The following is a 57,671-nucleotide window of genomic DNA, read 5'->3' as shown; positions in this document are numbered from 1 at the left end:
GCTTTGCCTATGTTAGCCTTCTGTTTCCAGCCGTCATTTTTGCCAATAACTAAAGCAGATTGAGGGTGTGTTAGTCAAAATTAACACACCATTAATTTTATTTTTAAGTCAGAACTGTCCCAATTATGGGATAGATGTTTTAATTTCTTGCATAATCATCAACCTAAAAAGATTTAATCGTGTTCAAAGATTCGGTAACGTGAGCTTTAAAATCTAACATAGAATCGAAAATATGTCTGACGATTCCCTCTTGATCAATGATATAGGTAACTCGTCCGGGGAGGACGAATAAGGTAGAGGGAACACCGAATAATTTCCGCACTCGGTTATCGCTATCACTTAAAAGGGTGAAGGGAAGATTATATTTTTGGGCAAATTGTTGATGAGATTGGGGACTATCGGCACTAATACCAATAACTTCCGCACCCGCATCGGTAAACACTTCGTAACTATCGCGGAAAGCGCAGGATTCTGCGGTACAACCCGGAGTGTCATCTTTGGGATAGAAATAAATTACCAGGGATTTTTTACCGATTAAATCGCTGACATTAACCGTTGCCCCTGTTTGGGAAGGGAGAGAAAAATTGGGAACTCGATCGCCTACTTTTATAGCTGCCATAAGATTAATTAATGAATGGATAATCGTGGATAGGGTGATGCTTTATATTCTAACCTTTTTTGGTCTTTTGTTTAGCCCGTTTAGCAGCAGCTTTGGCCGCTTTTTCTGCTTCAATGCGTTTTTGTTCGGCTTTTTGTTTTTCTTCGTCTAGTTTTTCTAGATAATAGTGATAATCTCCTGCGTAGGCAATTAATTCGCCCTCCCGAATCTCGACAATTTTGTTAGCTACTTGGGAGATAAAATAACGATCATGGGAAACAATTAAAACCGTGCCTTCATAAACTTTTAAAGCCGATTCTAACATTTCCTTGGCGGGAATATCGAGGTGATTAGTGGGTTCATCGAGAATTAATAAGTTAGCGGGAGCAAGTAACATTTTGGCTAAAGCAAGACGCGCTTTTTCGCCACCACTCAAAGATTCTACTTTTTTTAATACCGTTTCCCCACTGAATAAAAATCGCCCTAAAAGACTGCGAACTTCCACATCTTTCCAATCGGGAACTTCATCATGAATAGTATTTAAAACAGTTTTAGTTAGGTCTAAAGCTTCCGCTTGGTTCTGCTCAAAATAACTAGGAATAACGTTATGTTTACCGATTTCGATCGAGCCTTCTGTGGGGGGTTCTAACCCAACAATTAAACGTAAAAGCGTGGATTTTCCTGCACCATTTGGGCCTAAAAAAGCCACTCGATCGCCCCTTTCTATTTCCAGATTTGCTCCCAAAAAGAGAATTTTATCATCGTAAATGTGAACAAGATTTTTAATAGTTACCACTTCCCGACCACTACGCACTGCTGGAGGAAACTGGAATTTTAAGGTACGCACATCGGCAATTGGGGCTTCAATTTTTTCTACCTTTTCTAATTGTTTTTCCCGGCTTTTTGCTTGGGTACTGCGGGTGGCACTTGCCCGGAACCGATCCACGAAAGCTTGCTGTTTTTCTAGTTCTTTTTGCTGACGTTCGTAGGCACTTAACTGAGCAGATTGTTGTTCGTATTTTTGCTGTAGGTAGGCAGAATAATTACCTAAATAAGTGGTAGAAACTCCCCTTTCAGTTTCGACAATTTTGGTACAGAGACGATCGAGAAATTCCCGGTCGTGGGAAACTATGACCATGGGAGTGGTTAAATCCTTGAGGAATTTTTCTAACCATTCAATGGTTTCTAAGTCTAAATGGTTAGTCGGTTCATCGAGGAGTAAAATATCGGGAGTTTGCAGGAGAATTTTACCTAAACTCATCCGCATTTGCCAACCCCCACTAAAGGAACTGACTAAGCGATCGCCGTCATCAATAGTAAAGCCCATTTCTGGTAAAATTTTCTCGATGCGCGCTTCTAATCCGTAACCATCTAACGCTTCAAATTGTCTTTGTAGGCGATCCAATTGATGAATTAAGCGATCTAATTCTTCGGGATCAGCTTTTTCCATGCGCTGGGGAATTTCTATTAGTTGATGGTGGACTTGATTCGCTTCTTGAAACACCGTCCAAAATTCCTCCCGTACCGTCCGACGGGGATCCACTTCAAATTCTTGGGTAAGATAGCCGATATGGAGACTGGTAGGACGGATGATCTCTCCGGCGGTGGGTTCCACTTCCCCCATAATAATTTTCAGCTGGGTGGATTTTCCGGCCCCATTGACTCCCACCAACCCGATGCGATCGCCAGTTTTTACTTCCCAAGTGACATCTTTTAACACTTCTCCCGTCGGGTAAATCTTACTAATTCTCTCTAGTCGTAGCATCGCTGATTTTTCTCCAGTCCTAGGCAGTTGAGGCAGTCCGCCTCTATTGTAACATTTAGTTAAGCTTTATCTGGTCTTTGTCAAGTTTTCTCGATTGAGCCACCCGACCGTATTTTTTATTTGAAAGAGATAATAATGTTTAATCCCTACCCCATAAAAAAAGAAACGGCTAGTTTAATCACCAGAGATGGAATTAGTTTAGTTGCCGATATTTATCGTCCCGATAGTAGGGAATCTTTGCCCATTTTACTAATGCGACAACCCTACGGAAAAGCGATCGCTTCTACGGTGGTTTATGCCCATCCTAGCTGGTATGCACGTCAGGGTTATATTGTGGTAATTCAGGATGTCCGGGGACGGGGAAACTCGACGGGAAATTTTAATTTATTTGCCCATGAAATTAGGGACGGATTAGAAACCATTGAATGGGTTTTAACTATTCCTAATAATACGGGTGTGGTGGGAATGTATGGTTTTTCCTATCAGGGAATGACTCAATTATACGCCGCTACTAATGGTCATGCTGCTTTAAAAACTATTTGCCCAGCAATGATCGCTCACGATTTATATCGAGATTGGGGCTATGAAAACGAAGCATTTAATTTACAATATAATCTCGCTTGGGCAATACAATTAGCGGCGGAAACAGCTAGATTAAAAGGGGACGAAACTGCCTATCAAAAACTCTGGGTAGCTTCCCGAAATTTACCCCTTTTTGATCCTATTGCTGCCTCTCCCCAAATTCTGCAAGATTTAGCCGCCGATTCTTTTTATCACGAGTGGATTACTCGTTATCTTCCCGATGAATATTGGCAAAAATTATCCCCGCAAAACCTTTTAAAAAATATCGATTTACCGATGTTACATATCGGGGGTTGGTTCGATCCTCATCTCCGGGGAACTTTGGGTTTATACCAAGAAATGCAAGCGCGTTCTATCTATCCCCAACAGCTAATTATTGGTGCTTGGACTCATCTACCCTGGGGGAGAAAAGTAGGAGAGATAGATTATGGTCAACAGGCAATTAGTCCCGTGGATAAAATGCAGCTGCAATGGTTTGATTATTTCTTAAAAGGTCAGGAAGTGGAGTTATTTGAAAATCCTCCTATGTATCTATTTCAAATGGGGTCTAATCAATGGCGATATCTGGAAAAGTTTCCCAGAGAAAATCAGCAAATTTATTATCTTGCTAGTCAAGGTTTAGCCAATCTGCGCGAGGATGAGGGGAAATTAAGCGCGATTTTGTTAGAACCTGCGATCGAGGATACCATCGTTCACGATCCTTGGCGACCGGTCCCATCTTTAGGAGGTCATAGCGCCCTACCGGGGGGAATATTCGACCGCACTATGCTAGACTGTCGCAGTGATGTGATTACCTACACTTCTCCCCCCCTAGAGAAAGATTTAACGATTTTGGGTAGTCCCCGTCTGGATTGTTATTGTCAAGCAGATGCGGTTAGTTTCGATATCTGCGCGGTGGTTTCTCAAGTTACCCCCGATGGTCGGGTTTTTAATATCACTCAGGGTTATAAACGGGTAAATAATCCCGAATCGCCCCTAAATATTGCCCTACAGGCCACTTTTATCACTATTCCTCAAGGTCATAGCTTGCGTTTAAGTCTGAGTGCCTCTTGCTTTCCTGCACATCCCGTCAATGCGGGGACCGGCAGCTATCCCCACGCAAGTCGAGCGATCAATTTTTCTGTTATCACAATTAAGGTTTTTTGTCAAGGAAATTTTCCCGCAAAATTGCTATTACCTTTAGTCGGGGAAAGCTAAACCGCTGCGGGGATCACGAATGTATAAACCTAACACCAGGGAGGAGATAACCGTATCCCAGACGGGGGTGAATTTGTCCTGGCGTTGCCGATTGATTTTAAGCACGAATTGTCTTCTTTTGCAATTTTTAAAACCTAGTAATAGGCTAACTTTTAGTATTCATATCTTGATTAAACAACGCCGTTTCTTTGATATTGTCTTAATAGTTCTAGCAAAAGAGTTTATTATGGCGACAATATTATAGTCATTTCAATTAAGATTGAGAATATCATTAGTCGCTTTCGTACTTGGCGAAGCTATAGTTCAAGACTTCTAGGGTCGATCTTGAAAAGAGGTTGGGAAAACTTTCTGAGAATTTTTTGGGGTTTCTCGATAGAGAATAAAATCTTCTGAACCTTGATAACTAATAACTTTAGCGGGGATACCCACCGCCACCGCCTGATCGGGTAAATCTTTTGTAACTACTGCATTAGCACCGATGGCTACATTATCACCAATAATAATCGATCCAAAAATTTTCGCACCAGGGGCAATATATACACGATCCCCAATTTTAGGCACTCCCGCTTTTTCTCCCCGGCCAGCCACACCAATAGTCACTTCTTGGCTTAAATTACAGTATTCGCCAATTTGAACATCGCAGTGAACAATAATGCCGTGAGCGTGGGGTATAAACAAACCCTGACCAATTTCAGCCCGGTTAGGTAATTCTATGCCAGTAATCATTTCAAGGATTAAACGCCAAATGAGGCAAATAGCTTTTAGGAGACTCCGGAGAATAGGAAAATGGAAATGAAAATGAATCCAACGACTGACACGATATTGCAAGGTCGCCCAAAAACCTCTTTTGGTTAAAACCACTTCTAGCCAAGACAAATTGTCGGTAACAACATAGCGATCAAGATCTGCTTGAATCGCTGCTAAAATCAGTTGAAAAGACTGCAATTTTTTCATAATTTTAGATAAAAATCCACTAAAGTTTTTTCTCTATTAGTAAACGGTATTGATCCAGGATTTTTTCTAAAGAAAACTCCTCGGCTCTATTTTTTAGCCAACTCGGATCGACGTTATTTTTCAAGGTATTAAGAATTGCCGCTGCCATAGCTGCTGAATCAGCGATCGCCACTAGGGAACCGTATTTTCCTTTATCTAAAATTTCCTCTGGTCCGCTAGGGCAATCCGTCGATACCACTGCAATGCCAGCAGCCATTGCCTCTACCAAAACATTACCAAAACCCTCCCAAGCGGAGGATAATACTAAAACCTGTGCCTTTTTCATATAAGCAAAAGGATTTTCGACAAATCCCTCTAATTGTACGTCTGTATCTAAATTTAGTTCTTTAATCAACGATATAAGTTCGCTGCGGGTCTCTCCTTCTCCTAGTATTAATAATCTAGCGGGTTGCACTCGTCGAACTAAAGCAAAAGCCCGAATTAGGGTAGGAAAATCTTTTTGATGATTGAGTCTTCCCACTCCTAAAATTACTGGCGGCTGACCAAGTAAAAACCAAGGATGTTCTAGGTTTTCTTGCAGTTTGACGATTAATTCTGGGGTAACAATCGGATTATAAATTACTCGGATTTGTCGTGGTTGGATGCCAAATTTAACTAAATCTTGAGCCACTCCTTGGGAAACACAAACCACTCGGTAAGCAAAGGGATAAATCCATCGCAAAAAATAGGGAACTATTTTGCGCTTCCACTGTTGAGCATGGCGTATTTCTTGAGATAAGTTATTATGTACTGTCACAAAGACAGATATTTTTTTCCTTGCTAGGATTTTAGCCATAAGAGCAACAATATTGGTATCTTCTAGGGCTGATATCATGGCTTGTGGACGTTGATTTTGTAGATATTTGACTAGGGAGGGGATACTCCTAAACAGACTTTTGGCTTTTAAATCTATAGTATTCACCCCGGGGTCAATCTGTCCTAAGTATAAACCTTCTTTTCGAGCTAAAACTAGATCAACAAATTCTCCCTGTTGGGCAAAACCATTAGCCAAGTTAAGTATAACTCGTTCGGCCCCACCGCCATCTAAATCACTGAGAAAAAACGCTATTTTGTTCATAGTTTAATTGAGCATTATGCTGAGGTAAAAAAGGAGATAGAGCTAGGGACATATACAACAACCAAAAAATGGAGTTATGTTCGAGTAAAGTGGACTCAGTTTGATTATATAGTATCAGAAATGATAAGTACATCAACGGCCATAAACCCTCGTGATGGGATTGATAAATAGCAGAGATAATTGTGCGTCTTATAACTAATAAAAAACTCATAATAAATAGGATAGTTCCCACTAATCCGAAAGCAATAGCTAGTTCGAGGAAGCCATTATGAGAGTGGGGAGGTATATAGGTAGTACCGTAGGCTTTCTGTACATAGGAAGAAGGTCCTTTTAATCCATACCAAAACCCTACATATCCATAACCTAGCCAAGGTCTTTCTTGGATTTTATCAAGAACAGCAGACCAAATAATAGTTCTTCCTGATAGGGTTAAATCTCGACCAGAAGCAGTAATAATATCTTCTAAATTCATCCCGATCCAAAGAAATAAAGAACCTGCCAGTAAAAGCCCAGTTAACCAGAGGGGAATTCTGATATAATCTTGCCAAGAAATAGTTTGGTAAATTTGCATTAGTATGAATAGGATTATACCGATAAAAAGAGCGCTTTTAGAAGTGCTAAGTCCAATCATTCCAAAAGAGAGACAGCAAAAGGCTAAAAATAGATAGCCTTCTCTCCGATTAACTGGTGTGACCAGTAGGTTAACTAGACAAATTAAGGTCATTAAACGAGCAAAGAGATTTTTATGGAGAAAAGGACCCCTCCATGAGCCAGCATGGACTCCCGATTCTAAAGCACTAGAGGGGAAGGCAAGGCTGAAGAAAAAACTAATAATAGCAGTGATGCCTAAAGCATAAGCTGTTAGTCTTAGTTGTTCTTTAATTGCGTAGCGCGAGGCAAAATATAAGGCAAATAGACAAGTTTCTAAAAAAGCGAAGGAACGTCTTTGGGTAATCTCAGGAAAATTCGACCAGTTAGCGGAAATTAGTACCAGAATAATTAGTAACCAAAGAAAGGGATTACGGCCAAAAAATCCGATGGTATGTTGCCAACGGAGAGCCATTAGCACCAAAACCACAAAAGCGATTCCATGCTGCATTAAAGAGAGAAGTGGATCTAAGGGAGTATAGTCAGGAGAACTGACGGCTAATTCCCCCTCGGAATGGACAAATAAGCTTTCAAAAGAAAATAGTCGTGTGTAAAAAATTAGACTAAAAATAGTTATAAACTTTTCCAGTAGTGGGGGGATTCTGATCATGGTTGAAAAAGAGGATTAATCTTTGATTTCAAACAATAATAAATTCTTCTGATCTGGACTTCTATTTTTTCTCCTATGGTAAGAGAACAGAAATACTTGTGAATGAGAAGTTTTAGGTGCGGGTCGCCATTATCTTCTCGATTATAGAAGCTATAGCCGAGAGTAAAAATATTGTTAGTAAATTTCGACATTTGCGGAAAATTACTTTTAAGCCAAAAGGCAGTTAAGATATTAATTTTACCCCGTAAAGATTTTTGGTTTTTTCGTAAAGTATAAGCGTTGTTAGCATGGATTCTTTGTTGGGCAAGTTTTTCTAGGAGAATATAGCCCGGAGTTAGGGCAAAAGCGGCGTATTTTAAGTAATCATCGCTAGTAATTCTAATTTCTTCGGGCATGGGTAATAACTGCTCTAAAAAAGAGCGGCGAAAACAGATGCCAGAGGTGGCTGTACCCTCAAAGGGCATTTTTCCTCGCAGTTTTCCCTGGGACAAGCAATTTCTTAAATCATAAACTCCTGAATTGACTGATTTTGGGGTAGCATGGTCTGGGGCAGCAGTTTTATCTGTAAACATCTGCAAGGAGTGAAAACACCAACCAATATCGGGATAGTCCTGAAAAATCTCTACGACCTTTTCAACTTTATTAAGACTAAATAAATCGTCTGCATCCAAAAAACAGATAATTTCTCCGCTACTAGCAGCAAAACCCTGATTAAAAGCGGAAGCTTGACCACCATTAACTTTGAATATGGGGATAATTTGCTGACCGTATTCTTCTATCACCTGACGAGAACGATCCTGGGAACCGTCATCTACCACAATTATCTCCAGATGGGGATAGGTTTGTTCTAGGGAACTAGAAATCGCTGCCGGTAAAAAACCAGCATAGTTATAGTTATTGATTAAAATGCTGACTAGGGGCGACTGATTGGGGTTAATCATGGGCTGTTCAGGAAAAATCAGGAAGAATGTTGAAAACTATGCCAATAACTGCGAATTTGTTGGCGTGTTATCGGCAGTAGGATCACAAAAATTAGACCGAAACCCGTCCACATACCCAATTGTTGAACAAATAAGGGAAGAGAACAGGCCGCCCACCAGAGGAGGGCTAAACGATAATCGGGGCTGCCAATGATTTTAGTAATAAAAAGGTGAATCAGACCATAAGCGGGAAGGGCGATAACTTCTGCCCATCCATAGCCAACAATACCTAATTTTGGCAACAGTAACCAAGCTCCTCCTGCAAAAAGGGCGACGTGGAGAAGGTGAAATAAAGCCACATAGGTATTTTTTCTGAGAACGTAGAGTGTGGAAGAATGGAGATTAAAGAGGGAATTAGTCAAATAAGCCCAGGCAATAAAGGGATATACCTGTAGGGCGACGCGCCAGCGTTCCCCAAAAGCCAAACCGATAATCAAAGGTAAAGTCCATGCGACTACATCCAAAATCGGGCCGAGAGCGAGGACTTGTAGGCTCATACCCTCGGTAATTGCCCAGCGTAGCTTGGGCGGGTTATCTTGAATTTTGGCTAAGGCGGCCATGGAAATACGCCAAGTTGCGTGTTTAACAAAACTGAGAACTTCAACTAAACGAATGGCTAAGGCAACAAAACCGACGGCTTCTGCTCCGCCAAAACGTCCCACCAGCAGGGGATTAACTAGGTCTCGCAAAAAGAAAATCCACTGGGCTGCGGACAAAGTTATGCCGTAGCCTAACATATCTTTGACTAAAGCGAGATTCCAGAATAATCGAGGACGATAACCGGAACACCAGAAAAACAGCACCACTGACTGGAGAGTTTGCGCCCACCAAGCCGCTACTAATGCCCATGCTCCCGCTCCCTGGAAGGCGAAATAAACGCTTACTAAAACGTAGAGGCATTGATTGAGCAATTCAATCATGGCAACTTTTTTATAGTTTAATTCTCTTTCTAATTTAGCTAAGGGAATTTGAAAACAGAGGACAAAAGGTAAACTAAAAAATAGGGATATGGCAAGGGCTGAAAAATTGCCTATCTTAATCCATTGTGCCAGCAAAGGAATGGTAATAATTCCTAGTATTAAACCAAGAATACCTAGTAGAAGCATGAGGGTAAATCCCTGATGATAATTATGCGGTTCTTCTTCTGGATTAATCTCTCGAATTAGATAAAAATTAATTCCTAGCTGAAAAATCCGTTGCAGATAGGAAAAAACTCCAAATGCCGATACAAATAATCCATAATTTTCTGGACCGATTAGACGGGTAACTAAGAAGACACTGATAATACTTAAGACCATACCTAGACCTTGCCGTCCTGCTAGATAAGCTCCCCCACGCATCACTTTTGCTCTTAAGCTCATAATAGTTTTTTCCTAAGCGGGTTTTTGGGATAGATGGTTTTATAAAAGTGTGGGAATGCGTTGCAAGAACAGGAGCAAGAAATCGATATTGAGGGCTTGTAGGGCCTCCAAAAATTTTCCCTCTTTCAGGGGTTCAACAACTTTATAATAATTTTTAAACCTCTGAAGATGACGCAAATTCTTAACTAAAGCTCTGGTTAATTCTCGACTATTTTTTACTTCTATTTTTTCTAAAAACTTTTGGTTAGCTCGACAGTAAGATTCTAGTCTTAGGGAGGTTTTTTGCTGAGTCAGGGAGCCTGGTCTAGTTCTTTGATAATAGTAGGGATAGGGATAAAAAATAAACTTAGCCTCCTTTAACAAACAGTCTAAATAAAACCAATAATCTTGTCCTTGTCTGAGAGTGGGATCGTATTCAAGATTATGCGCTAGTAAGAATTGACGATTGATAATTGGTTTAGTCATCGTGACAAAGAGGCTTTTACTTTCAAACTTTTGTTTTGTAATAAAAGAAATTGGCTCTAATACCAGGGGGTGAGCAAGGGTTTGCCCACTCATTTTAATTACTGTTGTCCAGGGCGACGGTGCTTGATCATAAATGAGATACACATCATCGCTAACTAGATCTGCCTGAGTTTTTTGGGCAACTTCCAAGAGAGTTTCCAGGCGGTTTGGTTCATACCAATCATCGGAATCTAAGAGAGCTAACCAGCTACCTTTTGCCAATTTAATTGCCTTGTTTCTGGTAGATGCTACTCCAAGATTTTCTGAATTATGGATAATTATAATACGGGGATCATTAAAACTTTGGGCAATGGCAAGAGTGTTATCGGTGGAACAATCATCAATAACAATGATTTCTATATTGGTTAAGGTTTGCTCTTGGGCAGATTGAATAGCTTTGGCAATATAGGATTCAGTGTTATAGGCAGGGATGATAATAGATACTAGGGGATATGCGTTCATTTTTTAGGGTAAATTCAGAGATTTTAATATAACTAAAATACTTTTTATGTATATAGTATTTAATCAAGATAGTCAAGAGTTAAAGTAGCTTTTGGCATAGCGAAAATAAGGTTCTGATTCCCGATTAATTCTCACTCCATTAACGACTAAACCAAGCAGGTTATACTGATATTTCTTCAGTATTTCTTGCACTTGTATGGCTGTGGTGGTCTCTAGTTTTTCTGGGTTGACTACGAAAATAATCCCGTCTGTTTTGGGGCTAATTTGGAGAGTAATATCATTCAAAAGCAACGGCGGCGCATCGATAATAATAAAGTCATAAGTTTCGAGGCTTTCGTACAATAAACTCTCCATTTTATCACTATTAAATAGAGCTAATGGGTTAATAACTTGATGACCTGCTAAGATAAGATCGAGATTTTTACTAATATTCTTGATTGCTAAAGATAATTGAGTTTTTCTTGCCAAAATATCACTTAAGCCTTGATCATTGTCTAAAGACCAAATTCTCTGTTGTTGAGGATTAGGGAGATCAGCATCAATTATTAAAACCTGACTACCAAGTTCAGCTTTAGCCAGAGCTAAATTAGCAGCTACTTCTGATTTTCCTTCTCCAAAAATGCTACTGGTAACAATAACAGTTATCGGATTTTTGTCGGGATTAGCAATAGTGATTTGGGACAAAACGCGGCGATAGGCTTGACTAAATAGGGAATTGGGCTGTTCTTGAAGAATGATATTAGTCATTTTTTTATTTGGTCGAGGCAAAGAACCTAAAAAGGTATAGGGAAAAATTTTCTTGATCTCTTTAATACTTTTAAGTGAAGGAGAAACCAATTCTAACAGAAAAGTCGTTAATAAATAAGTTATACCCCCTACAACTATACCGATAGTCTCTAACTGTTTTTGCGATGATTTCGGATATTTAGAAAGCACAGCATCACTGACAATTTGAGCATTGCCTACCTGCTGTTTTTCGGTAATTTCTAGCTCCTGGAGATTTTTTCTGAGTGCTTGGTAGGAAGTTTGAGCAATTTCCACTTGACGCTCTAAAACTTTTTGGCTTTGCTCTAGTTGTGGAATTTGTTTAGCCCGTTGAGCATAGGCAGCTTTTGTTTCTTGTAGAGAAGTTAATTGCTTGATTAGACCTTTATTTTCCGCTTCATTACTGACTAGATATTCTGTCAAACTGTCCTGTAAGTCCTTGCTTTGAGACACGCGAGAATTACTTCCGGGTTGTGTCATCGCTTCTTGGACTGCCCGATTCAATAAATTCTTTAAAACCGCTTGTTTGTCTCTTAATGTTATCACCACTGGGTTAGCTTCTGTATAACGGGTGCGTTCCACGGCCAATTCTCTTTCCACCTCTTGCAGTTTCAGGCGAGCATTCTGTACAGCAATGGAATTATTAACCTTACTTTGAGCGATCGCTTTTTGGGGATTTGTGCCGATATTTTGGCGTAGTTCTTGACTTTTTGCTGCCACTTTAGCCTTTTCTCCTTGCAGTTGACTAATTTGTTGATCTAATTGCCCAATTTGCTGTACAAGTAGGCTTGCCTCTCCTCGCAAATCAACGATCTGATTCTTGGTTTTAAAGCTTTGTAAATTACTTTCTGCTTCTCTTAAAGCTTTTTCAGCTTTCGGTAATTGTTGACTAACAAATTGTTTAGCCGCCTCGACCTCTGCCCGATTCAAGGTGATATTATTTTTTAAATAGTTCTTCATCACCTCATTAACTACTTTTGCGGACTGATCTCCACTGGGACTTCTATAACTAACCATCAAAATATCGGTACCCGGTATGTTAGTAACTTTTAAATTCTTTAAAAAGTCTTCATATATCAGCAATTCTCCTTTTTTGTCCTTAAGATTTAAGTTTTTAATCACTTCAGTAACTATGGGAGCCGATTGCAAAATTTCTGCTTCTGTATCTAGAGGTGTATCTTGAACTTTTAACGAATCGAGTTTGCCAATTTTCTCACCCGCTTCCGTGACCAAGGCAGAGGTAACATTTTCTCGTTTAAACTTGAGTTTACCAGAAGCTTCGTATTGTTTTTCGGACGAAAAAGCTAAGTATAGCAAGGCCATTAATGGCAACATTGCCACAGCCGTGGCGGGGAGCCAATGACGCTTAACAATTGACCAGTATTTGAGGAAATCAATTTCCTCAGTTAGGTGTCGGTTTTCCATAAATTTAGGTACTAAAAACTTGGTTCTACAGCCAAAGATTTGGCTGCTCTAAGGGCTAATTGGTATAGGTTGGCAAGAGACCTATTGTAGTTATTGATATCCAAAGGAGTAACGAACTCTCGGGCATTTTTCCCTAATTTTAGGCGTAGTGATTCATTATTGACCAATAATTCCAACTGATCTGCCAATCCTTGCCTATCGCCAGGATTAACCAATAAACCTGTCTGTTGGTGAATTACAACTTCGCCACTGCCGCCCACGGGTGTAGTAATTACCGCTAGTCCCCAACTCATGGCTTCTAAAAGGGCCATGGGTAGCCCCTCATTGTAGGAAGGTAACAGAAAAATATCTGCTTGGGCAAGGAGCTGCTCGCGTTCTTGGGGGTTAATCCAACCAGGGAAACTAATATATGGTTCTATGCCTAAATCTTGGGCGAGAGCTTGAGCTTGGTCAACTTCACCGCTACCCGCTAAAATTAAATGGATTTTGCCTAGGGATTCTTGGCTTAGTCTGGCGAGAGCGTGCAGGAGGTCGTATACTCCCTTGCGTTGAATTATTCTACCTAAAAAAACTAAATTTAATTGCTGTCTGTTTTGACGTTCGGGAATTTGGGCGGGCAGCTGTACGGGATTATTTAGGAGCAAAACCTGAGAACTTTTTAGGCCACAATGATAAATATAATAATTCTGCCAGCTTTGGGATAGGGCAATCAGATAGGTGCATTGTTGTAGCAGCCAATCCAAGCTTTTTTTCAGAGGTGCAGCTAAGTTATCGTGGAATTCATGAAATTCACAACCGTGGGCATGGATAATAATCGGTTTACGAAAAATCAGGGCAAAGACCATCATAATACTGACTCTTAAAGCACTGCCCCTTTCCGAGAGGTGAAGATGCACTACGTCAACTTTTCCCTGCAATAACAGGCGCAAAAAAGACAGAAATGCTTGGTTAAAGGTGGCAATTAAATGCAACAAATTGCCGATTTTTGCCTTGCCCGAATAAGCTTTCCAAGTGGACAAATATTGAATTTTAATATTGGGTATAGGTGTATTTAAAATCAAAGAAGCCACTGACCCCATGCCGCCCTGTTCGTGGGGATCAGGTCCGAGCATGATCACTCTTAATCGATTAGCCATAGTTGATTCCTAAAAATAGTTGACTTTTGGAAAGAATAAATTATAAGTTGTCTGAAGACAAGTGAGTGTTAAATCACTGGAAAATATAAATCTACTGAAACAGACTTACCTCGATCTAACCGTGATTTTAATCACAATTGCGTCAATTAATAGACAGTTAATAGACAGTTTTCCCTCTTATATAGTGCCAGGTCTTAAAGTGAAGACATTCCTAAAGGACAGGACTGAAGAAAGGAAAAGTGGAGATAGCGGCTAAGGTTTTTCCACAGGTAGCTGATTTCTACAAACAATCCCTCGGAAATTTTTCGGAGTTTTCTAGAGAGAGATACTTTCCGCCAAGTAGAAGCTAGACGAGGCTCGTAACTATCCTGGCTCTCTTGAGTTTGGTGGGTAAAATGTATTCTAAGATACAGTCCTGCTGGCGAGCGAGTGGAAGGAACCACAGAGACACAGAGGACACAAAGATTGATCGCTTCTATAGTAAGTTAAACTGATCACACAATAAGAGGAATAAGAGAGCCCTATCCTGAAAGCGTTGACTTAAAGAATCACAGATATCGTGATAATAATCCGTGGGAGCTTTCCCTAAACTGGTCAGTTTAGGCTCACTGACAAAGTAAGCTAATTCCTGCTTCGATTGGGCAATACAAATTCCTTTCAGCCGGAGAGCTGCCGCTAATTCTAGTTGATGATTGTCAACGTGTTCACCGAAAATATGGGAACGGGGAACTAAAATAAAGGGAACCTTCAAGGTCGCCAATAAATCAATCGTTCCTTCTCCACAATGGGCAATAATTAAACGGGCTTTTTGGGCTAAGTCTTGAAACTCTGTTGGCTGCAAAATCGGGTATGCTTCCACATTTTTCGGTAAATGGGTACAAGAACCGTATTGGACAATCACTTTTTCTTCTGGAGAAATTATACTTAGTTTGATTAAACTATCTATCCATTCCATCAGACGATTAAAAGGATACTGCTCTGTACCGACAGTGACTAGAATCATAGTATTTTCCTCGACAATTGCCATAAATATCGGTTAATTTACCATTTCGGTCTTAGCATAACGTTGTTTTAGCTGTTCCCACTGCACATAGATAACATCTAAAAACGGTTGGGCTAATCGTGCCGATAAACTGAGAGCTTCAACCCGTGTAAAAGACTCAACAAAGACTGTTTTACATCCCAATAACTTGCCCAAAATGATAAAGGGAACGGCAACTCCTGCCCCTGTAGATAAAATTAATTGAGGACGTTCTTTGAGAAGAACTTGGGCTGCTAAGACAAAATTACGCCATAGGTTGGGAATATTGCGATTAGTCGGGGCATAAGCCCAATAAACTGGATAGTCTTGCAAGATTTCTTGGGTTTCGGGGGTACGAAAAGTGACCCAACAACAATTGTGGTTTTCCCAAAAAAGTCGCAGTTTTTGCATCGCTTGGAAATGACCTCCCGTCGAGGCAACTAATAGGACTTTCATCAGTGTTTTATCCTAGTTTATAATTGGTCGACAAAGGTTTAATAGCATGGTGATTGTAGATAATTTCCTTGCTAATATCGGTGATAATTTCAAAGGGTTAGCCCTGCTAATTACAGATGAAGGTATTCATCTCAGTACAGGACAAAATCTTTGAAAGCCTTGCACGGTAGCACTTTTGGAACATAATCCCGAAAGTCTCTCCAGATAAAGCTTGGAACCATTTTTGCCAGAGAAGAAATTATTTTTTGTCCTGTACTTAGGGTATTCATATATATGACTGAGGTTTAAATTCAAGAAATGTATCGAGGAAGAATAATTTAACTTTAGACAGTCAGTTATATGCTTTCATATTTTGCTCATCTCTTACTGGTTATTCTATAGGAGCTAGGAAAATTAATCATATCCCTTTAGATAGAGATATTAAGCTTTATTTTATAGGAGCAAAAAGACACTGCTGTAGGGATTAATTGCCTTCGTCTTCTTTCCCCCGTTAGGGAGTTGATTACTATCGAAATCCAGTTTTAACGGTCAAAACTAGAAAGTTTTATATACAGCCTTTCTCGTAAAGGTGAAGCACAGACTGCTCCTTGCTAATCAAGTATTTCAGATGCAAGAGCAAACCTCATCTATCTGAGAAATGCTGTAAGCTGTACTGCATTTAAACTGCCTATTGGGAATTTTAGTACAAATCCTCGAACTTCCTCTCACTAATCCCCGCTCCCTGCTCCCTGCTCCCCACTCTTCTATCCCTTTTAAACAGGATTTAGTATTACAGGGTAATCGCATATCGAATGAACTGTCTCTCAGATTAACTCATGTATATGTGATTAATTTTGCTTAGGTACTTAAAGGTCATAGCTTGCGCTTAAGTCTCAGTGCCTCTTGCTTTCCTGCACATCCCGTCAATGCGGGAACCGGCAGCTAAGTAGTCGTGCAAAATAAATTTCCTAGTGAAGAAAGGCACTCATGCAGGAGCCAAGAGGCAAGGGGGGGTTAGATATGTGTAATTAATTTTGCTTAGGTACTTATCCCCACCAGAGTCGAGCGATCAATTTTTCCTTTATCACAATTAAGGTTTTTTGTCAAGGAAATTTTCCTACAAAATTGCTATTACCTTTAGTCGGGGAAAGCTAAACCGCTGCGGGGATCGCGAATGTATAAACCTAACACCAGGGAGGAGATAACCGTATCCCAGACGGGGGTGAATTTTTCCGCATCATCGACCCAATAATCCATAGTAATTAAACATTGAACCCCGGAACCAATGCCCACGGCAATGCGCGAATAAGCTGGCCGATTTTCTTGGGGGTCGATGAATTGAATTTGCACCCAAACAATGCGCGCAGTTTGGCGTTTTTCTTGGATAACTTCGCCAATTTCGTGAGGATTGCGGCTATCTTCACGAGCTAACTTTTTGACCATTCCTTTTAGGGGTAATTCTTTCCAATCTCCGGGGGGAAGTAAATTATAGGAAACCTCTAAACGACAATCATCATCGGGGGGTTTTCTATCCAAAAAACGAAAGGAATTATCATCGGGTTCAAAATGCCAATCTTGGGGAACTTCAAAGCGCACTGCACCGCGACCAGCTACAAAAATACTATTACCCGGACTAGATTTCCAGTTATGATCTGGATTTAAATCGAGGGTTTCTTTGATCCATTGCAGATTGTGTTTTTTGGATTTAGCCATAGGTATAATCCTGCGATAAGAATCGGACTATAGCTGTCATTATACAGGCTTTTTCCTGAGAATTAAATAGGGTGCATCTCACTTTTGTAAATCTACTAAGTAAAACGTAGGGTGCGTTACTAACGCACCACCTATCATCAACTAAGTAGCCAGTTACAATCAAAGAACAGGAACTGAATCTCACTTTCGTAAATCTACTAAGTTGGGATTTTTAAAGGGAAACTCTCTTTTAAAATTGGGCGTTACTTCCGATTTTATCACTCAATCCAAGCTTTTGGGGGGTAGAACCCCCCAAACCCCCCGTTGGGGTCGTGGCGCCGCCCCCAAACCCCGGAGCGCATTAGTTTTTCGGTGGGATGCTTAGACGCGATTGTTCATATTTTTGTACCAATTTAAGAGTCACTGATAATTGCTTATTGTCGGTATTTCTGCAAATGTTGAGAGTTGAGAGGGAGCATCTCATTTATGCAAGTGAGTAATTATATTTATACCTAAAACTGGTTTCCAGCAAGGCTTTCAAAATAGCTTGACATAAAAACCTGATTTAGGGGTTACAAAGGTGAGATGCTCCCAGAGTTGAGAGTTGTGTTGAGATGCACCCACCAAAACTTCTATCCTCACCCTTAGGATAACTGCTGCATAATTTTTAGAAATCCCACAGCACGGGATTATCATCCAAGAAATCAGTTACCTGTTTACCAATATTATCAATTAATTTTAGGTCTTCTGGGGTTAAATTAATTGTCATTGCTTGAGCGTTATTAACTGCTTGAGCGGCATTTCTTACCCCAGCAATTGCATTAGTTTGGGGTTGCTTAATTAACCAAGCCAGAGATAATTGAGCTAGGGAACAACTATAGCGGTTAGCAATCGGTTCTAATTGAGTTAAAGCCGCTTGTACCCTCTGAAAGTTTTCGCCATGAAAGAGTTTATTTTTAATTCTATGGTCTTCCGCTGCCAACTGATAACCGTTTCTAAATTTTCCTGTTAATAAACCTTGGGCAAGGGGAGAATAGGCTAGAATAGAAATATTATTGTCTATACAATAGGGCATATTTTCCTTTTCTACCGAGCGCCAAAAGAGAGAATAGGGAGGTTGAATACTCTCAATTCTGCCGTATTGACCAGCTTCTTCCAGTTGAGAGCGGGAGAAATTGGAAACCCCTATAGCGCGAATTTTTCCCTGTGCTTTCAGATAATTAAGAGCGGCCATAGTTTCAGAAATAGGCACTATTTCCGTGTTCCATGAGCCACTAGGCCAATGAATTTGGTAAAGATCGATATAATCAGTTTGGAGGTTTTTTAAAGAGCGATGGCAAGCTGCGATAACTTGCTCATATTTGAGGTGATTAGCAAAAACTTTTGTGGCATAAATTACCTGTTCTCGCACATCGGCTAAAGCTTGAGCGACAATCAATTCCGAGTGACCTTCCCCGTAGATTTCGGCTGTATCTACAGTGGTAATTCCTGCCTCAAAAGCGGCACGAATGGCTTTAATACTTTCCTCATCTTCAATACCTGCCCACATCTTTTTTCCTGCTTGCCAAGTACCCACGAGAAGGGGAGTAATTTCTATATTAGTCTGACCGAGATAGCGTTTTTGCATAACAGTTTTTTTGATGGGTTAAGTATGCTTAGGGTTTTAGTCGAGTTTAGGGTTTAAAATCTCAGCTAAAGAGGACTAAAGTGACAAGGATAAAAACTTTTACCAGTAGGGGTGTAAAGAACAAACTTAATAAGCCACAAAAAAGACCTAATAAGCAGGTACTGAGGCTAATTATTTCGCCGTGAACATTGTAGCTAATCGACAGGGAGATTAGGGCTAGAGTAAGGAGAAAAATCATAGTTTTCTTTCCTGAGTCTCTTGAGCAGAAAAGCCGTGACTGCTCACGACTTTTCGCCGTTTCTATATCTATTATTAGCTCGATTACTTAGCTATTGACATCCGGGTAAAGTAAACTTTTTTAACGGAAAAGATTTAAAAATCCGTTGAAGAGGCCTGTCAGACCGGTAAAGGGACTTAAAACCGTGCCGAGGGTGTCGGTAGCAGATGCCAGACCGCTACGATGAACCACAACCACATCATTATTGCGGAGAATCGGGTTAGTTTTCTCGTTGATACCCTGGGAAAAATCGATGTTAATTGAGGTTTTGGTAACGGTCCCGTTAGGATTGAGACGAATTAATTCCACTGTGGACTGATTGGCCCGACGCTTATCAAAGTCTCCTGCGGTTAAAATTGCCTGATTGAGAGGGGTATTGGGAGGAACTTCAATTGTCCCCGGTTTTTTCACCTCCCCGACCACTTTCACGTTAATGGTTTTAGGGGCAAAACTGGCCGATGCTAGGGTTTCCGATTCCTTGGCCGAGATTTCAGTAGCGGTGGGGATAATCACCGTATCACCTTCTTGAAGAAAGATATCGCCGGTCATATCACCTTTATCGAGCAAACTCCAGAGATCTACGGGGATTTTCTGCTGGGAACCGTCACGAGTATAACGCAGCACTTGTACCTGTCGGATATCGGCCAGAGGTTTGATGCCTCCCGCTTGTTGGATAGCTTGGGTTAGTCGGGCCGGTTTCCTGGTGCCGCCGCGATCTTGGTCATTATTGTTGTTATTGTTATTGTTGGCAGTGGGGACAATACGATGGGACCCCGGACGATAAACTTCTCCCACCACAGTAACATTAATTTCTCGATCGCTATCTAGTCCAAAATTGGCATCGGCTAATTGATTGACTTCCCCGACGCTAAGGGTCGTTTTAGTGGGAATAACGATGCTATCGCCATCTCTGAGGCTAATATCTTGGGTTTTATCGCCTTTTTGGATTAATTGCCAGAGATTCGCTTGAATTAGCTGTTCTTGTCCCTTGAGGTTGCGTCGGATTTGAACTTGACCAATATCGGCCACCGTAGTCACTCCCCCTGCTTGCCGGATTATTTCGGTCAATAGGGGCGTTTTTTGGCTTTGTTCGGGGTTAATTGTATAAGTACCCGGACGATTGACTTCCCCCGCGATGGCGATTTGCAGAGGCCGGGGGGTGAGAATGCTAACAGTAACCACGGGACGCTTGAGATAGGTGGTGTAACGTTTAGCGAGGGTTTGGCCGGCTTCGGTGACGGTCATTCCCTCCACTTTGACGCTACCAATCAGAGGTAAAGTCAGGGTTCCATCGGCTAAAACAAGGAAATCGCCGCTTAAATCGGCGACTTGGTAGACGGTGACGCGGACTTTATCTCCTTCTCCTAGGGTGTACTCTTTGCTTTCTGCGGGGATAGGAGCAATCGCCTCTTTAGCGGGTGCAGGACTACTCGGAGGAGTGGCTTGGACTGGGCGAGCCTCTAAGGAAGTTAGGGGGGCAATAGTGCCGATAATTAATAGATAACGTAGGGATTTACTGATTAAATCCTGTAATTGGTTGCTATTTAACATGATCAATAGGATTAATTTTATCGTTAACATTGGCGATCAGTGTAGCACAAATAGTCGATCGCCTATGGAAACCCCGTGTAATATCGCATCTATCGAGAGTTACCGCTAACTGTAAGATAGTTTTAACGATTGCCTGTATGTAAAGGGGTATATTAATTTTATGACAGCTACTAGCACAATTCCCGATTTTTGTCAAGGAATAAAATATTTTGGGGGTTCCTTACCCGAATTTGATAAATATGCAGGAAAAGCCGCTATCGCTGAGGGAAAAACCGCTATTATTGCCGCTAATGACCCGAATGCTATCTATCAAACCCTCCTAGCCGCCGATGCTTTGCGTTACCTCACCCTACAAATCACCGCTACCAAAGAATCGGGACACCCCGGCGGTTTTGCCAGCGCTGCCGACGTAATTGCCTCTTTGATGATGTTGGGCCAGAAAAATATCTTCACCGAAGTGGGCCATCATGCCCCCGGTTTTTATAGTAACGTCTTTCTCGATCGCTCTCTCGAAGCCATGGGCATCAGCAACGTCAGGGAATTGGGAGAACGTTTTCGGGAAAAACACGGACTTTTAGGGCATCTTTCCGGACAAATCCCCGGACTGCTCGGGCCGGCTGGTCCTTTGGGCCAAGGCCAACATTTCGCCATGGCGGCGGCCAAATTACACCCTAATACCCTTTTCCCTGTGACTATCGGGGATGGTGGTTTAGGAGAACCGTATATTATGAGTAGTTTTGGTCATTTTCACACTGCTTATCCCGAAATTACCAATTTTCTACCGATTTTAGTTTGGAATGGCTATTCCCAAGAACACCATAGCATGGTGTCCCTGAAAACTAACGCCGAAATGGAAGCCTATTGGCGCGGTAATGGTTTCGAGGAAGTGATTCTCATTAATGCCAAAGACTTCGATAATGCTCATCAAAATGGGGAATATGTAGATAGCACCAAATTCTCTTTTAACCAGCGTCTGGAGTTCATGAAAGCGGTGTTAATGGCCACGGATAAAGCCGCCCAATTAGCTTTAGGAGGTAAACTAACCGTTATCATTATTAAACAACTTAAAGGGGCGGGAGTTCACAAACGGGGAGCGGCTTCCCATAATCTTTATCCAGGAGATTCTTTAGAAAAAGATTATATCGTTGCTGCCTTACAAGAACGCGCTTTACCCCCTGAAGCTTGGGCAATTGTTCGTACTAATTTCGAGCGCTCTGGAGGCGGTCCGGCAGTGGAAACAGTGGTAACGGAAAAAGTCTTCCCGCTGCCGGATTTAGGAACCTTACCGATGACGGAATATACTGTGGGTGGTGATAAAAAAGTGGCCACCACTGCCATGGGGGAATTAGTGGTAGCTGTGGGTAAAGCTGACCCCAATTTTGTCGTCACTAATGCTGATGGTAATGCCGCTTCGGGAATTAATAATATTAACGTCGGTTTAAAGATTATTCACCCCACCAGCGATGATACCTATTTCCAAGCACCTAACGGTCAAGTTTATGAGCCTTTAAGCGAGGATGCCTGTGCTGGATTAGCCGTCGGTTTATCTCTCTTGGGAGCGCGGACTTTATGGTGTTCCTACGAGTCTTTTGCTATCAATGGTTTACCGATTTGGCAGACTGTAACCCAAGCGATGGCCGAGTTACGTCGTCCCACCCCTTCTACTATTACTTTATTCACCGCCGGAGCCTTAGAGCAAGGGCGTAATGGTTGGACACACCAACGCCCAGAGATTGAAAATTATTTCGCCGCTATGATGCGAAATGGCAATATTTTTCCTCTCTTTCCCTGCGATGCTAACAGTATTCAAGTCTGTTATGAATGGGCGTTAGGAACTAGCAATAAAGGCATTACAATCACCGCTAGTAAATCGCCTTTACCGGTGCGAACCACTTTTGAGCAAACCCGTCAAGCTTTAGAAAAAGGCGGCGTAATTCTCCACGAATCGGAAGGCAGTAAAAAAGTTGTTTTTGCCGTCATTGGTGATATGACTTTATTACCCGTCTTTGAGTCTGCACAACAGTTAGAAGCAGCGGGAATCGGTGTAAAAATCGTCTCGGTAATTAATCCCCGTCGTCTCTACCGTCCTAGCGATGTGATGAGTGAAACTAGCTCGGCAGCTGATAATAATTTCCTCGATGATGCTGGTTTTGACAGTCTCTTTGCCGGTGATGCTTTAATCGGAGTAACCGGTGGTACAAGCGCCATGTTAGAACCGATTATGTTACGCAGTAACACCCGTCGGGATGTCTTCGCTTGGAAACGGGGAGAAACCACCGCCAGTGCCGGGGAAATTATGGCCTATAATGGCTTAACTGCCAATGCTTTAACTGTGCGTGCTACCCAGTTATTAGGCTAAGTTCCCAGTTAGTTTTTTTTGATTATTCCCTACTCTCTCTGATTGGAAAGTAGGGATTTTTTCTCAGGTCACTTTCGCCAACGGAGTAAACTTTTAATAATTTTCCATAGGCGAGGATATTGGAGGGATAGATAGCGTTTAATATGGGATTTTAAACTAACTAAATCCTGAGATTCTTTCAGTTCTCTATCTTGATAAAAACGAATTAAATCATCCCGTCTTTTCAGTAAAATTTTAATTTGTTGGTAATCTTCTGAGCTTAAAACTTGATGGGGTTGAATATTTTCTGGCAGCGGGCGCGGGATGTAAAAAGTTGTATGAGATGGTGATAATTCCTGGTCTGGACGTTCTTTGGTATAGAGATAGATAGAAAGAGATTTACGCGATAAATGCCGTTGATTTTCTGGTAAGTTAATCTGAGAAAATCCATGCCATGAATATTCATTGGTTTCAAAAATAACACAACGATTAAAGATGGGTACAAAAGATTTAATCTTATTTTCTTCCGGTTGACGAGGATTGGAATGTAACTCGAGATTCCCTCCCCAATCTGCTTGCCATTGGGGATTTAAATAGATTAATAAATTCAAGCGGCGATGATACCAATGACGCTCATCGAGGTTAAAATCAATGTGAGGGTCTAATTCTTGACCCTGTAAATTTTCGTGGGTTCCACCCCCATAAAAACTAGGGTCTGGAATTAAATTATCGACACCGGTTAATTCGGAAATTAACTCTAAAAACTCTTTAGCTTGAACGTAGCGGCCAAACTGTTGATAAACACCCCCTAAACCGATTAAATCCTCATTAACCGCCTTGCCGCCAACTTTTCCTAACTCACTAATGGCTTTTTGCGGATTAAAACTGGGAAAATTTTCCAGCAAAATTTGCGCTTGCTCCCTAACTAAAAAATTATCGATGACCAAATGCTTAAACGGTTGCGCTGTCTCAAAATCTTGACGATAGACAGAAGATTTCTCATAAACAAGGGGATTAATAAACATTAGACAGCTTTTTTGTTGGTATGATAAATTGTAGCAATCAGACTAGCAAAATAAAGATTAACTCTCCTATTGACCTCATCGCCTATGGACTGGTGGCACAAACTCAAAGATAATCCTCTCGCCCGTTGGGGAGCAGTTTTACTGTTAATCTTCTATTTAAGCGTAATGGCGGCGGATTTTGTCGCTCCCTACTCTCCCTACTCCTCCCAACCCGGTCAGTCTCTCCTACCCCCCACCCAAATCTTTTGGCGCTCGCAGTCGGGAAGTAACAAGGGTGAGTGGATTGGCCCCCACGTCTATCCCACCACTCAAAGTGCTATTAATATAGAAACTGGTGAGCGGAAGCTAATGAGAGATTTTAACAACCCCTTGCCGCTGCGTCTCTTGGTTAAGGGTGAAACCTATAATTTCGGTCAAATTCGCCTACCTTTGCCGCCAAAATGGCAGGAAGTAACTTTATTCCCCGGTATCCCTTTTGATCTCCATCTGTTCGGAGTCATCGGCGATGGTAGAATCAATATATTGGGAACCGACGAATCGGGACGCGATAGTTTTAGTCGCTTGATTTTCGGGGGCAGAATTAGTTTATTTATCGGTTTGGTCGGGATTTTAATTTCTTTCCCTATCGGTTTATTTGTCGGTGGCGTTTCTGGCTATTTTGGCGGTTGGTTAGATGCAATTTTAATGCGTTTTGTGGAAGTTTTAATGACTATCCCCGGCATATATTTACTCGTGGCCCTAGCGGCCGTTTTACCCGCAGGATTAACCAGCACCCAACGCTTTTTATTAATCGTCCTGATTACTTCTTTTATCAGTTGGTCGGGATTAGCGCGGGTAATTCGCGGTCAAGTTTTATCCCTGAAAGAACAGGAATTTATTCAGGCTGCTAAAGCTATGGGAGCAAAACCCCTTTATATTATTCTGCGTCATGTGCTGCCCCAAACTGCCAGTTATATCATTATTTCTGCTACGTTAGCCGTGCCTGGTTTTATCGTGGCCGAATCGGTTTTAAGTTTAATTGGTTTGGGAATTCAACAACCAGATCCTAGTTGGGGAAATATGCTTTCTCTGGCTACCAATGCCTCAATTATTGTTCTACAACCCTGGTTAATTTGGCCAGCTGCTTTGTTAATTATTCTCACCGTTTTAGCTTTTAATTTACTCGGTGATGGTTTACGCGATGCCCTAGATCCTCGCAATTTAGAGAGATAATTTAGTTATTTTATCAGTCAGGAGGCAGTCAGCAGCAGGCAGGAGATAGATTTTAGGGGTTGGGGTTTTGGGGTTTTAGGGTTGTAGTTCAATTTCCCCACCTCCCCACCTCCCCACCTCCCCACTTCCCCACTTCCCCACTTCCCCACTTCCCCACTTGCCATTATGAATAGAATCAGTAAAACTTTTAATAATTTCGCCGATAGTTTGGTGATTTATAGTCAAAGATACGGGAAAATAAGCTGGGTAATATTTTTAATTATCTTTGCCTGTATCATGACGATAACCTTTAATTATCCGGCACAATCGACCAATCAACCCCAAGAAAAACCCGAAATTCGTGGAGTTTGGTTAACTAATATCGATAGTGAGGTATTATTTAAACCAGAAATCCTAAAAGATGCCCTTGATAGGTTGGCTGATTTAAACTTTAACACTATTTATCCCACGGTCTGGAATTGGGGTTATACACTCTATCCTTCTAGGGTAGCAGAAAAAGTGACGGGACGAGCGATCGATCCCCATGAATCTTTAAAAAATCGTGACTTTTTAAAGGAAATAATTAGCCAAGGTCATCGAAAAAAATTAAGAATTATTCCCTGGTTTGAATTTGGTTTTATGGCTCCTGCGGATTCAGAATTAGCAAAACGACATCCCGATTGGTTAACCCAAAGACAGGATAAAAGTGTGATTTGGTGGGAAGGAAAAGTGCATCAACGGGTGTGGTTAAATCCCTTACATCCGCAAGTACAAAACTTTATTACGGATTTAGTCAGCGAGATTATTACTAACTACGATATAGAAGGAATTCAGTTTGATGATCATTTTGGTTATCCCACCGATTTTGGCTATGATGAAACCACGATTAAACTCTATCAAAGGGAACATTCGGGACAATTACCCCCGCAAGATTACCAAGATAAAGCATGGATTCAATGGCGGGCCGATAAAATTACTGACTATATGAATACTTTAGCCCAGATGATTAAAAAGCGCCAACCTACAGCGATTATTTCCCTATCTCCTAATCCCTACACTTTCTCCCTAGAATCCTATCTTTTAGATTGGCAAAAATGGCAACAAAAAAACTTGATTGATGAGTTAATAATACAAGTGTATCGAACTGATATGAACGCCTTTGACTGGGAATTATCGCAACCAGAATTACAGCAAGCTAGAGAATCTATCCCCGTGGCTATTGGGATTTTATCTGGTTTAAAAGGTCGTCCGATTCCGATGGTTAATATTACTCAACAAGTGGAAAAATCGAGACAACAAAATTTTGGCGTTTCTTTCTTTTTCTACGAAACTTTATGGAATATGAGCAATGAATCTCCTTCCTATCGACGCAGGATTTTTCGAGAAATACTCCAGTCTGCTAATCCTCGCTAAAATTAGGGAAAATTGCTGACTTTCAGCTAAATTATTGCCCTAACCCGGCTATAGTTTCTTAAGTTTATCTTTAAATTAAGAAAAAGCAGCAGGGAGAAACTAGAATCGCTAGAATGAAAGAAGACTCTCTTTTATCACTTTATCCATGCTGATCAGACATAACCGAAGCTCGATCGCTAAACCTATTTTACTGTTTCTCGGCTGCCTTGTGATCGGGCAGTTGGGGGTATTAGTGGTAGCCAATAGCCTCTGGTTTACCGAGATGGGTTATTTAAACACTTTCCTGAAACAATTATCTTGGCAACTAGGATTAGGTTGGGGAAGTGCGATTCTTTCTCTACTCTTTATTTTTACTAATTTACGTTTAGCCCAGCGTTTTCGTTGGCAAAAAGCCAAGGAAGATAGTTATCCTCTTAGTCCTCAATCTCCTAGTATTAATTTACTCGGTCTTTTGATTATCGCAACGGGAATTGGAGCTTGGATCGGGTCAATGTTATTGTATTACAGTAAACTAGCCCTCAGTCTCTGGACACCAGATTTTAATCTCCCTAACCTTAGTTCTTCCCTAAGTTCTCCTCTGGAAATAGTTTGGATTAGGCAAGTATTAACTGATATTTCCAGTAATTTGTGGCAAGGGTTAATTATCGCTTTTTTAGTCTTGGGATTATTAATTAAAACCGAGTATTTTTTGCGAATAATATCTATAGTATTCACTGTCATGCTATCTTTCATTATTGCTGGGCAGTGGGCGAATTTTTTAAAATATTTTTATGGTGTTCCTTTCAATATTAACGATCCTCAATACGGGAATGATTTAGGTTTTTACATCTTTCAATTACCCCTGTGGCAGTTACTAGAATTATGGCTCACTGGTGTGGGAATATATACTCTTTTTGCTGTTATTTTAACCTATCTTTTTTCGGCCGATAGTCTTTCTCTGGGAACATTTCCGGGGTTTTCCCGTCCGCAACTGCGTCATTTATACGCCCTGTGGAGTGGGTTAATGGGGCTGCTAGTATTACACCATATTATTCAGCGTTACCTGCTACTTTATTCTCCGGAAGGGGTAGTTTATGGTGCGGGTTATATCGATGTTCATGTTGGTCAATTTATTGAAATTATTCTGGGAATTATTGCAGGAATAACCTCTATATGGTTAGGAGAAAAAGCATTATTTGGTAAAAAAGACCGTCGCAAGTTATACAAAAATACTAAGAAAAAGTTGGTATTTTTCCCCTACTTAGTTCCTGTATTTCTCTATTTAATTGTTTGGATAAGTGGCACAATTATCAGTGGACTATTGCAAAGAACTGTCGTACAACCGAATGAATTAGTGAGAGAAAGACCCTATATCGAAAGAAGTATTCAATCCACAAGAGCGGCTTTTTCCTTAGATAGAATTGATGCCCAAGTTTTCGATCCACAGGCCGAATTAAATGCCGAAGTTTTAGAGAGAAACCATCTAACTATCGATAATATTCGTCTTTGGGACACCAAACCACTGCTAGAAACTAACCGACAATTACAGCAAATTCGCTTATATTATAAATTCCCCGATGCTGATATCGATCGCTATCGGGTACGAGTAGGATTGCCTGAAAAAATCGAAGAACGTCAAATATCTGAAAAACAACAGACAATTATTGCCGCTAGAGAATTAGATTATAGTGCGGTTCCCACTTCTGCTAACACTTGGGTGAATAAACATCTCGTTTATACCCACGGTTATGGGTTCACTCTTTCCCCGGTTAATTTAGTGGCTGCCGGGGGTTTACCCTACTATTTTGTCAAAGATATCGGCACAAATAAAGACGAAGGGGCCCTACAAACCTCTAGCGAATTAATTGATTATAGTATTCCCATTGGTAAACCCCGCATTTACTACGGGGAATTAACTAATAATTATGTGATGACTCCCACCACCGTAGAAGAATTGGATTTTCCTAGCGGGGATGGAAATGTCTATAATACCTACGATGGTAAGGGAGGAATCCTAGTGGGGACGGGGTGGAGACGTTGGCTATTTGCCCTTTATCTGCGGGATTGGCAAATGTTATTTAGCCAAGATTTTACTCCCGAAACTCGCTTATTAATGCGTCGTGATATCCAAAATCGTGTGCAAACTATCGCCCCTTTTTTAAATTATGATCGCAACCCCTATTTAGTAGCGGCAGATGTGGGCGATAGTAGTAGTAAATTACATTGGATTATTGATGCTTATACTATCAGCAATCGCTATCCCTATTCTGACCCGGGGAAAGATAAATTTAACTATATTCGCAATTCGGTCAAAGTGGTAGTGGATGCCTATCATGGAACGGTGAATTTCTATGTTGCCGATGAAAATGATCCAATCATTCAGACGTGGAGTAAAATCTTTCCTCATCTCTTTAAATCTTTAGCAGAAATGCCGAAAACTCTCCGCAGTCATATCCGTTATCCCGAAGATTTATTTAGTACCCAAGCGGAAAGATTATTAACCTATCACATGACCGATCCGCAAGTATTTTATAATCGGGAGGATCAATGGGAAATTCCCCTAGAAATTTACGGCACGGAACCCCAGGCTGTATCACCCTATTATTTAATCATGAAACTGCCCGATTCCGACAAAGAAGAATTTATTCTCCTCCATCCCTATACTCCCTCTAGTCGGCAAAATTTAATCGCTTGGTTAGCGGCGCGTTCAGACGATAGAGAGTATGGTAAGTTATTACTCTATCAATTTCCTAAACAAAGGTTAGTGTACGGACCGAATCAAATTGAGGCTTTAATTAACCAAGATCCAGATATTTCTCAACAGATTTCCCTTTGGAATCGGGACGGTTCTAAAGTTTTGCAAGGACATCTATTAATTATTCCCATTGAACAATCGCTGCTTTATGTAGAACCTTTGTATCTAGTGGCAGACCAAAATAGTGTCCCGACAATCGCTAGAGTAACAGTTGCTTATCAAAATAAAATTGTCATGGAACCAACCTTGAAGGAAGCTTTAGAAAAGCTATTCTCAGGTGATCAGAGCTAAATTGCCGCTAATTGGCCACAAATTAGCAAGAAAGCTGATGCTGGTTCCAGAACGATCCTCAATATCCCCGAATTTGCCCAGAAAATTGACTGCTCTGGTTAATCAGCCAATTTTAAAATCCAGTATCATCAAAGGATTGAGTTATGCTTTTAATTAGAAAAGTGGGCAATTAATTCTGTGCGAGATAAATTAATTATTAAAGGGGTAAACTCCTCCACTGGTAATAATAAAATGCGCTCGATGATTAGGGACAAATCTGGGTCTAAATTACCAAAACGAGCTTTCAATAAATTTTCTATCACCAGACGTTCTCCCTGTTGAAGACCCTGTTGAAGACCTTGTTGAAGACCCTGTTGAAGACCCTGTTGAAGACCCTGTTGAAGACCCTGTTGAAGACCTTGTTGACGGCCAGCATCCAGTTCTTCCTGAAGACGGGAAGTGTATAAAGGTGATAATCTCATAATTAACTCTCTGTCCTCCTGTTCAAGCTCTTGATCGTTAGTTAAAGAAGTTCTCAAGTTTAATAATAATTCTAGAGCATTTACCCGAAAAGGATGGTCCTCTGGTAACGATTCTAACTCATCGATCGCCCTTGCTTGTACTTTTCCCCGGCCTAAAATTCTTAACCAGAGAGTTGCTTCTGTTGGGGGTAATTGATGGATAACGGTGATTGCCGTGCGTAAAGAGGGAGCCAAAAAATAGATACCTTCCCCCCAATTCTCCTCATCTAATTTAGCTCCGAATCCTCCTAACAGTTGCGAGGAAGCACTGGGAGTCAAAATCCAGAGACGGGGGATTTCCCCATCGTTAAGATTCGTTTTCTGACGATTTGCTTGACGATTAATTTCCCCTTCCACTTCCAATAGTTTTAACAGACAAGTTCTAATTTCTGTAGCGGTGACAGGATTACGAAAGGGTTCAAATAAACAGGGATTAATCGCCATTTTTCCCAGTAATCCCAGCAGTTCTCTAGGATTATTATCGAGAATCTGGGGTGAAAACCAGACATCGATTTCTCGTACTTCTCCTCGGACAACCCGTGCCGATTTTACCTCTCCCAGAGAAGATAATAATTCTTCGAGATAATCTTTGGCAAACTGGTCATGAATAAATCTAGTCATAGGTTTATCTAACATGATTTAATAACTTATCTCGTAATTGCTTAATCCTCAATATCCCCGAATTTGCCCGGAAAATTGACTGCTCTGGTTAATCAGCCAATTTTAAAATCCAGTATCATCAAAGGATTGAGTTATGCTTTTAATTAGAAAAGTGGGCAATTAATTCTGTGCGAGATAAATTAATTATTAAAGGGGTAAACTCCTCCACTGGTAATAATAAAATGCGCTCGATGATTAGGGACAAATCTGGGTCTAAACTACCAAAACGAGCTTTCAATAAATTTTCTACCACCAGACGTTCTCCTTGCTGAAGACCCTGTTGAAGACCCTGTTGAAGACCCTGTTGAAGACCTTGTTGAAGACCTTGTTGAAGACCTTGTTGAAGACCTTGTTGAAGACCTTGTTGAAGACCTTGTTGAAGACCTTGTTGACGGCCAGCATCCAGTTCTTCCTGAAGACGGGAAGTGTATAAAGGTGATAATCTCATAATTAACTCTCTGTCCTCCTGTTCAAGCTCTTGATCGTTAGTTAAAGAAGTTCTCAAGTTTAATAATAATTCTAGAGCATTTACCCGAAAAGGATGGTCCTCTGGTAACGATTCTAACTCATCGATCGCCCTTGCTTGTACTTTTCCCCGGCCTAAAATTCTTAACCAGAGAGTTGCTTCTGTTGGGGGTAATTGATGGATAACGGTGATTGCCGTGCGTAAAGAGGGAGCCAAAAAATAGATACCTTCCCCCCAATTCTCCTCATCTAATTTAGCTCCGAATCCTCCTAACAGTTGCGAGGAAGCACTGGGAGTCAAAATCCAGAGACGGGGGATTTCCCCATCGTTAAGATTCGTTTTCTGACGATTTGCTTGACGATTAATTTCCCCTTCCACTTCCAATAGTTTTAACAGACAAGTTCTAATTTCTGTAGCGGTGACAGGATTACGAAAGGGTTCAAATAAACAGGGATTAATCGCCATTTTTCCCAGTAATCCCAGCAGTTCTCTAGGATTATTATCGAGAATCTGGGGTGAAAACCAGACATCGATTTCTCGTACTTCTCCTCGGACAACCCGTGCCGATTTTACCTCTCCCAGAGAAGATAATAATTCTTCGAGATAATCTTTGGCAAACTGGTCATGAATAAATCTAGTCATAGGTTTATCTAACATGATTTAATAACTTATCTCGTAATTGCTTAATCCGATCACGATATTTAGCTGCTGACTCGAATTCTAGATTTTTCGCCGCTTCTTTCATTTGCGCTTCTAGTTGTTGAATTAACTCGGGAATTTGTTCCAAAGAAAGCTCTTCTATATTCTCACAAACCTGCTCTAATTGTTGGGAATTTAGGCGACGGGAAATATCCAGAAAAGCCAAAATTGAATTACTTGACCTTTTAACAATCGGTTGCGGAATAATCCCATGTTTCTGATTATACTCCTGTTGAATAGCGCGTCGTCTCTTGGTTTCTTCGATCGCATTAATCATACTATCGGTGAGATTATCTCCGTAAAGAATTGCCTGACCGCGAATATGACGAGCGGCCCGGCCGATAGTTTGAATTAAAGAGCGGGTAGCCCTTAAAAATCCTTCCTTATCTGCGTCTAAAATCGCCACTAAAGACACTTCCGGCAGGTCTAACCCCTCGCGAAGCAAATTCACCCCGATCAGCACGTCAAAGACCCCTTCTCGCAGGTCTTGGATAATTTCAATCCGTTGAATTGATTGAATTTCTGAATGCAGATATCTAACTTTAATTCCCCTTTCTTGCAAGTATTCGGTTAAATCTTCCGCCATGCGTTTAGTTAAAGTGGTAATCAAAACCCGTTCATTTAACTGCACTCGCTCCTTAATTTCCCCTAATAAATCATCTACTTGTCCCTCGGTTGGTCGCACAAAAATCTCAGGGTCTAAAACTCCCGTCGGTCGGATAATTTGTTCAACAATGCGATTTTCTGACTGTTCTAATTCCCAATCTCCCGGAGTAGCCGAAACAAAAATACATTGATTAACTTTCTGCCAAAATTCTTCCGACTTCAAAGGACGATTATCCGCAGCACTGGGTAAACGAAACCCGTGATCGATCAAAACTTTTTTTCGTGATTGATCGCCATTATACATCCCGCGAATTTGCGGCACACTAACATGAGATTCATCCACAACTAATAACCAATCTTCGGGAAAATAATCCACCAAACATTCCGGCGGTTCCCCCGCTAATCTACCCGCTAAATGCCGCGAATAATTTTCTACGCCATTACAATAACCCACTTCCTGCAACATTTCTAAATCATAACGAGTCCGCTGATCCAAACGTTGCGCTTCCAGTAATTTGCCCGCTTTTTCTAACTCCAATAAACGGTTATCTAACTCGGTTTTAATATCCCGACAGGCCACCTCTAAACGCTCCTCCGGGGTAACAAAGTGACGGGCCGGATAAATACTAATTCGCTCTAATTTTTGCAAAACTTCCCCCGTCAGGGGATCGAGATAACGAATACTTTCAATCTCATCGCCAAAAAAATCAATTTTAATAACCCGATCCTCGTAAGCGGGAACAATTTCCAAAATATCGCCCTTCAGACGAAAACGACCGCGAGTTAACTCTAAATCATTGCGATTGTACTGCACTGACACCAAGGCCCGTAATAATTGCCTTTGGTCGAACTCTTGACCAACTGTTAAGGAAATCGCCGCTTTTAGGTATTCCGCAGGCATTCCTAAACCATAAATACAACTAATGGAAGCGACGACGATCACATCCCTGCGTTCAAATAGCGATCGTGTGGCCGAATGGCGCAGCATATCGATCTCATCATTAATCGAAGAACTCTTTTCGATGTAGGTATCGCTGACGGGAATGTAAGCCTCTGGTTGATAGTAGTCGTAATAGCTGATAAAGTATTCCACGGCGTTATTGGGGAAAAATTGCCGCAATTCGTTGCATAATTGGGCCGCCAGGGTCTTATTATGGGCAAGGACGAGGGTAGGCCTGCCGATTTTCTCGATCACAGCGGCAATGGTGAAGGTTTTGCCGGTGCCAGTTGCCCCTAGGAGGGTTTGGAAACGATGCTGGTTTTGCAGGGAATCTACCAATTGATCGATCGCTGCCGGTTGATCCCCAGTGGGTTGAAAGGGTGCTTGTAGTTGAAAAGCGGTCATTAGCGGCTAGGTGTAGAGAACAGGCAAAATAAATTATCAATCAAATTACCAACACTGATAGGGTTTTGGGAAAGAAAGATGTATCTTAATATTAGAGAGGATTTTAAAAAAAGATTAAAAGTCTTCGAGAATACCCTAAACTTAAATCTTATTGTTTTCCCGAAGCTATTAACGGAAAGGAGTATCAGGTTATGACGGTGGAAAATCTAGAAACGAACGGGACTCAAACCCCAGCAACCACAGAAGAAAAGACCAGCAGCCCACGCGGTAAAGCTACTACGGCTAAAACCGCCAAAGATAAAGAAGTGGTCGCCCTTTCGGTGAAAAACAACGCTGAATCGGCTTCCAAAGCCTTAAAATTCTATCAACCTGAACATCGCTTACCCGAAAATCGTCCTGTTGGTACTAGCCATCTTCACTTCACGGAAGATGAAATGTTACCCGGGAGCCGTCCCGTGGAAGTTAGCCATCTGAAAGTGGTTAGTACCTATTCTTCCGTCGGTGGATTGCGTCCTGTCGGCTCTAGTGGTATGGAAGTCAGTAGCACTCTAGCGATTTCTGGCAATCGTCCGATCGCTCTCAGTCATCTGCACATTAGCGAAACTTATACAGTCATGGGTAATCGTCCCGTTGCTTCCAATGAAATCGATGATCCCGAAACTTTAATGGGATTTTTGGATTAATTGTTTTGTTGATCAAGACGGATTTTTTCCCTGTCCCGGACGGGGAATTTATTTTTTCTAGCCCACCGTTTTTAATCCCGATGCTGTTTAAGCAAAAATTTTTCTTAATTGTCTCGTTTCTAATAGTGGTTTTTTGCGGTTTCGGATTATTAAATCTTACCTACGATGCTTCAGTTTTAGCGCAAGAGGAATATTATCAGATTCGAGCGCTTCATAGTCGCGATGGTATCGGTAAATTTTATCTAGGACGGGAAATCGCTAAAGTCATGGGACACCAAGAAATGTTATGGTTAGAACGTCCTAGTCGCCGTTTCACGGAAAAACCCGATGATCTGATCACCGCACTACATTTAAAACCCACAGACCTAGTGGCAGATATCGGCGCGGGGACAGGTTATTTGAGTTTTCCTATGGCGAATTTAGTAGAGCAAGTTTTCGCCGTCGATGTGCAACCGGAAATGTTAGGGGCAATTGATTTTTTAGCCGAGGAAAATCAAGTTAAGAATGTCACCACAATTCTCGCTACAGAAACCGATCCCAAATTGCCTATAAATGCGATCGATTTAGCTTTAATGGTCGATGCTTATCACGAGTTTTCCTCTCCCCGCGAGATGATGGAGAATCTGGTCAAATCCTTAAAACCCGATGGTAGGGTGGTATTAGTAGAATACCGTCGTGAAAATCCCCTGATTCCCATCAAGGCCCTTCATAAAATGACCCGCAGACAGGTAGAAAAAGAAATGGCCGCTGTTGGTTTACTGCCAGAAGAAATCATCGAGACTTTGCCCCAACAACATTTAATGATTTTCCAAAAGGCTGGTTCTTCGGGTTAATTTTATCGGTAAGCTTGGGTATCATAAGATTATCTAGGCAAAGAGGTAGATAAACATGGATATCGACGCTCGAGTAGATTCTCTCTATAAACTAGCCAGAAATTATCCAGATAATCGGGAGTTACAAGAAGCTGTTGCTGTAATTAAGTCCCTGCGAAGCTCTCAAGGACAATATAAACGATGGAATCAGCAATATCGAGATGATAACAGTCATTTAAAAGACCAAATTGTTGAAATATCTGCCACTAATGTTGACCTGCAAAAAGAATTAGATTCTTTAACTTCAGAAATGCGGAATTTAACTGAAGAAAAAGCCAAAATTACGGCGGAGCGAGAGAAAGTTATTGCTGAATTAAAGCAGATTGAAATGGAAGTAAAAGTGGCGGCCCATAATGTCCGTAGTACCAAGTCTGTATATGGAAAGCTAACTAGGGTCTGCTGAAAAAGTTTTTCCTAGGGGCAGGGTGTAGGGTGTGGGGTGTGGGGTGTGGGGTTTTACCCATTTTCATCGGGTAAATTACCTAATTTTCAGGGAAAAAGTCCCGGAATTTTCCCCCCGACCACTCCCATATCTGGTACTTTTTGATTGACAAAAAGTCTAAAAGTCTTACCCAACAAGGTTTTTAGATTTATTCAGCTAACCCTAACTATTTTATGGACTTTAGTGAAATCTCTATTTCTCGATGATAACTGGGAAGATTTTGGTTCGATCAATAATAACTTGCCCTCCGATCCTGACCGGCCACAAATGGGGAGTGGTCAGTCAAATATCAACAAATCTTTGCTAGATAAATAAATCAGTTAAGGAGTAAAATCAATCATGTCTAGAATCAGTAAATTAATTGCTAACCTAGAAGATTTGCACCAGCAGGAGCTAAAAAATGCCGCCCAAGTTTACGGAATTACGGCCACTTTGACTGTCCGCTTGCAAGAAGTTTTAAATAGTTTAAGCGAGCAAAATTTGAATATTGCCCATAAGTCTTTGCCTGAAGGAAATTTAACTAAAGATGATATTATCTCCCTTTACGGTAACTATAATAATGCCTATAAAGCCTATAAAGAAGCCTACAATATTAAATGCTCAAAGGGATGGGAGGCATTTTTGCAAGCGATTCATGGTTTAAAACCTCCCGGTCTTTCTCTTAGTTTAGAGCAGCGCGTCGAACAGTTAGAGAAAACGGTAAAAACCTTAGTGGAAATTCTCCTCGATAAAACTTAACTCCAACTGAACTTAATCCGCGGGACTGTCTTTTTGGATTAACACCTCACCAGCGATTAAACGTTGGGCTGCCGACAGTAAAACATCCTCAATATAGGGCTTGACAAAATAACCTTTTGCCCCTTTAGCAGCGGCGAGATGCTGCATTTTTTGCGACCCTCGCGAGGTAATCATCGCTACTGGTATCCCCTGAAGTTGTTCATCCTCTTGCAGACGAGAGAGCAATTCTAACCCATTCAGGCGAGGCATTTCGAGATCGCAGAGAATCAGATCACAAGCTAATCCAGCCCGTAATTTTTCCCATGCTTCTAAACCGTCTCGGGCCTCTTCAATGCGATAACCAGCTTTCACCAAAGAAATCGCTAACATTTCCCGCGCCGTTACCGAATCATCGACAATCAAGACCCGAGGAGTCGATTGTGCAAAGAAATTAGCGGGATTACTGTCAATAATCGTTGCATCGGGGGATAAAGGCTGATTACGAGTCGCTTTAATACTATTAGCTAGTAACACTTCCCCCGCAATCATTCTTTCAGCCGCCGAGAGTAAATCTCTTTCCGTGTAGGGCTTGGTAAAATAACCACTGGCCCCTAATGTCGCCGCCACCTGACGATGACGTTCCGCTCCTCGGGAAGTCAATAAAGCCACGGGAATCGACGCTAATCGGGGGTCTTTTTGCAAATTATACAGTAATTCTAGGCCATTCATGCGGGGCATCTCGATATCGCAGAAAACGATATCACAGGGCAAACCGCCGCGTAATTTTTCCCAAGCTTCTTGACCATCCCGGGCCTGTTCCACACGATAACCGGCTTTACTAAAGCTTAAAGAGAGCAATCCCCGGACAGTAATCGAATCATCGACAATCAGAACCATAGCCCCCGATTTTTGCCTAGTTTCCACCCCTACGGGGGGGGCAGGTTGGCGCCAAAGACCACCGTTATCGGTACGCAGACGACCCCTGGCGATGTCGATTAACTCTAACACATCCCCGATCGGCATCACCGTACCATCGCCCAAAACCGTCGCCCCAGCAATCCCAGCCGTTTTCGGAATCGGTCCTTCGATCTGTTTGATGACGATTTCCAGTTCACCGATCACTTGATCCACCTGTACTGCGAGGAGATTATTACCACCGCGCAGGATCACGATCGAAAAAGAGTCTTGCTCCTGTTTGCCAGTATAAAAACTACCGCGACTTAGTTGCCGATTGTAGGAAAGCAATTCGCTCAAGGGTTGGAAGGGTAGTAAAGTATTTTGCCAGAAAACGCAGCGCCGTCCCTCCCTATCCATTTGGATATCGCTGGACCGGAAATCCTTCATATCTTCCACTCCGTCCATGGAGAACCCGATGCGCGCATGATTACTAACACAACAGAGGGCCTTACAGATACTCAGGGTTAGGGGTAAACGGATGGTAAAAGTGCTTCCTTTGCCCAGTACCGAGTCAATAGTAACGGTCCCGCGCACATCGATTAAACTGGTCTGCACCACATCTAAACCCACCCCACGACCAGCAAAATCATCGGCCTGATCTTTGGTACTAAAACCAGGGTGAAAGAGGAGTTTATAGACTTCTTGGGGACTGAGGTGTTCAGCTTCCTGATCGCCGATCAGGCCTTTTTCGATCGCCTTGCGTTTCACCTGATCAGCATCAATACCAGCCCCATCATCACCAACGGTGATCACGGTTTGATTCCCCTGTAGGAATGCCCGGACAGAGATGGTTCCGAGGGCAGGTTTCCCTTTGGCCATACGTTCTTGGGGTGATTCAATGCCGTGGGTGATCGCATTGTTGACCAGATGGGTCATGGGACTATTGAGATGTTCGAGGAGCATCTTATCGATGAGAACATCACCCCCTTCCACTTTTAATTTGGCTTGTTTATCGAGTTTCAGGGAAATATCGCGAATTGCCCGGGGTAGGCGATCGGCGGCTTGACTAAAGGGAACCATGCGCGATTTGGTCATCCCTTCCTGTAGTTGGGTGGTGGCCTGTCGCAGACTGCGCGTCACCTGATCGGTTTCATCGACGACAAATTGAAGATCAGAGGCCGATTCTCGCACTCGTACGATCAATTCGATCATCTCTTGGGATAATAAATGGAAATCGGTAAAACGGTCGATCTCTAGGGCATCTAGTTCGCCGGCCATGGCCGAATCCCCCTGATTTTCTCCCTGAACTCTACCGTAACCGATGGCACCACCGGAATTGCGACTAGCCAGTAAAGCCCCTTCTAGGAGGCTTCTTTCATAGAGATCCTGCATCCGACTGCCCACATCACCCAGATGTTGGACGCAGGTTAGCAAATTATCTAAAAAGAGACGCAGGCGATCCTGTTCCTCTTCAAGGCGATTGCGTTTAACCACCAGTTCCCCGATCAGATTGCTGAGGTTATCCAATTGTTTGATCGGCACCCGCATCGTCTGTTCAAAAGCTTTACTGACAAGGGGACGCAGGTTTTTTGACCCGACTGGCGGACTGACACTGGCCGCCGGATTTGCTGCCATCACCTGATTGGTTTCTTCGAGGAGTTTTTCTAAATCCTTGAATTCATCCTCTAGGAGGCTTTCTGGGGCAATTTCCAGTGATTCTAACCCTTTCAGAGGTTCCACCGCGGCCACCCAGTCCACTGCTGGGGATTCCCAGAGGAAGGCCTCTAGGGATTCAAAGATGTCTGGTAGTGGCGGTTGCGCCGGTGGCGTGGGTTTTTCCAGAAAAGCTTCTAAGTCTTCGAGGCTGTCGTAAAAATTGGGGTTGCCGATGGCTATAATTGCTTCTGAGTCCAGGACCACCGCGTTTTCTAGCAGCAGAGATTCGAGATCATCCCCATCTTCCGGTTCTAACTTGGGAGCCGGTCCGGGGGTAGAATAAAGATCATTAGTGGCGGATTCTTCCCAATTGATACTATCGCCAAACAGTTCCTCTAGAGCCTCGTCACCGTCGGCGTCTTTGTCTTCTAAACTCTCTAACAGCTGTTCGAGATCCTCGTTAAAGAGATGATCCGAGTCGGGTTTCATCATGATTTGCTTCCTGCCAAGTCTTCCTTTTTGGTCAACCAATACGCTCTCTCTAGCTTCAGATTACCCAGAATTTTACTCGATAACTCTATCCTTTAGCAATTTTTTTATGGCTAATCAAACTCTTGGACTCGATCAACAATTTTATTCCTATTATCAATCTATCTGTCTGCGAGAACCTCCTATTTTAGCTCAATTACGTCAAGAAACTGCCTCTCAACCCCTGGCAGTCATGCAGATTGCCCCCGAACAAGGTCAGTTTATGGCTTTTTTGGTACAGGCGATCGGGGCGAAAAAAACCCTAGAAATAGGGGTTTTTACCGGTTATAGTTCTCTAGTGGTAGCCTTAGCTTTACCCCCAGAAGGCAAGCTGATCGCCTGTGATCTAAGGGAAGAATATACCAGTATAGCCCGCCGTTATTGGCAGCAGGCCGGTGTCGCCGATAAAATCGATTTAAGAATTGCCCCGGCCCTGGAGACTTTAGATCAATTAATCGCCGGGGGAGAAAGTAATAGTTTTGATTTTGTCTTTATCGATGCCGATAAAAGTAATTATGATCCCTACTACGAACGGGCGTTACAATTGGTCAGAAGCGGCGGAATTATCGCCATCGATAATGTTTTTTGGTCGGGACGAGTAGCGGCGGCCGATAGCACCGATAATCGCACCAAAATTATCCGTTCACTTAATGCCAAAATTCAGCAGGATCAACGGGTCAATATCAGTATTATTCCTATTGGTGATGGTTTGACCCTGGCAATGAAAAAGTGAAGAAGTGGGGGAGAGTGGAAAAGCTTTTGCTCTTGCGGAAACCACCCAGGACAACGCTACATCCCTTAAGCTCCTTAACGACAGCACTAAGTTATAAGTTATCAGTTCAACGGAGAGGGTGGGATTTGAACCCACGTTAGGTGTGACCCTAGCACTAAGTTATAAATTATCAGTTCAACGGAGAGGGTGGGATTTGAACCCACGTTAGGTATGACCCTAAAGCAGATTTCGAGTCTGCCGCATTCAACCACTCTGCCACCTCTCCACAGGGTTTGAGTCTGGATTATTATTTTAACAGATTACTTGCCCTAGGATTGATTTTTTTTATGAATCAAGCTCCTTTTCTTCCAGTTAACCATCCCCGGCCTAACTTTCTCGACCGGTTAGGGAGTCTCTGGAAATTTTCCCGTCCCCATACGATTATCGGCACTTCTTTAAGTGTTTTAAGTCTGTATTTGATTGCTTTAGGCAATATTAGCGATTTTTTTAGCCATTGGTCGGTTTTATTGCTCACTTGGACTGCTTGTCTTGCGGGTAATGTCTATATCGTCGGTTTAAATCAGTTGGAAGACATCGACATCGATAAAATCAATAAACCCCAGCTTCCCCTAGCCAAGGGCGAATTTTCTCGGTTAACAGGCGGGTTAATCGTGGGTTTTAGCGGTATTTTAGCAATCATACTGGCTTTTATCGGTGGTTTTTGGCTGTTAATCACCGTGGGGATTAGTTTACTCATCGGTACTGCCTATTCCTTGCCACCAGTGCGGTTAAAACGCTTTCCCCTCTGGGCAGCCTTCTGTATTTTTACCGTCCGGGGTGTCATCGTTAATTTAGGTCTTTTTCGCCACTACAACACAGTTATTAATCAAAATCAGTCTATCTATCCCTCAGTCTGGGTTTTAACAGCTTTTGTTCTTGTTTTCACCGTTGCGATCGCTATTTTTAAGGATGTTCCCGACCTAGAAGGCGATCGCATTTACCAAATTACCACTTTTACCCTCCTTCTCGGCCCAGAAAAAATCTTAACAATTTCCCTATTGACAATTTCTCTATGTTATGCAGGGATGATTGCCGTCGGTCTCTTGGGGATAACGGGAATTAATTCTCCCCTGGCCATTGTCGCCCATCTGCTCCTACTTCTTCTTCTTTGGTGGCGTAGTCGCGGGGTAAATTTAGAAGATAAAAGCGAAATCAGCCGATTTTACCAATTTATTTGGAAATTATTCTTTCTAGAATACCTGATATTTCCCCTAGCTTGTTTACTATGAAAATATCTCCTTTTTTAGCGGCCATTCCCTTACTTTTGCTAGGTGGTACAAGCGCACCTAGCCAAGAAACGATCAATCCGCAATTATTAACTGGCAACCTTCGTTTAACCCTGAAACATGGCGTTTGGAAACTGTGGCAAGATAAACCCGTTTATCAAGATCTTACCCTAGATTTAAGATGCGATCGCGCTGTTTGTCAGCCATCGGTGTGGGGATACGCACCGAAATTCAATCAAGAAGTGGATCACCAAGGTACGGTAAAAACGATTAAATTAGACAATGCTTGGCGATTACAGGTGAAAATGAGGATTCAAAGTCACCCTTGGCAAGCGGAAGTCAGGGAAGCTATTTATAATATCGAAATTGTCCCCTACCAAGACCAACTTATCGGCAGTTATCAAGGCACTTTAGGGGGAAGAAGACGACATAGCCAAGTTAATGGCACAATTTCCCCTTTATGGCCTAATCCCGTCCCTAATCACCAACCCCTACAAGCGCGAGAACATCCCCGTTTAATCTTTCGCAAGTCAGAATTAACTAATCTCAGAGAAAAAGCGAAAACTCCCATCGGTCAAACTATTATCGCCCAATTAAACAACAGTTTACAGGAAAAAATTTATTACGATGGTTATGTGCCTAATGGTGGTTATCATGCCACAGGTCATTGTTTTTTGGCAATTTTAAATCAAGATAGAAAATCAGCAGAAACCGCCTGGGAAATTATCGAAAAAACCCGTAAAAATCGGGGCAGGAGAATCTTAGAACAATCGCCAATTGTTGCCGGAGTCGCTCTCGCCTACGATCTTTGTTATGATCTTTGGGGAGAAAAGCGCCAACGGGAAATTACTGGCTGGTTATCCAGTGAAAGTAAAAAACTTCTCAGTGGTTTACCCAAAGATGGCTGGAATGGAGACGCAGTTAGTAACTGGAATGCGCGGGCCAGAGGTGCGGCAGGATTAGCTAGTTTAGCGATTCTCAAGGAAGATTTACCGCCCGATCCTCTTTATTATCCCTCTGCACAGGTGGAAATGGCCAAACGTCACATCGAACGCTATTTTACCACAGCTATCGGCGATCGAGGATTTGGCTCGGAAGGAGATTTATACACCACCGAACCCATGGTTCTCGCTGTTTTTCCTTTTCTGCAAGGGTATCGAAATAGTCTCGGATTAGACTTAGTAACTGGTTCCTCGGCAGCCCAATTGATCCCCCATTATTTAACCAGAATTGTCCCTAAAAATGGTCAATTATTGATTCCTGCTTATGGCAGACATCAGGTGTTTGTAGGAGTGTCTTTATTAACTATCGCATTGGGAATTACCGATAAATCATGGCTGCCAGCGCTAAAATGGCGATTACAAGGTCAAGAAAAACAACTTTTTCACCCCCATTATCCTCATATTGCCCCTTTTCTTCTCGCTGCTTATCCATCTAATCTTATTCCCGAAAATCCCGAACGCCAACTTTCCAGGGTTTTAGTTGATCAACAAAAGGGATTTTATGCTTTTCGTAATCGGTGGCAAAATGAAGAGGATTTTGTCGCTAGTATCTATCTCAAACAGCAACCTTTTGTGGGGGGATGGTCTTTTCCCGATGTCGCTAGTGTGAGAATTTGGGGACTAGGAGGACATTGGGCGAGTTTTGAGAGATCAAAAGGCGACTGGAACTCAGAAAATACCGTTACTTTCCCGAAAACCCCACCTTGGCGACAGGCAAAACCGATGACTTTTCAATCTAGTCCCGATGGTTCGGGAGTAATTACGTTAAAAACTGATAAAATTAGGGTTAAAGGAGCTAATAAACCCGTAGAAGTTGCTCTAGTTCGCTCTTTCGCCGTCGATTACAGTCTATCCTCTGGTTCCCCCGGATTATTCGTCTTGATGGATAAATTATTAGGTAAAGTCGATCAACCAGAATTTATTAATAAAACTTGGGTGATGAATACCCAGGGAAATGTTACTCTCGGAAGAAATAGTTTTACTATCACTCAAAATCGGGCAAATATGCAGGGAACTTTTATAACTCCCGTGACTTTAAAAGTCGAGAAAACTAATACAGGTGAGCGCATTTTAGCCACAGGTAGCGAGGAATTTTTTCTGGTGATGACCGTACAAAAAAGTCGTCCCCCAGCAGTTAAAATTATCGGTAAGGGATTAGATGCGATCGTGCAAATTGGCTCCCAGGAAATCTCAATTATCGACGGTGCAGTTAGATTAAAAGAGATGAATTTTCAAGAGCCATAAAAATTAGCAAGTGACCAAAGAAAAGTTAACAGTTGTCCAGGGGCATTTGTAAAGATGAAGACTATTTGAGCAATTATTGATGATATAATCAAGGTGGCTGACCAAAATAGCCCGTAAATTTAGAACTATCTAAATTGCATCTATAATTTCCGCCTAACTAAACTATGACTAAATATCATCAAATCACCGTTCACAATCGTCAGACCGGCGAAAAATTTGTCACCACCGTTCCAGGGGATAACTATATACTGCACAGTCTGGAAAAACAGAGTCATCAATTACCCTTTTCCTGTCGCAATGGAGCTTGTACCAGCTGTGCGGTCAGGGTATTATCGGGAGATATCCATCAACCAGAAGCGATTGGACTATCGCCGGAATTAAAAGCCAGAGGTTATGCTTTACTTTGTGTCAGTTATGCCCGTAGCGATATGGAAGTAGCCACCCAAGACGAGGATGAAGTGTATGAATTACAATTCGGTCGCTTTTTTGCCCGTGGGAAAGTGCGTTTTGGTTTACCCTTAGATGAAGAATAGATTAAGGATTAATCGTGCCAGATACCAGCAGCCAATTGGAAAAATACCTAGACATTGCCAGCGAAGCCGCCCTAGCGGCGGGAACAATTATCCTCGATAATTGGGGTAAAATCGAGACAATAGAAGAAAAAGGGCGATCGGGCGATTTAGTGACGGAAATAGATCGTCGAGCAGAAACAGAAATTCTCAAAATTATTGGCCGTCACTTTCCCGAACATGGGATTTTAGCGGAAGAATCGGGAAAACTGCCAGGGACGGATAGCGAGTATCTCTGGGCGATCGATCCTCTCGATGGAACCACCAACTATGCCCACGGTTATCCCGTATCCGTCGTCTCTATCGGACTACTGATCGCAGGGATAGCAGCAGTGGGAGTCATCTATAACCCCTTTAGAAAGGAACTATTTCGGGCAGCCAGGGGTTTGGGGGCCACCCTGAACCGTCGTCCCATCCATGTCTCCCGGACGAGTGAACTAGAAAAAAGTTTACTGGTGACGGGTTTTGCCTACGATCGCTGTCAAACCCCCGATAATAATTATGCCGAATTCTGTTATCTGACCCATCTGACCCAAGGAGTACGCCGCAGCGGTTCCGCTGCCAAAGACTTAACCGATGTGGCCTGTGGGCGCTTAGATGGTTATTGGGAACGAGGGATTAATCCTTGGGATCTGGCCGCGGGAATTATTCTGATCGAAGAAGCTGGCGGTAAAATTAGCGCCTACGATGAGAGTCCTTTTCTGATAGAAACGGGGCGAATCCTGGCCACTAACGGACAGATTCACACCCCCTTAAGCCAAGCTCTGCAAAAAGCCGCCTCTTGGAGTTTTCAGTTTTAATTCTTTTCATAGACCTTCTGCAAAAGTAAGTTCTCTAACCGCTATCGGGTCAAAAAAATCTCTAAAACCGCTGTCTTTTTTCTCCGCCTGTCTTGGAGTCTCCTGTCTCGGATTCTACTCACCTAAGGAAAGATTTTTGATTTTTGCAGGAGAGCTAATATTTATGGCGATTATCATTGTGATTAGAGTAGGATCATCTGTATGCCTTTTCCGATTTCCCAGGGATTATTTCAATTTGATTTAATCGATCACTTCGCTGTTTTAGGAGTCTCGATCGATGCCGAACATGAGGAGATTCGCGAGCGTTACTTAAAAATTGCCTATAAACTTCACCCCGATACCTGTCGCCTTTACACCCCCGCCGAAAGGGAACAGGCTAATCAGTTACTGGCAAAATTAGTTAACCCAGCCTACGAACATCTGGGCCGTGACCTATATCGGGAAGAATTCCGGCTCATTTTAGCACAAATGGGCAAGGCAATGGCGAGAGATGCGGGTAAAATCACCATCAGTAGCGAACCGGCTAGAAAACTAGCCCAATCTAGCGCTAACTATGAATTAGCCTATCAAAAAATCCTGCAATCCTTGGCGATCGATCAATATACCGCCCTAGAAAATACCTATCAGAAAATCGCCCAACTCAGTGAACTCAATCTGGTTTATCTGATGTTAACCGAAGGTCAGGGCAACAAGAAAACCACCCGGAAAGTCTTTATCTCCCAAGGCAATCCTAAGCAGTCCGAGTTAGTCGGGGCTACTTTCATCACGGCAGCCGAGGCTAAAGCCAAAGAATCGCCCCTAGAAGCCTATATTCGCCGCGCCCAAGCCTCTCTTGACCAAAATAATCCCGCCCAAGCTTTGCGAGAATTGCGCGATGCCCTGCGGCAAGAACCAGATAATGGCATCTGTCACGCCCTGCTCGGTTTAGCCTACCTGCAACAAAATCAACTCTCCATGGCCCGGGTTCATATCAATCGCGCCTGGCAAGTCAGCCCCAAAGATGCGACGGTGATTAGGTGCAAACGGGAACTAGATAAAGTAGTTAATCCTAATGTTGAAATGGAAGACCAGAAGGGACAAAAAAAGGAAGGGGATCGCAAGGGCGGTTTTTGGTCTCTATTTGGTGGTAAAAAGAATAACCAGATCAAACCATAACGGTATAAGTATGATACCAAATTCTCATTTTAACCCGCGTTGGGTAACACGCGGGTTAGAGGAGAAAAGAAACGATCAGCCCGAGACTCAAGCTCAAAATAGACAGACAAAACAGATCTACCCTGATCAGTAATAGTTAGGGTTTGCGGCAAAAAGTTTTTCGGTGGTGGCAGGGTGTGGCCCCCCCAACCCCCCCGACATCGGGGGGGGCAGGTGGGGTGTAGGGTTTTACCCATTTTCAGGGGGTCAATTACCTAATTTTCGGGGAAAAAGTGCCTAAATTTCCCCCCTGATCACTCCAAGGGCTGGCACTTTTTGATTTCAAAAAAGCCTAAAGATATAGCAATTCCCATAGTTGTGAGGTACAGAGTCTTAGGTTTTGAGGAGTCAGGATTCGGGATTCAGGAGTTAAGATTTTGGTGTACCTCATGAGATTGGGAAACGCTATATTATCCAACGAGGTTTTTAGATTTATTCAGCAGACCCTATATAGAGAATGGTCAAGCCCCTGTCTTTTCGCTGTTTACTGTTTGCTGTTTACTTTTTTCTTTTCTCTTGGGATAAGATTGTGATCGATCGAGTTTAGGGAATTTTTATGACCACAGAAAGTTTAGCGACTTCAGAAGCAATAGAGTCAATGACCGATGAATTTCTGGCTAGTACGAGCAGTCACCAAGAAATGATTGAAATGGTTATTTCTACTCTGCAGCAGAATGATACTGCTATGGTACAACATACAGAAAAAGGTTATCTTTGGAAGTTTCAGTATGGTAGCGTTGAGGTATTTGTACAGTTAACTGGGGAAAGCGATGATGATTTTCTAACGGTGTGGTCTTCTGTCCTCAAATTACCCGTTAAGGATGAATTGGGATTAACCCGCAAGTTATTAGCGATGAATTGTGCCGAAACCTTTGAATCTCATTTTGCCATTATGAATGATCAGGTGGTGGTGATTTCTCAGCGCACTGTGGCCGATTTGTCTGCGGGGGAGATTTCGCGAGCAATTACTCTCGTGGCGACGGTGGCAGATAATAATGATGAAATGTTACGAGAATCCTTTGGTGGCAGCTAAAATTTGGCGTTATATCCCTCCAATTATCTCATCGGCAGAGCTACAAATGGCGATCGATTCTTGGTTACTAGAGCAACACCGTTGTGGTCATCATCCCCCGACTCTGCGTTTTTATCAATGGTCGCCCCCGGCTATTTCCCTGGGCTATCATCAACGGCAATATCCCGATTTTTGGCGTAATTTGACTTGGCAAGGGCAAAAAATCTCCCTAGTTCGTCGTCCTACCGGTGGACGGGCAGTACTACATCAGGGGGATTTGACTTATATGGTGATAAATTCGGGGATGAAGGGTAATGTTAGGGAAGTTTACCGTCAAATCTGTCAATTTTTAATCACAGGCTGGCAAAATCTCGGTCTGGAATTGTCCTACGGTGCTGCAGGCCGGGGATATATCCATTCTGCTAACTGTTTCGGTACGGCTACCGGTGCGGATCTAGTCGATAATTGGGGGAATAAATTTATTGGTAGCGCCCAACTGCAACGGGGTTCCTCGGTTCTCCAACATGGTTCCATGGTGCTAGAGCAAGATAATTCGCTGTTTGAGCAAGTTTTCGGCAGTGCTGCCCCTAAAAAGCTGAATTTAGCTCCAGATTTGACCCTAGAAACCCTTATCGCCACCCTGAAAACCGCCGCCGAGGATTGCTTTGATTGTCAATTGCTAGAACAACCCCTCAGGGATTGCGAGTGGCAATCAATTAAAAAAATGAATATAAATACTCATTGACAAAAAAGTTTTTGTGTGCATAAAAAATCAATTATGAGTCAAGTTGTATAGATTTGTAATTTTTTGCTAATAATGAGTAAAGGTAGATAGAGGCCGCAAGGAACCAAAGTCTTACCGAACTCGAAATTATTGTCTAGCTTGTGCTAGTTTAAGAAACGTTAATCTTTTACAGTTTGTGAGGATTAACGAGCGATCGCAGCTAGGTTAGTCAAGCTAATCCAGTCAATCGAGCGCCCCATCTTATAAGACAATGGGAGTAATCCCAGACTCAAAAAAGTTAAGAAATCTTGCCCGTGATTTCAGTTAAGCAAGAGGAAAAATACCCATGACCATTGCTGTCGGACGCGCCCCAGAAAGAGGGCTGTTTGATGCTCTCGATGACTGGCTCAAAAGAGACCGTTTCGTCTTCATCGGTTGGTCTGGTTTACTACTCTTCCCCTGCGCCTTCATGGCCCTAGGTGGATGGTTAACCGGCACCACCTTCGTCACCTCCTGGTACACCCACGGGTTAGCCAGTTCCTACCTGGAAGGCGGCAACTTCCTGACTGTAGCCGTCTCCACCCCCGCCGATGCCTTCGGCCACTCCATCCTCTTTCTCTGGGGACCGGAAGCCCAAGGTAACTTCACCCGTTGGTGTCAAATCGGCGGTTTATGGCCCTTTGTCGCTCTCCACGGTGCTTTCGGCTTGATTGGCTTCATGCTACGTCAGTTTGAAATCGCCCGTTTAGTCGGCATTCGTCCCTACAACGCCCTCGCCTTCTCCGGTCCGATTGCGGTGTTCGTCAGTGTCTTCCTGATGTACCCCCTCGGTCAGTCTAGCTGGTTCTTTGCCCCTAGCTTCGGCGTGGCTGGTATCTTCCGTTTTATTCTCTTCTTCCAAGGCTTCCACAACTGGACCCTCAACCCCTTCCACATGATGGGTGTAGCCGGTATCCTCGGTGGTGCGCTTCTCTGTGCTATTCACGGAGCGACCGTAGAAAATACCCTGTTTGAAGACGGTGAAGGTTCCAACACTTTCCGAGCTTTTGAACCCACCCAAGCGGAAGAAACCTACTCCATGGTCACTGCGAACCGTTTCTGGTCGCAAATCTTCGGCATCGCTTTCTCCAACAAACGTTGGTTACACTTCTTCATGCTCTTTGTCCCCGTGACTGGTTTATGGATGAGTGCTGTGGGTGTGGTTGGATTAGCGCTTAACCTCCGGGCCTATGACTTCGTTTCTCAGGAATTGAGAGCGGCGGAAGACCCGGAATTTGAAACCTTCTACACTAAAAATATTCTGCTTAACGAAGGTCTGAGAGCTTGGATGGCTCCCCAAGACCAACCCCACGAAAACTTTATCTTCCCTGAGGAGGTTCTCCCGCGTGGTAACGCTCTCTAATATCCCTACCGCTACCGGTCGTGACCAAAGTTCCACCGGCTTCGCTTGGTGGTCTGGTAACGCTCGTCTTATCAACCTCTCCGGTAAACTGCTCGGCGCTCACGTCGCTCACGCTGGTTTAATCGTTTTCTGGGCCGGGGCAATGACCCTGTTTGAAACCGCCCACTTTATCCCCGAAAAACCGATGTACGAACAGGGTTTAATCCTGCTTCCCCACTTAGCTACCCTCGGTTTTGGGGTCGGTCCGGGTGGTGAAGTAGTCGATACCTTCCCCTACTTCGTCGCTGGTGTTCTGCACTTAATTTCTTCGGCTGTACTCGGTTTTGGTGGTATCTACCACGCTATCCGCGGACCGGAAACCCTAGAGGAATACTCTAATTTCTTCGGTTACGACTGGAAAGACAAAAACCAAATGACCAACATCATCGGTTATCACCTGATTCTCTTGGGTTGTGGTGCGCTGTTGTTGGTATTTAAAGCCATGTTCTTTGGCGGTGTCTATGATACCTGGGCCCCTGGTGGCGGTGATGTCCGCATCATCACCAATCCTACCCTCAACCCCGCAGTTATCTTTGGTTATCTGACCAAAGCTCCTTTCGGTGGCGAAGGCTGGATTATCAGCGTCAACAACATGGAAGATATCATCGGCGGTCACATCTGGATTGGCTTAATCTGTATCGCTGGCGGTATCTGGCACATTCTCACCAAACCTTTTGCCTGGGCGCGCCGCGCTTTCATCTGGTCTGGAGAAGCCTATCTGTCCTACAGCTTGGGCGCTCTTTCCATGATGGGCTTTATCGCCGCCGTTTACGTTTGGTTTAACAACACCGCCTATCCCAGTGAATTCTACGGTCCGACCGGTATGGAAGCTTCCCAAGCTCAAGCTTTCACCTTCTTGGTGCGTGACCAACGCTTAGGCGCTAACGTCGCTTCTGCCCAAGGCCCCACCGGTCTAGGTAAATACCTGATGCGCTCTCCCACTGGTGAAATCATCTTCGGTGGTGAAACCATGCGTTTCTGGGATTTCCGCGGTCCCTGGTTAGAACCCCTCCGCGGTCCTAACGGTTTAGACCTCGACAAAATCAGAAATGACGTACAACCCTGGCAAGTCCGCCGCGCGGCTGAATACATGACCCACGCTCCTTTAGGTTCCTTGAACTCTGTGGGTGGGGTTATCACTGACGTTAACTCGTTTAACTATGTGTCTCCTCGCGCTTGGTTGGCTACCTCTCACTTCACCCTCGCCTTCTTCTTCCTGATTGGACACCTCTGGCACGCTGGACGCGCTCGCGCCGCCGCCGCCGGTTTCGAGAAAGGAATTGACCGCGAGACTGAACCCGCATTGGCAATGCCTGACCTCGACTAATTTCCCTTAGTTCGATGGCAGCGGCTCCCGTCTAGTTGGCGGGAGCCTTTTTGTTGTTAATATCAGACGCGGCTAAAATACTCTCTAAAGCCGATAATAATCGTTGATTTTCTGCCGGTAAACGGACAGCGACCCGAAAATAATTGCTACCCAATTCGGGGAAACTGAGACAATCGCGGATGAAAATTCGATGATATTTTAATAAAGCTTCCTGTAGGGGTAAACAGGAAGATTGAGATTGTACTAAGAGGAAGTTAGCGGCACTGGTTTGGGGCTGTAATTGCGGAAAATTAGCTAATCCCTGCCATAAATCCTCGCGGGCCGCCGTTAACCAATCCCAAGTTTGTTGTTGAAAATCCCTATCTTCAATTCCCGCAATAGCGGCAACCACGGCCAAATTATTCACCGACCAAGGATCGCGCCATCTTTGCCATTGTAACAGGCGATCGGGATGAGCGAGGACGTATCCTAGACGTAAACCGGGGAGACTGTAAAATTTAGTTAGGGAACGCACAATCACGAGATTGGGATATTCCGGCAAGAGAGATATTAAACTCTCCTGTTGTTGCGGGGGTAAAAAATCCATAAAAGCTTCATCCACTACCACCAAACCAAATTGCGATAGATAGGGACGAATGGCCGCCACCGTCCAGAGTTTCCCCGTGGGATTGTGGGGATTATTGAGTAATAAGCCTTGTTTTTCGGGATTAACCGGCTTTAAAGTGGTTAAATCTAGGGAATGTTGGCAGATGTTTCCACCAAAACTTTTTAAAGCCCGTTCGTAATCGTTAAAAGCGGGTTTTAGTACATAAACACTATCAAATGCTGCTAATTCCCGACCGGCCCAGGTTAATAACTCGGCCGCACCATTGCCGGGGAGAATCCAATCCGGCCCGATATCATGCCATTGAGCGAGGGCAGAACGCAACTGCCAATACCCGGGGTCAGGATAACGAGTCAGACTGGTTAAATGGTTTTTAATAGCGGTTAGGGCGCTTTCTGGCGGACCGAGGGGGTTGATACTGGCAGAAAAATCGAGAATAGAGGAAACCGGACAGCCGGCAATGGCGGCCGCCCAGTCAAGATTACCACCATGTTTAGGTCTAGGCAAAAGACTTACAGCGAACGCTTTGCGCTCGCTACGCGAGAACGAAACTCAACAGTAATTATTCCTTATCCGGGGCCACTCTGTCTTTAAACAGTTTACCGGCCGAGAAAGCCGGGACGCGAGTGGCCGGAATCTCCATCTTATCGCCGGTTTTCGGGTTGCGTCCTTCCCTGGCCTGACGTTCCCGGGCCTCGAAGGAACCGAATCCTACTAGGGTTACTTTGTCCCCCTCAGAAACCGCTTCGATAATGGTCTCGATGGCGGCAGTGAGAACAGCATCTGCTTGTTTTTTGGTGACAGAGGCTTTGAGAGCGATTTGATCGATTAATTCACCTTTATTCATGCGCTAACTCCTTTTTTTGCGGTTTTTCTGAGTTTAGGGTGGTTGTCAGTAGTTTATTATGGTTCCCCTCTTGAGGACTCGCCAGGATCGAGATCACTAAATAATGCCTCAAATCCTCATTGGCTATATATTCCACTGCATTATTCTAAGCGGGAATTGTCTCGATCGGGATCGCTGAAACCTTTAATTTATCTAGATTTCCTCTCGATTCCCCGCCACGGGGAGACACAAAAGGAAATAAGCGAGAGATTAACAGCGATATAAGCTAATAAAAAGAGATTAGCTGGCTAAATTGCCGATAAATATTCTCTAAAAGCGATAGGTATCCTAACTTCCCAAAAATCGTTCATCGGTTCTCTCAAAGATTTTTGACTAATTTTGCCCCTAGAAACGTTAAAAAAGTTTACCAAAGCAATTTCTGCCCAAAAATTAAGTTCGGGCCCAGGAGATATTGGCTAGAATTGGAACTTATGATCGTTAAAAATATTCAAAAAAGCAGGATTTAACTGGAAAGTTTGCTATCATTATCTATTCAGCGACAAACTCGCATGGTGATTTACTGCTATCCCCTAGCCGATCTAGGTCAAAGCTTAAGACGTTCTTTTATTGTGACTTTTTTGGCAGTAATCGCCATTCTTGGCGGTGTGATTCCCGAATTTTCTTGGACGACGGAGGTGGTTAGTTTTCAGTCCTCCGCTTATACTCAAGATTTTACGGCTGACCAAATCAAACGTTATGCCAAAGCAGTTTTGTCGATCGAAATCCAAAGAAAACAAGCTTATGAGGAAATTTCGCAAATTTTAGGCAAAAGTCCCCCGGCAATTACCTGTAACCAACGGGAAAGCTTTAATAATCTTCCAGCTAATGCCCAAAGAATTGCCGTCGATTATTGTAATAAGTCAAAAGAGATTGTCAAAGATAATGGCTTCACCGCATCTCAATTTAACGCCATTACTAACCGGATTCGTACCGATAATAACTTGAGACGACGGGTGCAAAATGAGATGATTCGTCTGCAGCGGGAGAATAAATAGAAAAAGTTCCTCAGTTTTTCGGGTCAAGCTGGAGTCAGGGCTACAATTAAGAATGTTTTTTCCTATTGACCACTACCATGTTAACTTTTACCGAGCGCTTACCCCCCCGTCATACCGCTAGTTCACCCCCCCCAGAAACGGTACTTTTTAGCCTTCTACTCACGGCCGAAGAACGCACCCGCAGCCGTTATCGTCTCGACAGTCCCGAAGGTTTTTCCCTCTGTTTTCGTTTACCCCGCGGCACAATTCTACAGGACCGCGATTTCCTGCGGGGGGAAAACGGCGAAATTATTCAAATAATTGCTAAACCAGAACCAGTTATCACTATTACTGCTCCTTCAACCGATTTACTCCTCAAAGCTGCCTATCACCTCGGTAATCGTCATGTAGCCTTAGAAATTAATCCCGATTATCTCCGTCTGGCCCCCGATTCTGTCCTACAAGCAATGTTAGAAGGTTTGGGATTAGCTGTAAATGAAGAAATCGCCCCCTTTAACCCCGAAATCGGCGCTTATCAGCATTATCATGACCTGGAAGAGGCAAAAAAGGGATAGTTAGCTAATCTTGCCCAATGCTCTTTCTGATTTAGAGTAAGCAAAAATCAAACTCGGTTTCGACTTATCTCTTTTTCTGCCATCAATTGTAGTTTTTGGGCATTATCTTAACAAAATTTAACTGACAAGAAAACAGTAACTCTTTAACAGCCTCTACGGGATATTTTCTTAATCAAGAGACTCTCATTCTGCTAGTTTCTAGAATTTTAATCGGCCTCGGTGAATTGATTAATTATCAAAGTAAAAATCGAACTACGAGGAATGAATAACCATGGTACTTTCAGAACTAGCACCAACGGCTGTAACCCCTGTCACGTCTGATTTATCCACACCCACTGAGGTTAAAAAATCCCCTGCTAAAAACAATGATCTAATCTATTTTTGTGAACTAGATTCTAGTAACAAACTGAACTGTCGTTGACTTCAAGGATGTCTTGTACCCAGTCAAAAGTAAAAAAGGAAATTGAACCTCTTGCACAAGTCAAAAAGTAATCAATCCTGATGCTGAAAGCATTCTATTGGCTCTTCTCGTTTCTGTGTGGAAGGAAGAAGAATAGGGATAATTTTTCAAAAAAAATATAGTCTTCAAAGCCTTGCCTAGGAAGACTCCTACGAATGATAAGCACTGATTATCACACAAAGTCGAGGAGAGCCATCTATTCTTCTTTCTGTTGCCTGTTGCATGAGTTCCTATTGCCTGACTTCCGCAGGAAGTCTAATGTTTATAACCAATTTCCAATTAAGATAAAAGAAGACCAATAAACGGGATGACTATACTGATTATTAATATCTGGATTACTTTGAGCTTGAATTAATTGGATTTGAGCCTCTCTTAAGGCTTCTGCTTTATTAACCCCTGAATTAATTAAATTGTCATAAAAAGCCAATATTAATTGTAACGTAGATTGATCAGAAACTGGCCATAAAGACGCAATCGCACTTTGAACCCCTGCTTGTATTGCTACTCCTGCTAATCCTAGCGCAGATCGTTCGTCTCCTTCTGCGGTTTCACAGGCGGTTAAGGTGAGAAGTTCAACAGAGTTAGAGCCTGATTCAAGCAGTCTTAAGGTATTTTCAAGACTTTTAAGGGCTATTTTATCATTATTTCCCGCCACCAGAAAGGTGTCATCTGGAATTGTCCCAAATTGAGCATGGGTGGCAATATGAATAATGGAGTAGTCAGCATTATCTAATGTTTGGGTGAGGGTTTGGGGGTTAAATTGTTGATTAACTAGCAGTTGATGATTAGGAAATTGTTGGGAAATGGTGGCAATTTCAAGGGGAATATTATCTAAAGAAGGAAAAATTTGACCATCAATTTGACTTTCTTCGGTGACTCCTAAAATTAACGTTTTATTGTCAGATAAGGTTCTTTTTTGCAGAAAGGTTAAGGATAAACTAGGGGTAGTAGAGACAGCATATTTTTCGATCAGAAATTGTTTACCATCATGTAAAGCAGCCATAGGGATGGGGCGAAAAGGACTATCTTGGATAAAAACTAAGTTTTTTATGTCGTATTCCTGTAAATCAGTCTCAAAAGGACGAATTATCTGACTATAGAGGGTTTCAGATAAGCTTGTGTCATAATCACCTAGAGTTAAAAACCCATCTAAGAGATTTTGACGAAATTGAGCAATATTTTCGATAATATTGGCTTTATTCTGATTAATCCAGTGAATTTTTATACTTTCATCGGGTAAAGTTATAATGATTGCTGTTTTCTCTTGAAACATTAAATAATTAATAATTGCCGTCTGAGGAAAAGCAGATATAGGCTGAGAAACAGGGGCATCAATCCGCAAAAAACAGTCATTTCCCAGATAATTTTGCAATTCTGCGAGTCTTAGATGATCAATAATCTTGAGGACTTCGGCTCTTCGGGAATTGTTATGCAAATAATTAACTTAAAATAAAATTCGATGAGAGCGCCTACGCTCAAAAGTAGCTGAAATCCATACAGGGAAGGACTTAAGGCACAAACAGGTTAATACCAAAAGATAGACAATTGAGTTAAGATTTGATATAATAGCCAAAAACGAGATTATTTTACTTATGATACTTGACAAATTTTTGAACCTAAAAGGAACCTGTATTCAAGGCTATCTACACCTAGAAAATATCGGTATAGTTTGCCGAATCGAATCGAAAAATCAAAAAGCAACCTGTCCTCGTTGTGGGTTAGAGAGCGATAAACTCCACCAAAATCATCGACATTTAGTCAAAGATTTACCAATCTCAGGTCAACCAGTATACCTACAAATTAATCGTCGTCAATTTAAGTGCGATAATTGTCAGAGACCCTTTAGCGAAGAGTTAGATTTTGTCGCCAAGAAACGAACCTATACGAAAAGACTAGCCGCAAATATACTCGAACAATTAAAAGAAGGAGATATTTTAAATGTTAGTCGAATAAATGACGTAACGGAAGAAGAGATTCAAAGAATGATAGAGGACATCGCCGAAGAAATTACAGAGCCAGACCTATCGGAATTAAAAAGACTAGGAATTGATGAAATCGCTCTAGTCAAAGGACAAAAAAATTACTGTGCGGTTTTAGTAAATTTAGATACGGGAAAACTAATAGCTATTCTAGAGAAGCGAACACAAGAAGAGTTGAGAGAAACGCTTACGGGCTGGGGAAAAGAGGTGTTAGAGCAAATTGAAGAAGTGAGCATAGACCTTTGGTTGCCTTATAAAAATTTGGTGAAAGAATTGATGCCATCGGCCGAAGTAGTCGCCGATAGATTCCATGTAATGAAACAAATTAATCAAGAGTTAGACGAACAGAGAAGAGCAGAAAAAAGAGCCGTAGAAGCGCAGAAAAATAAAAAACAGAAAGCGGAAAAAGAAGCGAAGCTAGAAGTTTTAAAGCGAAGTAAATATAGCCTGTTAAAAAATGAAGAAGATTTAACGGAACCCCAAAAAATTAAACTAGAAGCTATCAAAGAAAAATTCCCAAATTTGAAAAAGATGCAGGAATTAAAGGAAGAATTTAGAAAGATTTATGAAACCTCAGAGAATCCGACAGAGGGAATGCTATCCATCTCGGAATGGTTGGCAAAATCCTCCAGTGTTTTTACCAAGAGTTGTCAAACAATCCGAAACTGGTTTGGAGAAATAATTAGTTATTTCGAGCGAAGGACAACGAATGGGGTGGTCGAGGGAATCAACAATAAACTTAAACTAATAAAACGGAGAGGCTATGGCTTTAGAAACTTTCGGAATTTTTGGGTTAGAAGTATGTTATCTTGGCATCTTGTATGTTGATTTAGCATAAAGGGTAACGAAGAGCCAGGACTTCTTTTAATTCTTGTTTTTGTTGTATAGATGATAAACTTTGAGAATCAGCTAATTGTAGCTTTAATTGAGCAAGTTGACGATAAATAGGTTCAATACTATCACGAAAGTCCAATTGTACGTCTTTTTCAGTCGTTAATAAGTCACTACGGATATTTTCAAGAGTATTATAGGCGTTTTGATAGGCGTTAACGGCGAGGTTGAATTGTCCTTTTGCTTGAAAAATACGCCCTTTTTGCCATTCCAAAAGATAT

General features: G+C 42.5%; 48 protein-coding genes and 1 tRNA gene (1 of these 49 running past the window's edge). 22 read left to right on the top strand and 27 right to left on the bottom strand.

The window, feature by feature from the left end; translation table 11 throughout:
• Positions 1-163: 163 nt before the first annotated feature.
• Together MAE_RS18020 and MAE_RS18015 are read right to left on the bottom strand one after the other, a co-directional pair.
• The gene (locus MAE_RS18020) at positions 164-619 is read right to left on the bottom strand and encodes a peroxiredoxin (protein WP_002760875.1); all 456 of its coding nucleotides are present in this window, start codon (positions 617-619) and stop codon (positions 164-166) included.
• 49 nt (positions 620-668) lie between these two features.
• Positions 669-2,363 carry an ABC-F family ATP-binding cassette domain-containing protein gene (locus MAE_RS18015; protein ID WP_012266844.1) on the bottom strand — a complete coding sequence of 565 codons (1,695 nt, stop codon included), beginning with the start codon at positions 2,361-2,363 and terminating at the stop codon, positions 669-671.
• A 135-nt stretch (positions 2,364-2,498) separates the two neighbouring features.
• Here MAE_RS18015 and MAE_RS18010 point away from each other — a divergent pair, with 135 nt between their 5' ends.
• Complete coding sequence (locus MAE_RS18010) at positions 2,499-4,142, top strand: CocE/NonD family hydrolase (RefSeq protein ID WP_012266843.1); 1,644 nt, start codon at positions 2,499-2,501, stop codon at positions 4,140-4,142.
• On the opposite strand, the gene MAE_RS35820 is transcribed toward MAE_RS18010, so the two are convergent.
• The 14 genes from MAE_RS35820 to MAE_RS17945 form a co-directional block, all read right to left on the bottom strand.
• Positions 4,125-4,247, bottom strand: a complete 123-nt coding sequence (locus MAE_RS35820) for a hypothetical protein (RefSeq protein ID WP_256378310.1) — start codon at positions 4,245-4,247, stop codon at positions 4,125-4,127. The two genes, MAE_RS18010 and MAE_RS35820, sit on opposite strands and share 18 nt — an antisense overlap.
• A gap of 207 nt (positions 4,248-4,454) precedes the next feature.
• On the bottom strand, positions 4,455-5,096 hold the full coding sequence (locus tag MAE_RS18005) for a serine O-acetyltransferase (RefSeq protein ID WP_002795727.1): 642 nt from the start codon (positions 5,094-5,096) through the stop codon (positions 4,455-4,457).
• A gap of 19 nt (positions 5,097-5,115) precedes the next feature.
• Entirely contained in the window at positions 5,116-6,213 is a 1,098-nt protein-coding gene (locus tag MAE_RS18000; RefSeq protein WP_012266841.1) for a glycosyltransferase, read from the bottom strand.
• A complete protein-coding gene (locus MAE_RS17995; protein ID WP_012266840.1) occupies positions 6,185-7,471 on the bottom strand; it encodes an O-antigen ligase family protein in 1,287 nt (428 codons plus the stop codon). Before MAE_RS17995 ends, MAE_RS18000 begins: the two co-directional genes overlap by 29 nt.
• A complete protein-coding gene (locus MAE_RS17990) occupies positions 7,468-8,412 on the bottom strand; it encodes a glycosyltransferase family 2 protein (protein ID WP_002795730.1) in 945 nt (314 codons plus the stop codon). Before MAE_RS17990 ends, MAE_RS17995 begins: the two co-directional genes overlap by 4 nt.
• A 17-nt stretch (positions 8,413-8,429) precedes the next feature.
• Positions 8,430-9,812 carry an oligosaccharide flippase family protein gene (locus MAE_RS17985; RefSeq protein ID WP_012266839.1) on the bottom strand — a complete coding sequence of 461 codons (1,383 nt, stop codon included), beginning with the start codon at positions 9,810-9,812 and terminating at the stop codon, positions 8,430-8,432.
• Between the two features lie 39 nt (positions 9,813-9,851).
• Positions 9,852-10,778 (bottom strand): glycosyltransferase family 2 protein, encoded by a 927-nt coding sequence (locus tag MAE_RS17980; protein WP_002795732.1) that lies wholly within the window; start codon positions 10,776-10,778, stop codon positions 9,852-9,854.
• Positions 10,779-10,850: 72 nt separating this feature from the next.
• Complete coding sequence (locus MAE_RS17975; RefSeq protein ID WP_012266838.1) at positions 10,851-12,968, bottom strand: GumC family protein; 2,118 nt, start codon at positions 12,966-12,968, stop codon at positions 10,851-10,853.
• Positions 12,969-12,979: 11 nt separating this feature from the next.
• Positions 12,980-14,104, bottom strand: a complete 1,125-nt coding sequence (locus MAE_RS17970) for a glycosyltransferase family 4 protein (protein WP_002760862.1) — start codon at positions 14,102-14,104, stop codon at positions 12,980-12,982.
• Between the two features lie 475 nt (positions 14,105-14,579).
• Positions 14,580-15,107, bottom strand: a complete 528-nt coding sequence (locus tag MAE_RS17965) for a glycosyltransferase (RefSeq protein WP_041804884.1) — start codon at positions 15,105-15,107, stop codon at positions 14,580-14,582.
• A gap of 33 nt (positions 15,108-15,140) precedes the next feature.
• Positions 15,141-15,581, bottom strand: a complete 441-nt coding sequence (gene pssD, locus MAE_RS17960) for a PssD/Cps14F family polysaccharide biosynthesis glycosyltransferase (RefSeq protein ID WP_002760856.1) — start codon at positions 15,579-15,581, stop codon at positions 15,141-15,143.
• A 1,116-nt stretch (positions 15,582-16,697) separates the two neighbouring features.
• A complete protein-coding gene (locus MAE_RS17955; protein ID WP_012266834.1) occupies positions 16,698-17,273 on the bottom strand; it encodes a hypothetical protein in 576 nt (191 codons plus the stop codon).
• Between the two features lie 646 nt (positions 17,274-17,919).
• On the bottom strand, positions 17,920-18,879 hold the full coding sequence (locus MAE_RS17950; protein ID WP_012266831.1) for an aldo/keto reductase: 960 nt from the start codon (positions 18,877-18,879) through the stop codon (positions 17,920-17,922).
• A 358-nt stretch (positions 18,880-19,237) separates the two neighbouring features.
• Positions 19,238-20,737: an SLBB domain-containing protein gene (locus MAE_RS17945; protein ID WP_041804195.1), complete on the bottom strand. Its 1,500-nt coding sequence runs from the start codon at positions 20,735-20,737 to the stop codon at positions 19,238-19,240.
• Positions 20,738-20,867: 130 nt separating this feature from the next.
• Here MAE_RS17945 and MAE_RS17940 point away from each other — a divergent pair, with 130 nt between their 5' ends.
• Positions 20,868-23,066, top strand: coding sequence for a transketolase (locus tag MAE_RS17940; protein ID WP_002760845.1), 2,199 nt, complete (start codon positions 20,868-20,870; stop codon positions 23,064-23,066).
• A 68-nt stretch (positions 23,067-23,134) separates the two neighbouring features.
• Here MAE_RS17940 and MAE_RS17935 read toward each other — a convergent pair whose 3' ends face one another.
• On the bottom strand, positions 23,135-24,070 hold the full coding sequence (locus MAE_RS17935; RefSeq protein WP_012266829.1) for a 2OG-Fe(II) oxygenase: 936 nt from the start codon (positions 24,068-24,070) through the stop codon (positions 23,135-23,137).
• 84 nt (positions 24,071-24,154) lie between these two features.
• Here MAE_RS17935 and MAE_RS17930 point away from each other — a divergent pair, with 84 nt between their 5' ends.
• Entirely contained in the window at positions 24,155-25,282 is a 1,128-nt protein-coding gene (locus MAE_RS17930; RefSeq protein ID WP_002760841.1) for an ABC transporter permease, read from the top strand.
• 75 nt (positions 25,283-25,357) lie between these two features.
• On the opposite strand, the gene MAE_RS33480 is transcribed toward MAE_RS17930, so the two are convergent.
• Positions 25,358-25,507, bottom strand: a complete 150-nt coding sequence (locus MAE_RS33480; RefSeq protein ID WP_158303541.1) for a hypothetical protein — start codon at positions 25,505-25,507, stop codon at positions 25,358-25,360.
• Between MAE_RS33480 and MAE_RS17925 the strand changes: the two genes are divergently transcribed.
• A complete protein-coding gene (locus MAE_RS17925) occupies positions 25,448-26,674 on the top strand; it encodes a glycoside hydrolase family 10 protein (RefSeq protein ID WP_012266828.1) in 1,227 nt (408 codons plus the stop codon). The two genes, MAE_RS33480 and MAE_RS17925, sit on opposite strands and share 60 nt — an antisense overlap.
• 145 nt (positions 26,675-26,819) lie before the next feature.
• On the top strand, positions 26,820-29,699 hold the full coding sequence (locus MAE_RS17920) for a UPF0182 family protein (RefSeq protein WP_012266827.1): 2,880 nt from the start codon (positions 26,820-26,822) through the stop codon (positions 29,697-29,699).
• 149 nt (positions 29,700-29,848) lie between these two features.
• Here MAE_RS17920 and MAE_RS17915 read toward each other — a convergent pair whose 3' ends face one another.
• The 3 genes from MAE_RS17915 to uvrB all read right to left on the bottom strand — a co-directional run bounded on the left by MAE_RS17915 (position 29,849) and on the right by uvrB (position 33,975).
• Positions 29,849-30,820, bottom strand: coding sequence for a hypothetical protein (locus tag MAE_RS17915; protein WP_012266826.1), 972 nt, complete (start codon positions 30,818-30,820; stop codon positions 29,849-29,851).
• Between the two features lie 139 nt (positions 30,821-30,959).
• Positions 30,960-31,967: a hypothetical protein gene (locus MAE_RS17910; RefSeq protein ID WP_012266825.1), complete on the bottom strand. Its 1,008-nt coding sequence runs from the start codon at positions 31,965-31,967 to the stop codon at positions 30,960-30,962.
• A gap of 4 nt (positions 31,968-31,971) precedes the next feature.
• Positions 31,972-33,975 (bottom strand): excinuclease ABC subunit UvrB, encoded by a 2,004-nt coding sequence (gene uvrB, locus MAE_RS17905; protein WP_012266824.1) that lies wholly within the window; start codon positions 33,973-33,975, stop codon positions 31,972-31,974.
• Positions 33,976-34,166: 191 nt separating this feature from the next.
• Here uvrB and MAE_RS17900 point away from each other — a divergent pair, with 191 nt between their 5' ends.
• From MAE_RS17900 to MAE_RS17880, 4 genes are all read left to right on the top strand, one after another.
• A complete protein-coding gene (locus MAE_RS17900; protein WP_002795747.1) occupies positions 34,167-34,658 on the top strand; it encodes a hypothetical protein in 492 nt (163 codons plus the stop codon).
• Positions 34,659-34,738: 80 nt separating this feature from the next.
• The gene (locus MAE_RS17895) at positions 34,739-35,491 is read left to right on the top strand and encodes a class I SAM-dependent methyltransferase (protein WP_002795748.1); all 753 of its coding nucleotides are present in this window, start codon (positions 34,739-34,741) and stop codon (positions 35,489-35,491) included.
• Between the two features lie 55 nt (positions 35,492-35,546).
• Positions 35,547-35,933 carry a hypothetical protein gene (locus tag MAE_RS17890; protein ID WP_012266823.1) on the top strand — a complete coding sequence of 129 codons (387 nt, stop codon included), beginning with the start codon at positions 35,547-35,549 and terminating at the stop codon, positions 35,931-35,933.
• A 378-nt stretch (positions 35,934-36,311) separates the two neighbouring features.
• A complete protein-coding gene (locus tag MAE_RS17880) occupies positions 36,312-36,710 on the top strand; it encodes a hypothetical protein (RefSeq protein ID WP_012266821.1) in 399 nt (132 codons plus the stop codon).
• 12 nt (positions 36,711-36,722) lie between these two features.
• On the opposite strand, the gene MAE_RS17875 is transcribed toward MAE_RS17880, so the two are convergent.
• Positions 36,723-39,734 (bottom strand): hybrid sensor histidine kinase/response regulator, encoded by a 3,012-nt coding sequence (locus tag MAE_RS17875; RefSeq protein WP_041804194.1) that lies wholly within the window; start codon positions 39,732-39,734, stop codon positions 36,723-36,725.
• Positions 39,735-39,840: 106 nt separating this feature from the next.
• Between MAE_RS17875 and MAE_RS17870 the strand changes: the two genes are divergently transcribed.
• Positions 39,841-40,503: a class I SAM-dependent methyltransferase gene (locus MAE_RS17870; RefSeq protein WP_002795753.1), complete on the top strand. Its 663-nt coding sequence runs from the start codon at positions 39,841-39,843 to the stop codon at positions 40,501-40,503.
• Positions 40,504-40,681: 178 nt separating this feature from the next.
• On the opposite strand, the gene MAE_RS17865 is transcribed toward MAE_RS17870, so the two are convergent.
• A tRNA-Ser gene (locus MAE_RS17865) sits at positions 40,682-40,768 on the bottom strand.
• A 61-nt stretch (positions 40,769-40,829) separates the two neighbouring features.
• On the opposite strand from MAE_RS17865, the gene MAE_RS17860 reads away from it, so the two are divergent.
• The 9 genes from MAE_RS17860 (at position 40,830) to psbC (ending at position 51,081) form a co-directional block, all read left to right on the top strand.
• Complete coding sequence (locus tag MAE_RS17860; protein ID WP_012266819.1) at positions 40,830-41,771, top strand: homogentisate phytyltransferase; 942 nt, start codon at positions 40,830-40,832, stop codon at positions 41,769-41,771.
• Positions 41,768-44,014, top strand: coding sequence for a hypothetical protein (locus MAE_RS17855; protein ID WP_012266818.1), 2,247 nt, complete (start codon positions 41,768-41,770; stop codon positions 44,012-44,014). The genes MAE_RS17860 and MAE_RS17855 overlap by 4 nt, the downstream gene beginning before the upstream one ends.
• 164 nt (positions 44,015-44,178) lie before the next feature.
• Positions 44,179-44,547, top strand: coding sequence for a 2Fe-2S iron-sulfur cluster-binding protein (locus MAE_RS17850; protein ID WP_002760814.1), 369 nt, complete (start codon positions 44,179-44,181; stop codon positions 44,545-44,547).
• Positions 44,548-44,561: 14 nt separating this feature from the next.
• The gene (locus tag MAE_RS17845; protein WP_041804193.1) at positions 44,562-45,383 is read left to right on the top strand and encodes an inositol monophosphatase family protein; all 822 of its coding nucleotides are present in this window, start codon (positions 44,562-44,564) and stop codon (positions 45,381-45,383) included.
• 201 nt (positions 45,384-45,584) lie between these two features.
• Positions 45,585-46,538, top strand: a complete 954-nt coding sequence (locus tag MAE_RS17840) for a J domain-containing protein (protein ID WP_012266816.1) — start codon at positions 45,585-45,587, stop codon at positions 46,536-46,538.
• 595 nt (positions 46,539-47,133) lie between these two features.
• Entirely contained in the window at positions 47,134-47,610 is a 477-nt protein-coding gene (locus tag MAE_RS17830; protein ID WP_012266813.1) for a YbjN domain-containing protein, read from the top strand.
• Positions 47,573-48,334 carry a lipoate--protein ligase family protein gene (locus MAE_RS17825; protein ID WP_012266812.1) on the top strand — a complete coding sequence of 254 codons (762 nt, stop codon included), beginning with the start codon at positions 47,573-47,575 and terminating at the stop codon, positions 48,332-48,334. Before MAE_RS17830 ends, MAE_RS17825 begins: the two co-directional genes overlap by 38 nt.
• A 325-nt stretch (positions 48,335-48,659) precedes the next feature.
• Entirely contained in the window at positions 48,660-49,715 is a 1,056-nt protein-coding gene (gene psbD, locus MAE_RS17820) for a photosystem II D2 protein (photosystem q(a) protein) (RefSeq protein WP_002737445.1), read from the top strand.
• Positions 49,699-51,081 carry a photosystem II reaction center protein CP43 gene (psbC, locus tag MAE_RS17815; RefSeq protein WP_002739004.1) on the top strand — a complete coding sequence of 461 codons (1,383 nt, stop codon included), beginning with the start codon at positions 49,699-49,701 and terminating at the stop codon, positions 51,079-51,081. Before psbD ends, psbC begins: the two co-directional genes overlap by 17 nt.
• A 31-nt stretch (positions 51,082-51,112) precedes the next feature.
• Here psbC and cobD read toward each other — a convergent pair whose 3' ends face one another.
• Positions 51,113-52,192 carry a threonine-phosphate decarboxylase CobD gene (cobD, locus tag MAE_RS17810; RefSeq protein ID WP_002795762.1) on the bottom strand — a complete coding sequence of 360 codons (1,080 nt, stop codon included), beginning with the start codon at positions 52,190-52,192 and terminating at the stop codon, positions 51,113-51,115.
• Positions 52,193-52,247: 55 nt separating this feature from the next.
• Positions 52,248-52,532, bottom strand: a complete 285-nt coding sequence (locus tag MAE_RS17805; RefSeq protein ID WP_002759570.1) for an HU family DNA-binding protein — start codon at positions 52,530-52,532, stop codon at positions 52,248-52,250.
• A 548-nt stretch (positions 52,533-53,080) separates the two neighbouring features.
• Here MAE_RS17805 and MAE_RS17800 point away from each other — a divergent pair.
• Positions 53,081-53,566: a DUF4168 domain-containing protein gene (locus tag MAE_RS17800; protein ID WP_012266810.1), complete on the top strand. Its 486-nt coding sequence runs from the start codon at positions 53,081-53,083 to the stop codon at positions 53,564-53,566.
• Between the two features lie 77 nt (positions 53,567-53,643).
• A complete protein-coding gene (ureE, locus tag MAE_RS17795; RefSeq protein ID WP_012266809.1) occupies positions 53,644-54,120 on the top strand; it encodes an urease accessory protein UreE in 477 nt (158 codons plus the stop codon).
• Between the two features lie 722 nt (positions 54,121-54,842).
• On the opposite strand, the gene MAE_RS17790 is transcribed toward ureE, so the two are convergent.
• Complete coding sequence (locus tag MAE_RS17790) at positions 54,843-56,015, bottom strand: CHAT domain-containing protein (RefSeq protein WP_231859648.1); 1,173 nt, start codon at positions 56,013-56,015, stop codon at positions 54,843-54,845.
• Positions 56,016-56,172: 157 nt separating this feature from the next.
• Between MAE_RS17790 and MAE_RS17785 the strand changes: the two genes are divergently transcribed.
• Complete coding sequence (locus tag MAE_RS17785; RefSeq protein WP_012266664.1) at positions 56,173-57,387, top strand: ISL3-like element ISMae36 family transposase; 1,215 nt, start codon at positions 56,173-56,175, stop codon at positions 57,385-57,387.
• Between the two features lies 1 nt (position 57,388).
• On the opposite strand, the gene MAE_RS17780 is transcribed toward MAE_RS17785, so the two are convergent.
• A protein-coding gene (locus MAE_RS17780; RefSeq protein ID WP_231859647.1) for a tetratricopeptide repeat protein crosses the window boundary here: on the bottom strand, positions 57,389-57,671 show its 3' end. It continues 1,124 nt past the right edge of the window; the window shows 283 of its 1,407 coding nt (coding positions 1,125-1,407); its start codon lies beyond the right edge, outside the window; the stop codon is at positions 57,389-57,391.

The sequence above is a fragment of the Microcystis aeruginosa NIES-843 genome (assembly GCF_000010625.1).
Classification (GTDB): Bacteria; Cyanobacteriota; Cyanobacteriia; order Cyanobacteriales; family Microcystaceae; genus Microcystis; species Microcystis aeruginosa.
The sequence above is the reverse complement of the archived record's forward strand: the minus strand, read 5'-3'. Positions and strand labels throughout refer to the sequence as shown.

Excerpts from the sequence above, each read along its gene's own strand:
- MAE_RS18020 (WP_002760875.1), bottom strand. The coding sequence starts at position 619 with ATGGCAGCTATAAAAGTAGGCGATCGAGTTCCCAATTTTTCTCTCCCT.
- MAE_RS18015 (WP_012266844.1), bottom strand. The coding sequence starts at position 2,363 with ATGCTACGACTAGAGAGAATTAGTAAGATTTACCCGACGGGAGAAGTG.
- MAE_RS18010 (WP_012266843.1), top strand. The coding sequence starts at position 2,499 with ATGTTTAATCCCTACCCCATAAAAAAAGAAACGGCTAGTTTAATCACC.
- MAE_RS18005 (WP_002795727.1), bottom strand. The coding sequence starts at position 5,096 with ATGAAAAAATTGCAGTCTTTTCAACTGATTTTAGCAGCGATTCAAGCA.
- MAE_RS18000 (WP_012266841.1), bottom strand. The coding sequence starts at position 6,213 with ATGAACAAAATAGCGTTTTTTCTCAGTGATTTAGATGGCGGTGGGGCC.
- MAE_RS17995 (WP_012266840.1), bottom strand. The coding sequence starts at position 7,471 with ATGATCAGAATCCCCCCACTACTGGAAAAGTTTATAACTATTTTTAGT.
- MAE_RS17990 (WP_002795730.1), bottom strand. The coding sequence starts at position 8,412 with ATGATTAACCCCAATCAGTCGCCCCTAGTCAGCATTTTAATCAATAAC.
- MAE_RS17985 (WP_012266839.1), bottom strand. The coding sequence starts at position 9,812 with ATGAGCTTAAGAGCAAAAGTGATGCGTGGGGGAGCTTATCTAGCAGGA.
- MAE_RS17980 (WP_002795732.1), bottom strand. The coding sequence starts at position 10,778 with ATGAACGCATATCCCCTAGTATCTATTATCATCCCTGCCTATAACACT.
- MAE_RS17975 (WP_012266838.1), bottom strand. The coding sequence starts at position 12,968 with ATGGAAAACCGACACCTAACTGAGGAAATTGATTTCCTCAAATACTGG.
- MAE_RS17970 (WP_002760862.1), bottom strand. The coding sequence starts at position 14,104 with ATGGCTAATCGATTAAGAGTGATCATGCTCGGACCTGATCCCCACGAA.
- MAE_RS17965 (WP_041804884.1), bottom strand. The coding sequence starts at position 15,107 with ATGATTCTAGTCACTGTCGGTACAGAGCAGTATCCTTTTAATCGTCTG.
- pssD (WP_002760856.1), bottom strand. The coding sequence starts at position 15,581 with ATGAAAGTCCTATTAGTTGCCTCGACGGGAGGTCATTTCCAAGCGATG.
- MAE_RS17955 (WP_012266834.1), bottom strand. The coding sequence starts at position 17,273 with ATGGCTAAATCCAAAAAACACAATCTGCAATGGATCAAAGAAACCCTC.
- MAE_RS17950 (WP_012266831.1), bottom strand. The coding sequence starts at position 18,879 with ATGCAAAAACGCTATCTCGGTCAGACTAATATAGAAATTACTCCCCTT.
- MAE_RS17945 (WP_041804195.1), bottom strand. The coding sequence starts at position 20,737 with ATGTTAACGATAAAATTAATCCTATTGATCATGTTAAATAGCAACCAA.
- MAE_RS17940 (WP_002760845.1), top strand. The coding sequence starts at position 20,868 with ATGACAGCTACTAGCACAATTCCCGATTTTTGTCAAGGAATAAAATAT.
- MAE_RS17935 (WP_012266829.1), bottom strand. The coding sequence starts at position 24,070 with ATGTTTATTAATCCCCTTGTTTATGAGAAATCTTCTGTCTATCGTCAA.
- MAE_RS17930 (WP_002760841.1), top strand. The coding sequence starts at position 24,155 with ATGGACTGGTGGCACAAACTCAAAGATAATCCTCTCGCCCGTTGGGGA.
- MAE_RS17925 (WP_012266828.1), top strand. The coding sequence starts at position 25,448 with ATGAATAGAATCAGTAAAACTTTTAATAATTTCGCCGATAGTTTGGTG.
- MAE_RS17920 (WP_012266827.1), top strand. The coding sequence starts at position 26,820 with ATGCTGATCAGACATAACCGAAGCTCGATCGCTAAACCTATTTTACTG.
- MAE_RS17915 (WP_012266826.1), bottom strand. The coding sequence starts at position 30,820 with ATGACTAGATTTATTCATGACCAGTTTGCCAAAGATTATCTCGAAGAA.
- MAE_RS17910 (WP_012266825.1), bottom strand. The coding sequence starts at position 31,967 with ATGACTAGATTTATTCATGACCAGTTTGCCAAAGATTATCTCGAAGAA.
- uvrB (WP_012266824.1), bottom strand. The coding sequence starts at position 33,975 with ATGACCGCTTTTCAACTACAAGCACCCTTTCAACCCACTGGGGATCAA.
- MAE_RS17900 (WP_002795747.1), top strand. The coding sequence starts at position 34,167 with ATGACGGTGGAAAATCTAGAAACGAACGGGACTCAAACCCCAGCAACC.
- MAE_RS17895 (WP_002795748.1), top strand. The coding sequence starts at position 34,739 with ATGCTGTTTAAGCAAAAATTTTTCTTAATTGTCTCGTTTCTAATAGTG.
- MAE_RS17890 (WP_012266823.1), top strand. The coding sequence starts at position 35,547 with ATGGATATCGACGCTCGAGTAGATTCTCTCTATAAACTAGCCAGAAAT.
- MAE_RS17880 (WP_012266821.1), top strand. The coding sequence starts at position 36,312 with ATGTCTAGAATCAGTAAATTAATTGCTAACCTAGAAGATTTGCACCAG.
- MAE_RS17875 (WP_041804194.1), bottom strand. The coding sequence starts at position 39,734 with ATGATGAAACCCGACTCGGATCATCTCTTTAACGAGGATCTCGAACAG.
- MAE_RS17870 (WP_002795753.1), top strand. The coding sequence starts at position 39,841 with ATGGCTAATCAAACTCTTGGACTCGATCAACAATTTTATTCCTATTAT.
- MAE_RS17860 (WP_012266819.1), top strand. The coding sequence starts at position 40,830 with ATGAATCAAGCTCCTTTTCTTCCAGTTAACCATCCCCGGCCTAACTTT.
- MAE_RS17855 (WP_012266818.1), top strand. The coding sequence starts at position 41,768 with ATGAAAATATCTCCTTTTTTAGCGGCCATTCCCTTACTTTTGCTAGGT.
- MAE_RS17850 (WP_002760814.1), top strand. The coding sequence starts at position 44,179 with ATGACTAAATATCATCAAATCACCGTTCACAATCGTCAGACCGGCGAA.
- MAE_RS17840 (WP_012266816.1), top strand. The coding sequence starts at position 45,585 with ATGCCTTTTCCGATTTCCCAGGGATTATTTCAATTTGATTTAATCGAT.
- MAE_RS17830 (WP_012266813.1), top strand. The coding sequence starts at position 47,134 with ATGACCACAGAAAGTTTAGCGACTTCAGAAGCAATAGAGTCAATGACC.
- MAE_RS17825 (WP_012266812.1), top strand. The coding sequence starts at position 47,573 with ATGATGAAATGTTACGAGAATCCTTTGGTGGCAGCTAAAATTTGGCGT.
- psbD (WP_002737445.1), top strand. The coding sequence starts at position 48,660 with ATGACCATTGCTGTCGGACGCGCCCCAGAAAGAGGGCTGTTTGATGCT.
- MAE_RS17805 (WP_002759570.1), bottom strand. The coding sequence starts at position 52,532 with ATGAATAAAGGTGAATTAATCGATCAAATCGCTCTCAAAGCCTCTGTC.
- MAE_RS17800 (WP_012266810.1), top strand. The coding sequence starts at position 53,081 with ATGGTGATTTACTGCTATCCCCTAGCCGATCTAGGTCAAAGCTTAAGA.
- ureE (WP_012266809.1), top strand. The coding sequence starts at position 53,644 with ATGTTAACTTTTACCGAGCGCTTACCCCCCCGTCATACCGCTAGTTCA.
- MAE_RS17785 (WP_012266664.1), top strand. The coding sequence starts at position 56,173 with ATGATACTTGACAAATTTTTGAACCTAAAAGGAACCTGTATTCAAGGC.